General features: G+C 70.2%; 56 protein-coding genes, 1 tRNA gene and 1 riboswitch (1 of these 58 cut by a window edge). Of the genes, 48 read left to right on the top strand and 9 right to left on the bottom strand.

The features are described 5' to 3' along the window. A protein-coding gene (locus WA967_RS12105; RefSeq protein WP_424422876.1) for a Ku protein crosses the window boundary here: on the top strand, positions 1-576 show its 3' portion. The gene continues 240 nt to the left of window position 1, outside the view; the window shows 576 of its 816 coding nt (coding positions 241-816); its start codon lies beyond the left edge, outside the window; it ends in the stop codon at positions 574-576. A 3-nt stretch (positions 577-579) separates the two neighbouring features. On the opposite strand, the gene WA967_RS12100 is transcribed toward WA967_RS12105, so the two are convergent. Further along, complete coding sequence (locus tag WA967_RS12100) at positions 580-1335, bottom strand: DedA family protein (RefSeq protein WP_424422874.1); 756 nt, start codon at positions 1333-1335, stop codon at positions 580-582. A gap of 64 nt (positions 1336-1399) precedes the next feature. Beyond that, positions 1400-1481: transfer RNA gene (locus tag WA967_RS12095), tRNA-Leu, on the bottom strand. A 109-nt stretch (positions 1482-1590) separates the two neighbouring features. On the opposite strand from WA967_RS12095, the gene WA967_RS12090 reads away from it, so the two are divergent. Genes WA967_RS12090 through WA967_RS12060 form a run of 7 tightly spaced genes read left to right on the top strand, consistent with a single transcriptional unit; the run spans position 1591 to position 6092 of the window. Next, positions 1591-2733 (top strand): CpaF family protein, encoded by a 1143-nt coding sequence (locus WA967_RS12090; protein ID WP_424422871.1) that lies wholly within the window; start codon positions 1591-1593, stop codon positions 2731-2733. Beyond that, a complete protein-coding gene (locus tag WA967_RS12085; RefSeq protein WP_424422868.1) occupies positions 2730-3587 on the top strand; it encodes a type II secretion system F family protein in 858 nt (285 codons plus the stop codon). The genes WA967_RS12090 and WA967_RS12085 overlap by 4 nt, the downstream gene beginning before the upstream one ends. After that, positions 3584-4522: a type II secretion system F family protein gene (locus WA967_RS12080; protein WP_424422866.1), complete on the top strand. Its 939-nt coding sequence runs from the start codon at positions 3584-3586 to the stop codon at positions 4520-4522. The genes WA967_RS12085 and WA967_RS12080 overlap by 4 nt, the downstream gene beginning before the upstream one ends. A 47-nt stretch (positions 4523-4569) precedes the next feature. After that, positions 4570-4755: a hypothetical protein gene (locus WA967_RS12075; RefSeq protein ID WP_424422863.1), complete on the top strand. Its 186-nt coding sequence runs from the start codon at positions 4570-4572 to the stop codon at positions 4753-4755. 8 nt (positions 4756-4763) lie between these two features. After that, on the top strand, positions 4764-5165 hold the full coding sequence (locus WA967_RS12070; RefSeq protein WP_424422861.1) for a TadE/TadG family type IV pilus assembly protein: 402 nt from the start codon (positions 4764-4766) through the stop codon (positions 5163-5165). Further along, entirely contained in the window at positions 5158-5661 is a 504-nt protein-coding gene (locus WA967_RS12065) for a TadE family protein (RefSeq protein WP_424422858.1), read from the top strand. The genes WA967_RS12070 and WA967_RS12065 overlap by 8 nt, the downstream gene beginning before the upstream one ends. Next, complete coding sequence (locus WA967_RS12060; protein WP_424422856.1) at positions 5658-6092, top strand: pilus assembly protein TadG-related protein; 435 nt, start codon at positions 5658-5660, stop codon at positions 6090-6092. Before WA967_RS12065 ends, WA967_RS12060 begins: the two co-directional genes overlap by 4 nt. A 46-nt stretch (positions 6093-6138) precedes the next feature. On the opposite strand, the gene WA967_RS12055 is transcribed toward WA967_RS12060, so the two are convergent. Continuing rightward, on the bottom strand, positions 6139-7374 hold the full coding sequence (locus WA967_RS12055) for an MFS transporter (protein ID WP_424422900.1): 1236 nt from the start codon (positions 7372-7374) through the stop codon (positions 6139-6141). A gap of 102 nt (positions 7375-7476) precedes the next feature. Here WA967_RS12055 and prfB point away from each other — a divergent pair, with 102 nt between their 5' ends. Further along, entirely contained in the window at positions 7477-8586 is a 1110-nt protein-coding gene (prfB, locus tag WA967_RS12050; RefSeq protein WP_424422853.1) for a peptide chain release factor 2, read from the top strand. Between the two features lie 6 nt (positions 8587-8592). Here the strand turns inward: prfB and WA967_RS12045 are convergent, their stop codons facing one another. After that, positions 8593-9513, bottom strand: a complete 921-nt coding sequence (locus WA967_RS12045) for a septum formation family protein (protein ID WP_424422851.1) — start codon at positions 9511-9513, stop codon at positions 8593-8595. 82 nt (positions 9514-9595) lie between these two features. Between WA967_RS12045 and ftsE the strand changes: the two genes are divergently transcribed. The 3 genes from ftsE to smpB are packed head-to-tail and all read left to right on the top strand — an operon-like array spanning position 9596 to position 11999. Then, complete coding sequence (gene ftsE, locus WA967_RS12040) at positions 9596-10570, top strand: cell division ATP-binding protein FtsE (RefSeq protein ID WP_424422849.1); 975 nt, start codon at positions 9596-9598, stop codon at positions 10568-10570. Next, entirely contained in the window at positions 10567-11481 is a 915-nt protein-coding gene (gene ftsX / locus WA967_RS12035) for a permease-like cell division protein FtsX (protein ID WP_424422846.1), read from the top strand. The genes ftsE and ftsX overlap by 4 nt, the downstream gene beginning before the upstream one ends. Before the next feature lie 41 nt (positions 11482-11522). Continuing rightward, positions 11523-11999 carry an SsrA-binding protein SmpB gene (gene smpB, locus WA967_RS12030; RefSeq protein ID WP_424422843.1) on the top strand — a complete coding sequence of 159 codons (477 nt, stop codon included), beginning with the start codon at positions 11523-11525 and terminating at the stop codon, positions 11997-11999. A 12-nt stretch (positions 12000-12011) separates the two neighbouring features. Here the strand turns inward: smpB and WA967_RS12025 are convergent, their stop codons facing one another. Beyond that, on the bottom strand, positions 12012-13538 hold the full coding sequence (locus tag WA967_RS12025; protein WP_424422841.1) for a fatty acyl-CoA synthetase: 1527 nt from the start codon (positions 13536-13538) through the stop codon (positions 12012-12014). Positions 13539-13573: 35 nt separating this feature from the next. Further along, positions 13574-15442 carry a prolyl oligopeptidase family serine peptidase gene (locus WA967_RS12020; RefSeq protein WP_424422838.1) on the bottom strand — a complete coding sequence of 623 codons (1869 nt, stop codon included), beginning with the start codon at positions 15440-15442 and terminating at the stop codon, positions 13574-13576. 113 nt (positions 15443-15555) lie between these two features. Here WA967_RS12020 and WA967_RS12015 point away from each other — a divergent pair, with 113 nt between their 5' ends. Both WA967_RS12015 and metE read left to right on the top strand, forming a co-directional pair. Continuing rightward, on the top strand, positions 15556-16500 hold the full coding sequence (locus WA967_RS12015; protein WP_424422835.1) for a methylenetetrahydrofolate reductase: 945 nt from the start codon (positions 15556-15558) through the stop codon (positions 16498-16500). Between the two features lie 11 nt (positions 16501-16511). Next, on the top strand, positions 16512-18824 hold the full coding sequence (gene metE, locus WA967_RS12010; RefSeq protein ID WP_424422832.1) for a 5-methyltetrahydropteroyltriglutamate--homocysteine S-methyltransferase: 2313 nt from the start codon (positions 16512-16514) through the stop codon (positions 18822-18824). Between the two features lie 103 nt (positions 18825-18927). On the opposite strand, the gene lexA is transcribed toward metE, so the two are convergent. Next, on the bottom strand, positions 18928-19614 hold the full coding sequence (gene lexA / locus WA967_RS12005) for a transcriptional repressor LexA (protein WP_424422830.1): 687 nt from the start codon (positions 19612-19614) through the stop codon (positions 18928-18930). Positions 19615-19916: 302 nt separating this feature from the next. Here lexA and WA967_RS12000 point away from each other — a divergent pair, with 302 nt between their 5' ends. The 6 genes from WA967_RS12000 to WA967_RS11975 all read left to right on the top strand — a co-directional run bounded on the left by WA967_RS12000 (position 19917) and on the right by WA967_RS11975 (position 24344). Beyond that, positions 19917-20324: a LysM peptidoglycan-binding domain-containing protein gene (locus tag WA967_RS12000; RefSeq protein WP_424422828.1), complete on the top strand. Its 408-nt coding sequence runs from the start codon at positions 19917-19919 to the stop codon at positions 20322-20324. A 40-nt stretch (positions 20325-20364) separates the two neighbouring features. Then, positions 20365-21456, top strand: coding sequence for a histidinol-phosphate transaminase (locus WA967_RS11995; RefSeq protein ID WP_424422826.1), 1092 nt, complete (start codon positions 20365-20367; stop codon positions 21454-21456). Beyond that, complete coding sequence (gene hisB, locus WA967_RS11990) at positions 21453-22070, top strand: imidazoleglycerol-phosphate dehydratase HisB (protein WP_424422823.1); 618 nt, start codon at positions 21453-21455, stop codon at positions 22068-22070. Before WA967_RS11995 ends, hisB begins: the two co-directional genes overlap by 4 nt. Further along, positions 22067-22702: an imidazole glycerol phosphate synthase subunit HisH gene (gene hisH, locus WA967_RS11985; RefSeq protein ID WP_424422821.1), complete on the top strand. Its 636-nt coding sequence runs from the start codon at positions 22067-22069 to the stop codon at positions 22700-22702. The genes hisB and hisH overlap by 4 nt, the downstream gene beginning before the upstream one ends. A 96-nt stretch (positions 22703-22798) precedes the next feature. After that, positions 22799-23545 (top strand): bifunctional 1-(5-phosphoribosyl)-5-((5-phosphoribosylamino)methylideneamino)imidazole-4-carboxamide isomerase/phosphoribosylanthranilate isomerase PriA, encoded by a 747-nt coding sequence (priA, locus tag WA967_RS11980; protein ID WP_424422818.1) that lies wholly within the window; start codon positions 22799-22801, stop codon positions 23543-23545. Next, positions 23529-24344, top strand: a complete 816-nt coding sequence (locus WA967_RS11975; RefSeq protein WP_424422815.1) for an SseB family protein — start codon at positions 23529-23531, stop codon at positions 24342-24344. Before priA ends, WA967_RS11975 begins: the two co-directional genes overlap by 17 nt. Before the next feature lie 172 nt (positions 24345-24516). Here WA967_RS11975 and WA967_RS11970 read toward each other — a convergent pair whose 3' ends face one another. Further along, positions 24517-24897 carry a DUF1844 domain-containing protein gene (locus tag WA967_RS11970; protein WP_424422898.1) on the bottom strand — a complete coding sequence of 127 codons (381 nt, stop codon included), beginning with the start codon at positions 24895-24897 and terminating at the stop codon, positions 24517-24519. 216 nt (positions 24898-25113) lie between these two features. Here WA967_RS11970 and infC point away from each other — a divergent pair, with 216 nt between their 5' ends. The 11 genes from infC (at position 25114) to WA967_RS11915 (ending at position 33843) form a co-directional block, all read left to right on the top strand. Then, positions 25114-25761, top strand: a complete 648-nt coding sequence (infC, locus tag WA967_RS11965) for a translation initiation factor IF-3 (protein ID WP_424422813.1) — start codon at positions 25114-25116, stop codon at positions 25759-25761. A 73-nt stretch (positions 25762-25834) separates the two neighbouring features. Further along, positions 25835-26029 carry a 50S ribosomal protein L35 gene (gene rpmI / locus WA967_RS11960; protein ID WP_247625340.1) on the top strand — a complete coding sequence of 65 codons (195 nt, stop codon included), beginning with the start codon at positions 25835-25837 and terminating at the stop codon, positions 26027-26029. A 33-nt stretch (positions 26030-26062) separates the two neighbouring features. Further along, positions 26063-26449 (top strand): 50S ribosomal protein L20, encoded by a 387-nt coding sequence (rplT, locus tag WA967_RS11955; RefSeq protein ID WP_298862090.1) that lies wholly within the window; start codon positions 26063-26065, stop codon positions 26447-26449. 69 nt (positions 26450-26518) lie between these two features. After that, positions 26519-27331, top strand: a complete 813-nt coding sequence (locus tag WA967_RS11950; RefSeq protein WP_424422810.1) for a TrmH family RNA methyltransferase — start codon at positions 26519-26521, stop codon at positions 27329-27331. Between the two features lie 4 nt (positions 27332-27335). After that, positions 27336-28013: a response regulator transcription factor gene (locus WA967_RS11945; protein WP_424422807.1), complete on the top strand. Its 678-nt coding sequence runs from the start codon at positions 27336-27338 to the stop codon at positions 28011-28013. Between the two features lie 4 nt (positions 28014-28017). Further along, positions 28018-29394, top strand: a complete 1377-nt coding sequence (locus tag WA967_RS11940; RefSeq protein WP_424422805.1) for a sensor histidine kinase — start codon at positions 28018-28020, stop codon at positions 29392-29394. Continuing rightward, the gene (locus tag WA967_RS11935) at positions 29391-30356 is read left to right on the top strand and encodes a TAXI family TRAP transporter solute-binding subunit (RefSeq protein ID WP_424422803.1); all 966 of its coding nucleotides are present in this window, start codon (positions 29391-29393) and stop codon (positions 30354-30356) included. Before WA967_RS11940 ends, WA967_RS11935 begins: the two co-directional genes overlap by 4 nt. Positions 30357-30496: 140 nt before the next feature. Further along, positions 30497-31243: an amino acid ABC transporter ATP-binding protein gene (locus tag WA967_RS11930; protein ID WP_424422801.1), complete on the top strand. Its 747-nt coding sequence runs from the start codon at positions 30497-30499 to the stop codon at positions 31241-31243. A 50-nt stretch (positions 31244-31293) separates the two neighbouring features. Further along, on the top strand, positions 31294-32205 hold the full coding sequence (locus WA967_RS11925) for a glutamate ABC transporter substrate-binding protein (RefSeq protein ID WP_424422799.1): 912 nt from the start codon (positions 31294-31296) through the stop codon (positions 32203-32205). Between the two features lie 73 nt (positions 32206-32278). Continuing rightward, a complete protein-coding gene (locus WA967_RS11920) occupies positions 32279-32935 on the top strand; it encodes an amino acid ABC transporter permease (RefSeq protein ID WP_424422797.1) in 657 nt (218 codons plus the stop codon). After that, positions 32932-33843, top strand: a complete 912-nt coding sequence (locus tag WA967_RS11915) for an amino acid ABC transporter permease (protein ID WP_424422795.1) — start codon at positions 32932-32934, stop codon at positions 33841-33843. The genes WA967_RS11920 and WA967_RS11915 overlap by 4 nt, the downstream gene beginning before the upstream one ends. A 69-nt stretch (positions 33844-33912) precedes the next feature. Here WA967_RS11915 and WA967_RS11910 read toward each other — a convergent pair whose 3' ends face one another. After that, positions 33913-35418, bottom strand: coding sequence for a gluconokinase (locus tag WA967_RS11910; protein ID WP_424422792.1), 1506 nt, complete (start codon positions 35416-35418; stop codon positions 33913-33915). 110 nt (positions 35419-35528) lie between these two features. Here WA967_RS11910 and WA967_RS11905 point away from each other — a divergent pair, with 110 nt between their 5' ends. The 17 genes from WA967_RS11905 (at position 35529) to WA967_RS11825 (ending at position 55808) form a co-directional block, all read left to right on the top strand. Further along, positions 35529-36932: a GntP family permease gene (locus tag WA967_RS11905; protein WP_424422790.1), complete on the top strand. Its 1404-nt coding sequence runs from the start codon at positions 35529-35531 to the stop codon at positions 36930-36932. Positions 36933-36996: 64 nt separating this feature from the next. Further along, positions 36997-38046 (top strand): phenylalanine--tRNA ligase subunit alpha, encoded by a 1050-nt coding sequence (gene pheS, locus WA967_RS11900; protein WP_424422787.1) that lies wholly within the window; start codon positions 36997-36999, stop codon positions 38044-38046. Beyond that, positions 38046-40550, top strand: a complete 2505-nt coding sequence (pheT, locus tag WA967_RS11895; RefSeq protein ID WP_424422784.1) for a phenylalanine--tRNA ligase subunit beta — start codon at positions 38046-38048, stop codon at positions 40548-40550. Before pheS ends, pheT begins: the two co-directional genes overlap by 1 nt. A 118-nt stretch (positions 40551-40668) precedes the next feature. After that, positions 40669-41097 carry a cupin domain-containing protein gene (locus tag WA967_RS11890; protein WP_424422782.1) on the top strand — a complete coding sequence of 143 codons (429 nt, stop codon included), beginning with the start codon at positions 40669-40671 and terminating at the stop codon, positions 41095-41097. 85 nt (positions 41098-41182) lie between these two features. Next, positions 41183-42163, top strand: coding sequence for an NAD-dependent epimerase/dehydratase family protein (locus WA967_RS11885; protein ID WP_424422780.1), 981 nt, complete (start codon positions 41183-41185; stop codon positions 42161-42163). Between the two features lie 27 nt (positions 42164-42190). Continuing rightward, positions 42191-42284, top strand: a riboswitch (TPP riboswitch). Then, complete coding sequence (gene thiM, locus WA967_RS11880; RefSeq protein WP_424422777.1) at positions 42276-43121, top strand: hydroxyethylthiazole kinase; 846 nt, start codon at positions 42276-42278, stop codon at positions 43119-43121. (Overlaps the previous riboswitch by 9 nt.) Beyond that, entirely contained in the window at positions 43118-45238 is a 2121-nt protein-coding gene (locus WA967_RS11875) for a bifunctional hydroxymethylpyrimidine kinase/phosphomethylpyrimidine kinase (protein WP_424422775.1), read from the top strand. Before thiM ends, WA967_RS11875 begins: the two co-directional genes overlap by 4 nt. 263 nt (positions 45239-45501) lie before the next feature. Next, positions 45502-46554 carry an N-acetyl-gamma-glutamyl-phosphate reductase gene (gene argC / locus WA967_RS11870; RefSeq protein WP_424422772.1) on the top strand — a complete coding sequence of 351 codons (1053 nt, stop codon included), beginning with the start codon at positions 45502-45504 and terminating at the stop codon, positions 46552-46554. Next, a complete protein-coding gene (gene argJ / locus WA967_RS11865) occupies positions 46551-47708 on the top strand; it encodes a bifunctional glutamate N-acetyltransferase/amino-acid acetyltransferase ArgJ (protein WP_424422769.1) in 1158 nt (385 codons plus the stop codon). The genes argC and argJ overlap by 4 nt, the downstream gene beginning before the upstream one ends. Further along, positions 47705-48604, top strand: coding sequence for an acetylglutamate kinase (argB, locus tag WA967_RS11860; protein ID WP_424422766.1), 900 nt, complete (start codon positions 47705-47707; stop codon positions 48602-48604). Before argJ ends, argB begins: the two co-directional genes overlap by 4 nt. Next, positions 48601-49824, top strand: a complete 1224-nt coding sequence (locus tag WA967_RS11855; RefSeq protein ID WP_424422764.1) for an acetylornithine transaminase — start codon at positions 48601-48603, stop codon at positions 49822-49824. The genes argB and WA967_RS11855 overlap by 4 nt, the downstream gene beginning before the upstream one ends. Continuing rightward, entirely contained in the window at positions 49821-50756 is a 936-nt protein-coding gene (argF, locus tag WA967_RS11850) for an ornithine carbamoyltransferase (RefSeq protein WP_424422761.1), read from the top strand. The genes WA967_RS11855 and argF overlap by 4 nt, the downstream gene beginning before the upstream one ends. Continuing rightward, a complete protein-coding gene (gene argH, locus WA967_RS11845; RefSeq protein WP_424422758.1) occupies positions 50753-52177 on the top strand; it encodes an argininosuccinate lyase in 1425 nt (474 codons plus the stop codon). Before argF ends, argH begins: the two co-directional genes overlap by 4 nt. 73 nt (positions 52178-52250) lie before the next feature. Further along, positions 52251-52895 (top strand): SatD family protein, encoded by a 645-nt coding sequence (locus WA967_RS11840; protein WP_424422756.1) that lies wholly within the window; start codon positions 52251-52253, stop codon positions 52893-52895. Further along, on the top strand, positions 52892-53641 hold the full coding sequence (locus WA967_RS11835; RefSeq protein ID WP_424422754.1) for a hypothetical protein: 750 nt from the start codon (positions 52892-52894) through the stop codon (positions 53639-53641). The genes WA967_RS11840 and WA967_RS11835 overlap by 4 nt, the downstream gene beginning before the upstream one ends. Positions 53642-53669: 28 nt before the next feature. Beyond that, complete coding sequence (gene tyrS / locus WA967_RS11830; protein ID WP_424422751.1) at positions 53670-54971, top strand: tyrosine--tRNA ligase; 1302 nt, start codon at positions 53670-53672, stop codon at positions 54969-54971. A gap of 3 nt (positions 54972-54974) precedes the next feature. After that, a complete protein-coding gene (locus WA967_RS11825) occupies positions 54975-55808 on the top strand; it encodes a DUF4184 family protein (protein ID WP_424422748.1) in 834 nt (277 codons plus the stop codon). Positions 55809-56239 lie beyond the last annotated feature (431 nt).

Here is a 56239-nt window from a genome sequence, read left to right as displayed (position 1 = left end):
GCTCTCCCCGCGGAGAAGAGCCGCGAGATCGACGTGGTGGAGTTCGTGCCCAGCGACCAGATCGATCTGCTCACGCTGGATCGGGCGTACTACCTCGAACCGGACTCGAAATCCCCGAAGGCCTACGTGCTGCTGCGGCGGACCCTGGAGCAGACCGATCGCACGGCCATCGTGCGGTTCACGCTGCGGCAGAAGACGCGGCTGGCGGCTCTGCGCGTGCGCGGCGACGTGCTGGTGCTGCAGACGCTGCTGTGGGCCGACGAGGTGCGTGAGGCGGCCTTCCCCGCGCTGGACGAGGACGTGCGGATCAGCGCCAAGGAGCTGGAGCTGTCGGCATCCCTCGTGGAGAGCTACTCATCCGACTTCGACCCGGAATCGTTCGTGGATGAATACCAGAAGGAGCTGCGCATCCTGATCGAGGCGAAGATCGAGGCCGGCGAGACCTTCGACGCGTCGGAGGCCTTCGCCGAGGAGGGCGAGGGCGAGGGCGAGGGCGGCGAGGTCATCGACCTGATGCAGGCGCTGCGCGCCAGCGTGGAGCGCTCCAAGGCCGCGCGGGCGAAGGACGCCGGCTGAGCCTCAGTGGATGCCGTCGCCGTTGAGGTCGGGGGCGCGGTCGAACACCTCGGCGTCCAGGGTGAGCGCGGTGGTCTGCGGTGCGCTGGACGCCTCCTTGCGCACCTTGCGGCGCTCGCTGAGGTAGTGCCACAGGGTCAGCAGCGCGCTGCCGGCGACGGCGGCCAGCAGGATCAGGTCGATGTAGTTCTTCACGAACTCGGCGACCGGGGGGATGTAGCCGATCACGTAGCCGAACATGGTCAGGCCGAAGCCCCACAGCACGGCGCCGATGAGGTTGTACAGCGAGTACCGCTTCCACGGCATGTGGCCCACGCCCGCCGCCACCGGCGCGAATGTGCGCACGATCGGCACGAAGCGGGCCAGGATGACGGTCAGCCCGCCGAAGCGCTCGAAGAACGCGTTGGTGCGCTCGACGTTCTTGCGGCTGAACAGGCCGGATTCCTTGCGCTCGAAGATCGCCGGCCCGCCCTTGTGCCCGATGAGGTAGCCGAGCTCACCGCCCACGAAGGCCGCCAGTCCGATCAGCAGCGCCACCACCCACACGTTGACCCCGAACACGCCGTGCGGGAACGTGCCGGTGCTGTGCGAGAGCAGGCCCGAGATCACCAGCAGCGTGTCGCCGGGCAGCAGGAAACCGATCAGCAGACCCGTCTCGGCGAAGATGATGAAGCACACGACCAGCAGCGCCCACGCACCGGCCCAGCCGATGATGTACGCGGGGCTGAGCCATTCGGGCATGAAGCCCGCCGGAGCCATGAAGAGCGTGTGAAGCAAGAGTGTTCCCGTCGGTCGTGATGCGGCGGATGGTGAAGGGGGACAGTGCGGGAGATGGGACTTGAACCCACACGCCCAGGGGCACAGGAACCTAAATCCTGCGTGTCTACCGATTCCACCACTCCCGCGCGTCAGCAAGTCTACTGATCGGCGGCTACGGGAACCCGTACATCTGCCGAACATCCGGCCTGTGGATAACTCTGACGGCGGATCGAGGGATTCTGACATGATTCCCGCGTGAGCCATCCGTCCATCGTCGTCGCCGAGAGGGTGCGGCGCCGTCTGCGCCTCGAGCACACCGATCCCTCCTCGCATCCCGACGAAGCGCGGCACATCGCCCAGACCGAGGTGCGTCGGCACAACGATCAGGCGCTGGCGCGCGGTGAGGCCATCATCGACGACGAGGCCGCGCTGATCCGCGACGTGCTGGCCTCGGTGTCGGGCTTCGGGGCGCTGCAGCCCTTCCTCGACGATCCCGAGATCGAGGAGATCTGGCTGAACGGCCCGGATCGCATCTTCATCGCGCGCGGAGGCACCACCGAGAGGGTGGATCTTCGGCTGACGGATGCCATCGTGCGGGACCTCGTGGAGCGGATGCTGCAGTCCACCGGCCGCCGGGTGGACATCAGCCAGCCGTTCGTGGACGCCTCTCTGCCGGACGGCTCGCGGCTGCACGTGGCCATCGCCGATGTGGTCAGGGGCTCCTGGGCCGTGAACATCAGGAAGTTCCTGCCGCAGCACCGCACGCTGGAGTCGCTGGTGGCACAGGGCTCGGTGCCCGCGCACGTCGCGGATCTGCTGCGCGGATCCCTGCAATCAGGCGGCAGCGTGATCGTCTCCGGCGCCACGCACGCGGGCAAGACCACGCTGCTGGGTGCGCTGCTGGCATCCGTCGCCGGGAGCCAGCGGATCATCACCGTGGAGGAGACGTTCGAGCTGGCGGTGACGGGACCCGATGTGGTGGCGCTGCAGGGGCGCCAGGCGGGCATGGAGGGGACGGGCGAGATCACGCTGCGGCGGCTGGTCAAGGAGGCGCTGCGCATGCGGCCGGACCGGATCGTGGTGGGGGAGGTGCGTGACGCCGAGGCGCTGGATCTGGTGCTGGCGCTCAACACCGGAGTACCCGGCGCGGGCACGGTGCATGCCAACTCCGCCGCCGAGGCGCTGGAGAAGCTCGCCCTGCTGCCGCTGCTCGCGGGACGGAACATCGACCGCGCGTTCATCGCCCCGGCACTGGCGACCTCGATCTCCTACGTCGTGCACTGCCGTCGCGAGCCCGACGGCTCGCGTCGCATCGCCGAGGTGATCGCGCCCACGGGCGAGGTGGCGGCCGGCCGCATCCTCAGCTCGCCCGTCTACCGGATCGGCGGTGACGCATGACGCTGCTCATCGGGGCGCTGCTGGGGGCGGGTCTGCTGCTGTGCGCGTCGCCGTGGCTGTGGCCGCCGCGGGAGAAGCCCGTCCGCGCCCCGCATCGTGGCGGGCTGCGACGGCTGCTGGAGGAGGCCGGGCACGCGCGGGCGTCCACCCACGCGCTGGTCGTGACCATGATCGCGCTGGCCGTGGTCGCCGCATCCGTCGCCTGGCTGGTGACAGGACTGCCGGTGCTGGCCGTGCTCGCCGCGGCGGCGGCGGCATGGGCGCCAGTGCTGTATCTGCGCGGCCGCCGACTGCGACTGCGCAAGGCCCGTCGGCAGCTCTGGCCGGACGTGTGCGACCTGCTGGTGGCGGCCATCCGCGTGGGCCTGTCGCTGCCGGATGCCGTCGCGGGACTGGCCGAGTCGGCGCCCCATTCCGTGCGTCCGGCGTTCGCCGTCTTCGCCCGGGATCTGCACTCCACCGGGCGCTTCGAGACCAGCCTGGACCGGCTGAAGGCCGCTCTCGCCGATCCCATCGCCGATCGGATCATCGAGACGCTGCGGATGGCCAGGCAGGTCGGCGGCACCGAGCTGACCGGCGTGCTGCGGGCGCTCTCCTCCTCGGTGCGGGCGGATGCCGCGCTGCGCGGCGAGGTGGAGGCGAGGCAGTCCTGGATCCGCGGCGCCGCCGTGCTGGGCGCCGTCGCGCCGTGGGTGATCCTGGGCCTGCTGGTGATGCGGCCGGAGGGACGCGACGCGTACGCCAGCCCGGAGGGCGTGATCGTCATCATGGTCGGCGCGGTGGTCTCGCTGCTCGCGTACCGGGTCATGCTGCGCATCGGCCGCCTGCCCGAGCCGGAGAGGTGGTTCGGATGATCTCCGTCACCGACGCCGCCCTGGCGGTCCTGCTGGGCGGGACCTTCGCGCTGGGCGTGCTGGGCGTCCTGTCAGCGCTTCCGCGGTGGGGTGCGCTGCCGCTGGAGCGGCGCATCGCCCCGTTTCTGCGCGACGTCGTCCCCGACGAGGCCCTGCCCACCGGCATCCTCCCTCGCATCGGCGTGCTCCCCGTGCACGGGCGGTCGCTGTGGGAGCGCCTGCGCGGTGTGTTCGAGCGGATGCTGGGCGGCGGGGATGCGCTGGCCCTACGGCTGGCGCAGGCCGGATCGTCCCGCACGCCGGCCTCGTTCCGAGGCCGGCAGCTGGCGTGGGCGGTCGCGGGGCTGGTCGCAGGGGCGCTGCTGGTGGTCGGGGTGGCCATGGCCGGCCGGATGGCTGCGCCTGTCGTGCTGCTCCCGGTGCTGCTCGCGGCTGGTGCGGTGATCGCCTGCGACATGCTGCTGACGGCGCGCGCCAAGGCGCGGCGTGCACGGCTGGCCGATGAGCTGCCCACGACTCTGGAGTTCCTCGCGCTGTGCCTGTCGGCGGGTGAGTCCCTGCTGGACGCGCTGCGACGGGTGTCGGGCATCGGCACCGGCGAGCTCACCGAGGAGCTGCGCCAGGCCGTGCTGGCCGTGCACACCGGATCACCGCTGGCGGATGCGCTGGGGGAGACCGCCACGCGGCTGCAGTTGCCGGGGCTGTCGCGAGCGGTGGACCAGATCGTCGCGGCGCTCGAGCACGGCGCGCCGCTGGCGGGCGTGCTGCACTCGCAGGCCGCGGATGCCAGGGACGAGGCCAAGCGCGTGCTCATCGAGCAGGCCGGCCGGAAGGAGATCTACATGCTCCTCCCGCTGGTCTTCGCGATTCTGCCTCTTTCGGTGCTCTTCGCGGTGTACCCGGGACTCTTCATACTCAGGCTCGGCCTCGGCTGAGCAGCGACCAGGAACGACACAGGAAACCGACACGGATGGATATGCGCATGACGACGCTGAGAAGATGGTTCGCCGCGGGACGAGAGCTCGCCGAGGACGAGCGGGGAGACGTACCAGGCTGGGTGCTGGTCACACTCATGACGGCAGCCTTGGTCGTCGTGATCTGGGCTGTCGCCGGCCCCGCACTGGTGGGCCTCTTCGAGCAGGCCATCTCGCGCGTCTCCGGGATCTGACCTCTCGCATGCCCCGCCCCGCACTGTCGGCCGATGAACGCGGCTCCAGCCCCGTCGAGTTCGTACTCGTCGGTGCGCTGCTGACCGCGCTGGTGCTGGCCGTGCTGCAGCTGGCGCTGGCCATGTACGTGCGCAACGTCGTGCATGACGCCGCGGTCGAGGGCGCGCAGTACGCGGCGCTGGCAGACACCACGCTGAGTGAGGGCGCCGAGCGCACACGTGCGGTCATCGACCGCGCCGTCGGCGCCGCGTATTCGCAGGACGTGTCGGTGGGCAAGGACCGCAGCCTCGGGCACGAGAGCGTCGTGGTGCGCGTGCGCACCAGCCTGCCGGTGCTGGGCCTGGTCGGGGTGCCCTACGGGATGGAGGTGGAGGCGCGTGCGCCTGTGGAATCCCTCGACGATGACTGAGCGGCGGCGTCCGGAGGGCTGGCCTCCTGAGCGGCGTGGCGTCGACCGCCTGCGCGGCCTGTGGGACGACGAGGACGGCACGGCGGTGCTGGAGTTCGTCACCGTCGGGGTGCTGCTGCTCGTGCCGCTGGTGTACCTGGTGCTCACGCTCGGGGCTGTGCAGGAGCAGACGCTGGGCGCAGAGGCCGCAGCCCGGCATACCGCCCGGGTGATCGGCCAGGCTCCGGATGCCGGCACTGCCGCGGTACGGGGCGATGCCGTGCTGCAGAGCGTGATCCGTGAATACGGCATGGACCCGGATGCCGTGGAGGTCAGCATCACCTGCCGTCCCGTCGCCGCCACATGCCCGTCGGCGGGCAGCACCGTGATCGTCACGGTCGCCACGCGGGTGAGCCTGCCGTTCATGCCACCGCTGTTCGGGCTGGACCGGGTCGCCGCGATTCCCGTGCAGGCGGATGCCGCGCAGAAGGTCTCCCGGCTGTGGGGACGCGGATGATGAACTCCCGACGCCTGCGCGCGCTCGCCGCCGATGAGGACGGCAGCGTGCTGCCGCTGATCCTCGGCTATCTGCTGCTGGCCATCTCCGTGATCCTCGTGTGCGTGTGCGCGACCGACCTGTACATCGCACAGAAGCGCCTGGACTCCCTGGCCGATGCGGCGTCCTTGGCCGGCGCCGACGGTTTCAGCCTTCAGGTCCAGGACGGCGGGGTGCGCGCGGAGCTCACCGACGAGAAGGTGCACGAGCAGGCGGATGCCGTGGTCGCGGCCGTCGCCCACGACGCCCGCTTGGTCTCGGCCGTCACCCCCGACGGGGTCTCCGCCCGCGTGACCGTGGCCGCAGTGTGGCATCCGCCGCTGATCTCGCCGTTCGTGCCCGACGGCGTGCCGCTGGAATCCACTGCGACGACCCGCACGGCCCTGCACTGACTCGACCCTTCGACAAGCTCAGGGGCCCAGGAAGTGGACCCGGGGATCAGTCGGGCACCCTGGCGGCCATGCGGGGCAGGTACTTCGGCGTCCAGCGCATGAACCCGGCGGCTCCTGCCACGGCGACGATGCCCATCAGCCCGGTCGCCAGCGACAGCGAGACCAGGGCCGTGATGGCTGAGACCAGCACCGGGGCGATCGCGCCTCCGGCGTCCGTCAGCGTGCGCCAGGATCCCAGGAATGTCGCGGGATCCCGCTCGGGGGCCAGATCCGCACCGAAGGTCAGCAGGATGCCGCTGGAGAGGCCGTTCCCGACGCCGAGTACTGCGGCGAGCAGTCCGTACCAGAGCATCGCCGAATCGAGGTCGTGCGTGAACGACAGTGCGCCGAAGCCCAGGCCCATCAGCAGCAGCGCGGGCATGGCGGCCCAGATGCGTCCGAAGCGGTCCATCACCTGGCCGCTGGCGTAGAACAGTGCGAAGTCGATGGCGCCGGACACGCCCACGACGAGCGAGATGGTCGTCGCGTCCAGTCCCAGCGAGACGCCCCACAACGGCAGGATCACCTGGCGCGCCGAGCGCACCGCCGACAGGCATGCCGCCGCGACACCCAACCGCGACAGCACCGCGCGGTACTCCCACATGGTGCGGAACACACCGCGCTGATCCGCCACCGGGATGGAACCGGTCACCACCTCGCCGGAGTCCTCCGCGACGGCTGCGCCGGTGGGCTTCAGCAGCGCGGGAATGGTGCGCTCGGGATCGGGGCCGAACAGCACCAGCACCACCAGCACGGCCACGCAGCCCAGCAGGAACCAGATGCTGGAGTGCTCGGCGCGCGTCAGCTGGATCAGGCCCGCGGCGACGAACGGACCCACGAAGACGCCGAAGCGGAAGCATCCGCCCAGCAGCGACAGCAGGCGCGCGCGGAACCGGATCGGAACGCGAGTGGTCATGAACGCGTGCCGGGCCAGGCCGAACGACGCCGCGCAGAACCCGAGCAGGAACACCGCCGCCGTCAGCCACGCCAGCGACGGCGCCATCAGCATCCCGACGGCGGCGATCATCGCCGCCAGGCCTGCGTAGACCATGGTGAAGCGCTCGCCGATCTTCGTGACCAGCCACCCGGCGGGCAGGTTCCCGCACAACTGGCCGACCACGAGCATCGCGGTCACCAGTGCCGCCAGCGGCACGTCGGCGCCGAGGTGCGTGGCGAACACCGGGATCAGCGGGATGACCGCTCCCTCGCCGAGGGCGAACAGCACCGTGGGGATGTAGACCATCGGTCCGAACTGCCTGATGATCCTGCCCGCGCTGTCGCTCACATCCTCACGCTATCCCGCCCCGCGCGGAACCGCTCGCAGGGCGCGATAGGCTGGACTGCCATGTTCGAACTCGATCTCTCCGCCGACATCCAGGCGCTTCGACACACCTTCGGCGACATCCGCGAGGTCGTCGACGTCGACTCCCTGCACGCGGACATCGCGCGCCTCAGCCAGGAGGCCGGTGCTCCCGACCTCTGGGACGACCCCGAGAAGGCGCAGAAGGTCACCAGCGCGCTCAGCCACAAGCAGGCCGACCTCAAGCGCGTCACCGACGTCGAGCGCCGACTCGACGACCTCGAGGTGCTCGTCGAACTCGCCAACGAGATGCAGGACGACGACTCCGCCGAAGAGGCGCGTCGCGAGCTGGCCGGGCTGACGGACACGATCAACCAGCTCGAGGTGCAGACCCTGATGGACGGCGAGTACGACGAGCGCAACGCCATCATCACCATCCGCTCCGGCGCCGGCGGCGACGACGCCACCGACTTCGCCGAGATGCTCATGCGCATGTACCTGCGCTGGGCCGAGCAGCACGGCTACCCCGTGAAGGTCATGGACACCTCCTACGCCGAGGGCGCGGGCATCAAGTCGGCGACCTTCGAGGTCACCGCCCCCTACGCGTTCGGAACCCTGTCGGTCGAGGCCGGCACGCACCGCCTGGCACGCATCAGCCCGTTCGGCTCGGCCGACAAGCGGCAGACGTCCTTCGCGGCCGTCGAGGTCATCCCGCTGATGGAGGAGGCCACCGAGGTGGACATCCCCGAGGGCGACATCCGCGTCGACGTGTTCCGCTCCTCGGGCCCCGGCGGCCAGTCGGTCAATACCACCGACTCCGCCGTGCGCATCACGCACCTGCCGACCGGCATCGTCGTCTCGATGCAGAACGAGAAATCGCAGATCCAGAACCGCGCGGCAGCGATGCGCGTGCTGCAGACCCGCCTGCTGCTGCTGCAGAAGGAGGAGGAGGCTGCCAAGAAGAAGGAGCTCGCGGGCAACATCACCGCGAGCTGGGGCGACCAGATGCGCTCCTACTTCCTCTACGGCCAGCAGCTGGTCAAGGACCTGCGCACCGGCCACGAGTCCGGAAACCCCGACCGGGTGTTCGACGGCGATCTCGACGACTTCATCTCTGCCGGCATCCGCTGGCGCAAGCGCAAGGAAGAGGACTGAGCGCGCTCAGCGCGCCGCACCGGCCAGCGTGCCGGTGACCTCGGACCAGCCGTCGTAGACGGTGCACTGCACCATGCGATCCCCGGAGTCCCAGCTCTCCTGGCTGGGCCAGTAGCCCGAGAGGCTCAGCGCGGACTCCTCGTACGGGACGCCGACGAAGTCCGCGAACGCGCTGCGGCAGGCTGCTTCGGCCTCGGCCTCCGTGTCGCCGTCACCGGGGAACTCCTGCTGGATCATGTCGTACTCGTAATAGACCTCCTCGCCGTGCGGGGTGTCGCAGGGGACGAGCACCACTCGGCCGTTCTCGTCGTAGTACGGCTGGTCGCTCGCGAGGCAGTCGCCCACCTCGACCTCCCACCACTCCACGGTCTGAGCGTCGACGGGCGCGGAACTGGAAGAGTCCACCGGACCGGGCCAGTCGCGGGACATGCCCTCGCTGATCCCCGTCAGCGTCGCACCGACGAAGGAGACGACCAGCACGATGCCCGCGACCACCAGGCCCAGCACCGAGACGATCAGGCCGGTGATGCCCGGCCACTTCACGCCCGGCCGCACCAGGGCGACGATCGACAGCACGATCCCGGCGACCAGCACGAGGGCTCCGAACGCAGCGAGCAGCGGGACGAACGCCAGCACGGCGCCCACGACGGATGCCGCAAGCGCCACCCAGCCCAGCGGGGAGACGCCGGGGGCGGTGGCAGAGGCGGAGAGGGGATGGCCGGATGCCGCGGGCGGGCCGTACGCGCCGCTCATGGCCCATGGCGGTGGACCGGCAGGCGACGGCGGTGTGAAGCCGGACGGCGGGGTGAACGTCTGAGCGGGTGGGTTGAACGGCTGCGGGGGAGCGACGTGCTCGGTCCATCGGGTGCCGTCCCACCAGCGCTGATGCCCGGATCCGTCGTCGTACCAGCCTGCGGGGATGCTCATGGCTCATCATGGCACGGGCGGATGACCTCAGGCGAGTGTCGCTGAACGCGCCTCGGCGGCGCGCATCTAGGCTCGAATGGCCATGATCCGGTTCGAGAACGTCACCAAACGCTATCGCGGCACCAAGCGACCCGCCCTCTCCGACGTCGACTTCAATGTCGAGGCCGGTGAGTTCGTGTTCCTCGTCGGGGCATCGGGCTCCGGCAAGTCGAGCTGCCTGCGACTCATCCTCCGCGAGGACGTGCCCACGACCGGCCGCGTCGCCGTGCTCGGGCGCGATCTGCGCTCGCTGGCCAACCGCAAGGTGCCGTACTTCCGGCGCCACGTCGGCTCGGTCTTCCAGGACTTCCGGCTGCTGCCGTCGAAGACCGTGTACCAGAACGTCGCGTTCTCACTGCAGGTCATCGGCACCTCGCGCGGGTTCATCCAGCAGGCCGTGCCCGAGGCGCTGGCGCTGGTCGGACTCGACGGCAAGGCGAAGCGCATGCCGCACGAGCTCTCCGGCGGCGAGCAGCAGCGCGTGGCCATCGCCCGTGCGATCGTCAACCGGCCCAAGGTGCTGCTGGCCGACGAGCCCACCGGAAACCTCGACCCCGCGACCTCGGTGGACATCATGCAGCTGCTGACGCGGATCAACGCCGGAGGCACGACCGTGGTCATGGCCACGCACGAGGCGGCCTTCGTGAACCAGATGCAGCGCCGCGTCATCGAGCTCAAGGAGGGCGTGATGGTGCGCGACGAGGTCGGCGGCGGGTACGGCGACACCTCCGGCATCCCTCGTCTGCAGCCGGAGGCCGTCCCCGGCGCCGCCGCTGCGGCGGCCCTCACCGCCGTGCAGGAGGTGCAGCGCCAGACCACCGCGGTGCCCGTCGTGGGCCCGGATGTCGTCCAGCCCCCGCGTCCGCCCGCGGAGCCGCCGGCGGAGGAGACGGATGCCCGGGCCGCGGGTCCCAGGACGAACCCGATCGTCCTCCCCGACGTGAAGGTCGACGAGCTCGGAGTCGCCGATCGGCTCGGTCTCTCCGACGATGACGAGGAAGTGGGTCCGACCTCATGAATCTCGGACTCATCATCGGCGAGGCCCTGCTGGGCCTGCGCCGGAACCTCTCCATGGTCATCTCGGTGGTGCTGGTCACGTTCGTCTCGCTCACGTTCGTGGGCGCGGCCGTGCTCATGCAGTCGCAGATCAGCACCATGCGCGGCTACTGGGGCGAGAAGGCGGAGGTCACGGTCTACATGTGCTCGCCGCTGTCGACCAATCCCACCTGCGTCGGCGGCGAGGCCACCGAGGAGCAGATCGACAAGGTCGAGCAGACGCTGAAGGGCGATGCCCTGGCGCCGCTGATCAGTCAGATGCGCAAGCAGTCCAAGGAGGAGGCGTTCAAGGACATCGTCGCCCAGCTCGGCGCCGAGCAGGCCGATGTCATCGGCGTGGAGAACACCTCGGTGGACTTCCGCGTGACCATGAAGGACCCGCAGCAGTCCGAGGTGATCACCGAGGCGTTCTCCGGCCAGCCCGGCGTGGATGCCGTGAAGGATCAGCGCAAGCTGCTGGATCCGCTGTTCTCCGCGCTCACCGTCGCCACCTACATCGCCGTCGGCGTCGCGGCGCTCATGCTGATCGCCGCCGTGCTGCTGATCTCCACCACCATCCGGCTCTCCGCCTACGCCAGGCGCAAGGAGATCGGGATCATGCGCCTGGTGGGCGCCTCCAACGGCTCCATCCAGACGCCGTTCGTGTTGGAGGGCGTGTTCGCAGCCTTCCTCGGATCGGTGCTCGCCAGCGCTGCGGTGCTGGCCGGAGTGCACTTCGGCGTGGAGGGGTACCTGGCCGACCGGGTGCCGTTCATGCGCCCACTGGTGGACATGCAGGATGCGATGTTCGTCGTGCCCGTGCTGATCGGCATCGGCATCCTGCTCTCCGCGCTGTCGGCAGGATTCGCGATCCGTCGCTGGCTGCGCACCTGACCCGATAGACTGATGGGCTGTCCCATCGTCAGGAGAACAACATGCCCAGGGAACGCGGTGAGAAGGTCATCGCGACCAACCGTCGCGCGCGTCACGACTACAACCTTGAGAAGTCGTACGAAGCCGGCCTCGTGCTCACCGGCACCGAGGTCAAGTCGCTGCGCCAGGGGCGCGCCAACCTCAGCGACGGCTACGCGTACATCAAGGGCGGCGAGGCGTTCCTCGACGCCGTGCACATCCCGGAGTACTCGCAGGGGCACTGGACCAACCACACGGCCAAGCGCATCCGCAAGCTGCTGCTGCACCGCGACGAGATCCGCAAGCTCGAGCACGCCGTCTCGGCGGGGGGCTACACGCTGATCCCCACCCGGCTGTACTTCTCCGACGGACGCGCCAAAGTCGAGATCGCCCTGGCCAAGGGCAAGCGCGAGTACGACAAGCGCCAGACGCTGCGCGAGCGCCAGGACACCCGCGACGCCGAGCGCGCCATGCGCACCCGCAACCGCCTGGGGGAGTAGTCGTCCCGGCGGTCAGGCGTCGCGCAGCTCCCGCTTGAGGATCTTCCCGCTCTGGTTGCGCGGCAGCGCGTCGATGAAGCGCACCGCCTTGGGGACCTTGAACGATGCGACCCGCTCCTTCACATGAGCGATGATCTCAGCCTCCGTGACGGTGGTGTCGGGCTTCAGGACGACGCACGCCAGGATGGCCTCGATCCACCTCTCGTCCGGAACGCCGATCACGGCGACCTCCGCGACCGCCGGATGCGTGTAGACGGCATCCTCCACCTCTCGGGATGCCACCATGATGCCGCCCGTGTTGATCGCGTCCTTGATGCGGTCCACCACCGTCAGGTAGCCGGCCTCATCGCGGACGACGAGATCCCCGGAGTGGAACCATCCGTCGCGGAACGCCTCGGCGGTCTCGTCGGGCTTGTTCCAGTACCCCTGTGCGAGCTGGGGCGAGCGGTAGAGCACTTCGCCCGGTTCGCCGTCGGGCACGTCGTGGCCGTTCTCGTCGACCACACGAGTCTCCACGAACAGGATGGGGCGTCCCGCCGACGCAGGGCGCTCCTCGTGCTCCTCGGGGCGGAGCACGGTGGCCAGCGGGCCGATCTCGGACTGTCCGAAGCAGTTGTAGAAGCCGAGGGCCGGGTAGCGCTCGCGCAGCCGGTTCAGCACGGTCACCGGCATGATCGATGCTCCGTACTGGGCCTTGACGAGAGAGGAGAGGTCGGCGGCATCCAGGTCGGGGTGGTTCGCCAGCGGCACCCACACGGTCGGCGCCAGGAAGAGCGACCCGATGCGCTCCTCGGCGACGGTGCGCAGGATGCGGGGGATGTCGGGCGCGGGGAGCAGCCGGATGGTCGCTCCGATGGCGAGGTAGGGGAGCATGAACACGTGCATGGCCGCCGAGTGGTACAGCGGCATGCAGATCAGCGGCGCATCGGCGGGAGCGAAGTCGAGCGCGACGATCACCGCCGAGTACTCGGCCACGAGCGCGGAGTGGGTGAGCATCGCGCCCTTGGGCTGCGAGGTCGTCCCCGAGGTGTACAGCAGCTGCACGAGACTCTCGCCGTCGACATCCGTCGGCAGCACCATGGCATCGCCGCTGCGGGCGCGGGCGAGGAAGGATCCGTCGTCGTCTCGCAGCGGGGCCACGATCTCCACGTGCGTGTCAGCGCGCACCGCGTCGAAGTGCTCCCGCAGCAGCGGGTCGACCAGCGCCGCCCTGGCTCCCGACTGCTCGATGAGGTACGCGAGCTCGGCGCCGTGCAGCGCGTAGTTCACCGGCACGTGCACGAGGCCCGCCCGGGCGATGGCGAGGAACGCGATGACATAGGCGTCGGAGTTCGTGCCGTAGGTGACCACCCGCTCCCCGGCACTGAGACCCTGGCCGCGCAGATCGGCGGCGCCGCGGGTGACGGCGTCGTCGAGCTCGCGGTAGGTCCACTCGCGCTCCTCGAAGCGGAGCGCGATCGTGTGCGGCGCGCGTGCGGCGCTGCGCCGAAGGACGCCGTCGACCGTGTTCGTGCGCCAGGGCTGGGGAGTGGACATCATCGTCATGATCCTCACGGTAGTCCCGTTCGGGGCGTTCAGGCGGGCTCGAACCCGAAGGTGCGCCCGAGGAAGGCGAGCTCGGCCTCGAGGGACGCGATGATGGTCTCCGCACGGCGGAAGCCGTGGCCCTCTCGCTCGAACTCCAGGTACTCGTGCGGGATGCCGCGGGCGGCCAGCGCGTCGCGGATGACCTGCGACTGCGATGGCGGCACCACCTTGTCGTCCGAGCCCTGCTCCAACAGCACCGGCACGTCGATGCGGTCCGCGTGCGTGAGGGGCGAGCGCGCGATGTACACGTCCTCGGCCTCGGGCAGCGGGCCGACGAGCCCGTCCAGGTAGGACTTCTCGAAGTCGTGGGTGTCGGAGGCCAGCATCCGCAGGTCGGCGACACCGTACCGGCTGATGCCCGCGGCGAACGCCCCGCCGCGCACCAGCGCGCTCAGCACCGTCCAGCCGCCGGCGGAGCCGCCGCGGACGGCGATGCGCGCGGGGTCGGCGAGCCCCGCATCCGCCAGGCCCCGCGCGGCAGCGATCACATCGTCGACGTCGACCACGCCCCACTGGCCGTTCAGCCGCTCGCGATAGGCGCGGCCGTAGCCGGTGGAGCCGCCGTAGTTCACGTCCAGCACGCCGATGCCGCGGCTGGTCCAGTAGGCGTAGGCGGCGGAAGCGGCACCCGAGACGTGCGCGGTGGGACCGCCGTGCACCATCACGAGGTACGGCGGCTTTTCGCCCGCGGGTGCGACGTGGTCGGGATTCGTGGGCGGATAGTCGAAGGCGTGCACCTCGCCGTGAGGGCCCTCGAACGTCACCGGGCGGGCGATCGGGACCCAGCGCGCATCGATGCGTTCGCCGCCGCGGATGGCAGTGATCTCGCCGGAGTCCGCATCCACGCACCACAGCCCGCGCTCGACGTCCGCGCCGGATCCGGAGATCAGCACCCGCGTGCCCTGGACGTCGCAGATGCTCGCCTCGGCGGTGACCGGTACGTCCAGGGTCTGCGCGTCGCCGGAGCCCGGATCGATCAGCACGATCTCGTCGGAGCCGTTCGTGCGCACCGCCACGATCCGGCCGTCGGCCAGCACCCCGTACCAGCGCTGGCCGAGCACCCACAGGCCGCCGCCGGTGTCGGCGTCCGCCGGGGCGACCTGCTCGGGCCAGGCCTCCAGCGCCAGATCGTCGAGCGCGGCACGGTGCAGGTTCCAGCGCCCGTCGGGGTCGTCCAGATAGAGCAGCTCCCCGTCCGAGACCCACTCCGGCTGCAGCGCGGCGTGCGTGTTGACGCCGGTGATCGTGTCGTCACCGCCGGTGTGGATGAAGCGCAGATTCGCCTGCTCCCACGGCATCCGCCTGCCGGACCATTCCACGAACGCCAGCCGCGTGCCGTCGGGGGAGAGCGCCGGGTGCGCGAAGAACGCCGAGCCCTGGATGAACACGTGCACGGCCGCATCGTCGTCGGCGGCCGATCCATCCAGCGGGATCTCCACCAGTCCGCGCCGGTGCGGCTCGGACCGCAGATCCTCGCGCACCGCGAACAGCCGTCCCTGCTGAAGCGTCAGCCCGCCGTACTGCGCCCCGGGCGCCGTCAAGGGCTCGGGGACGCCGTCGCGCGGCATCCGGTGCACGCGCTGGGACGCGCCGTCGACGAAGTACAGGGTGCCGACGGCATCCGCCGTCCAGGCTCCGCCGCCGTATTCGTGCACGCGCGAGCGCGCGCTCCACGGGGAGGGAAGGACTTCCTCACCCGACGAGCTGCGCACGGTGACCCGGCCGCCCTCGGACGGCACCGACTCGCCCCACCAGATCTCGTCGCCCACGAAGCGAGCGCCATCGATGCGGGGAGCGGATGCCGACACGTCGGCGGCGGAGAACGGTGAGGGCCAGGAACCGTAGGGCGTGCTCATCCTCCGACCCTATCCGCGGCCGCGCATCGACACACGGCGTCACACAGTGTGCGCCGGGCGACGCCCGCGTTCTACCGTGCATTCACACCCCGATCTGCGAAGGAGACGCACCGTTGCCCTGTTGTACGCCGTTCTCCTTCGAGCTCTATCCGCCGCGCAGCGTCGCCAGCGCGCAGGCGCTGCACGACACCATCGACCGCCTCGCCGCGGCCGGGCCCGACTTCCTGTCGGTCACCTACGGCGCGGGCGGATCCACAGGCGGGCGTTCGCTGGAGGTGCTGCGCTACATCCGTGCGCACACCCGCGTCGAGCCTCTCGCGCACCTGACCTGCGTGGGGAACACCTACGCAGGAGCGGCACGGCTGATCCGGGAGTTCCTGGATGCCGGCATCCTCAGCTTCCTCGCGCTGCGCGGCGACCCTCCCGCCGGCCACGACGAGAGCGAGCCGTTCCTGGGTGATCTGGAGAGCTCCGCGCAGCTGGTGCAGCTCATCGACCGTGTGCAGGCCGAGCGGGCCCCCTACGAGGAGTCCCCGGTTCCCGGCAACCCCGGTGCCGTGCGCGTCGCTCCGCGCCGCCGGGTGAGCATCGCCGTCGCCGCGTTCCCCAACGGACACCCGCGTTCGGCGTACAGCAGCCAGCACGTCGACGCACTGCTGGCCAAGCAGGCGGCGGGCGCCACGCTCGCCATCACGCAGCTGTTCTTCCATTCCGATCACTATCTGGCCTTCGTCGAGCGCGCCCGTCGTGCGGGCGTGACGATCCCGATCCTGCCCGGCATCATGCCGATCACCTCGCCCGCCCGCCTGAACCGCGTGTTGCAGCTCACCGGCGAGGAGTTGCCGGGCGAGCTGTCCATCGCCCTCGAGGTCGAGCCCACAGTCGAGGGCCGCAGACAGATCGGCGTCGAATGGGCCGCCGAGCTCGCCCGCGCCGTCGTCGCAGGCGGCGCGCCCGGCGTGCACCTGTACGCCTTCAACCAGCATGAGACCGTGCTCGACGTCCTCGCTCAGGCCGGCATCCTGACCGAATCCTGTCTGTCCCCAGCCACGAAGTAAAGGAAACACCCATGACCGCTTTCCCCGCCGGGACGATCCTCGGCTACCCCCGCATCGGGCGCCGCCGCGAGCTGAAGAAGGCCGTCGAGGCGTTCTGGGCGGGCCGCATCGACGAGGCAGCTCTCGAGACCACGGCCGCGGGACTGCGCGCCGCCACCCGCGAGCGTCTGGCCGAGCTCGGCCTGGGGCGTGGGGACTCCGCCATCCCGGAGTCGTTCTCGTACTACGACCAGGTGCTGGATGCCGCCCTCACGGTCGGCGCCCTCCCGACCCGCTTCGATGACCTGCGCGACGCCGATGGGACGATCGGCCTGCCGGCGTACTTCACCGCAGCCCGCGGCGAGGGCGACCGCGCCCCGCTGGAGATGACCAAGTGGTTCGACTCCAACTACCACTACCTGGTGCCCGAGATCGGACCTGAGACGGTGTTCTCGCTCTCCAGCTCCCGCCTCGTGGACCAGGTCGCCGAGGCGGCTGCCGCAGGCTTCCGCACCCGTCCGGTGATCGTGGGCCCCGTCACGCTGCTCGCGCTGGCGAAGGCCTCGGACGACGCGCCCGAGGGCTTCGACCCGCTCTCACGACTGGATGACGTCGTGGCCGTGTACGTCGAGCTGCTGGCGAAGCTGAAGGCCGCCGGCGCCGACTGGGTGCAGCTGGATGAGCCCGCGCTGGTCAGCGAGTCGCTGCCCGCCACCACCGCGCAGCTGGCGGATTCCGCACAGCGTGCGCTGGCCGTGGTCGGCGGCGCCGCTGAACGCCCGCAGATCCTCGTCGCGGCCCCGTACGCCGCGCTCGGCGAGGTGCTGCCCGTGCTGGCATCCGCCCCGATCGAAGCCATCGCGATCGACCTGGTGCGCGGCGCGGTGCCGGAGTCGCTGCCCGACCTCGCCGGGAAGACGCTCGTCGGCGGCGTGATCGACGGCCACAACATCTGGCGCGGCGACCTGCGCGGCGCGTTCGACAAGCTCGCGGCGCTGCGCTCCCTCGGCGCTTCTGCCGTCTCGGCCTCCACCTCCACCTCGCTGCTGCACGTGCCGCACGACGTGGCCGACGAGACCAGACTCGACGCTCGCCTGGTGTCGTGGCTGGCCTTCGCCGACCAGAAGGTCGAGCAGGTCGTCGCTCTCGCACGCGGCCTGGTCCAGGGCCGCGCGGCTGTCGCCGCTGATCTGGATGCCGCGACCGCGGCCCTCGCCGATCGCCAGGCGGCCCCCGGCGTGCGTGACGGCGCGGTGCGCGCCCGCGCGCTGGGCGAGGCCGACTTCTCGCGAGTCTCCTATGAGGAGCGCGAGGCCGCGCAGCTCGCGCTGGACCTGCCCGCCCTGCCGCTGACCACCATCGGCTCCTTCCCGCAGACCGGCGACATCCGTCGTGCCCGCGCGCAGTTCACCCGCGGCGAGCTTCCCCGCGACGACTACGAGGCGTTCCTGCGCACCGAGATCGACCGCGTCGTCGCGCTGCAGGAGGACCTGGGCCTCGACGTGCTCGTGCACGGCGAGGCGGAGCGCAACGACATGGTGCAGTACTTCGCCGAGAACCTCGACGGCTTCGCCGTCACCGAGAACGGCTGGGTGCAGTCCTACGGCTCTCGTGCCACCCGCCCCTCGATCCTGTGGGGCGACGTGTCGCGACCAGCGCCCATCACGGTCTCGTGGTCGGCATACGCGCAGTCGCTGAGCACCAAGCACGTCAAGGGCATGCTCACCGGCCCGGTCACGATCCTCGCCTGGTCGTTCGTGCGCGACGACCAGCCACTGGGCGAGACCGCGAACCAGGTGGCGCTCGCGCTGCGCGACGAGATCACCGACCTCGAGGCCGCCGGCATCGCCATCATCCAGGTCGACGAGCCGGCGCTGCGCGAACTGCTGCCGCTGAAGAAGGCCGACCAGCCCGCGTACCTGGAGTGGTCCGTGAACTCGTTCCGCCTGGCCACCGGCGGCGCAGCGGCGCCCACGCAGATCCACACGCACCTGTGCTACTCGGAGTTCGGCGTCGTCATCGACGCCATCCGCGCGCTGGATGCCGACGTGACGTCGATCGAGGCCGCCCGCAGCCGCATGGAGGTCGTCGCGGACATCGCGAAGCACGGCTTCGACCACGGTGTCGGTCCCGGCGTCTACGACATCCATTCTCCCCGTGTGCCCAGCGTCGCCGAGGTCGAGTCGCTGCTGCGCCGCGCGACCTCCGAGTTGCCGCTGCGCCAGTTGTGGGTCAACCCGGACTGCGGACTGAAGACCCGCGGCTATGACGAGACCGTCGCCTCGCTGCGCAACATCGTCGAGGCCACGCACCGCGTGCGCGAGGACGTGAACGTCCCGGCCTGACCCGCGTCCGAACGCGGAGAACGCCCGTCCGGTCCCTTCTCGAGCTCGCCCCGGACTGGGGTCCTGAACTCGTCGGAGGGTCGGGCGGGCGTTCTTGTGTGCATCAGACCGCGCGGAGCACCGCCACGACCTTGCCGAGGACTGTGGCTTCGTCGCCGAGGATGGGCTCGAACGCGGAGTTGCGGGGGAGCAGCCAGGTGTGGCCATCGCGGCGGCGGAAGGTCTTGACCGTCGCCTCGCCGTCGATCATGGCCGCCACGATCTCGCCGTTCTCGGCGTTGTTCTGCGTGCGCACGACCACCCAGTCGCCGTCGCAGATGGCGGCGTCGATCATCGACTCGCCGCTGACCTTCAGCATGAACAGGTCGCCCTTGCCCACCAGCTGACGCGGCAGAGGGAAGATCTCCTCGACCTGCTGGTCGGCGGTGATCGGGATGCCGGCGGCGATGCGGCCGACCAGCGGCACCAGCGCCGCGTCGCCGAGTGCGGGACTGGTGTCGGCGGGGTTCTCGGTGCTGGTGCCCGGCAGGTCGATCAGCACCTCCATGGCGCGCGTCTTGCCCGGGTCGCGGCGCAGGTAGCCGCTGAGCTCGAGCTGACCGAGCTGATGGGTGACGCTGGAGAGCGACTTCAGGCCCACGGCGTCGCCGATCTCGCGCATGCTCGGCGGGTAGCCGTGCTGGGCGATGGAGTTCTGGATCACCTCGAGGATGGCCATCTGCTTCGCGCTCAGGCTCTTGCGCCGACGGGTGCGGGGAGCCTCGGCTGCGGGGGCGGACTTGTCGCTCATCGGTGCTCCTTCATGCGTGCGAACCAGTCATGCTCCGCGTCATCGCGGGCATCCGGTTCGAATGTCGGTGGCCAGTGGTGTGCTGTCCATATCGAAACCGTATCCGACTCAGGCCGGAAAACGGAAGATCTGTTCGAGCGTGTCGAGCAGATCTTCGGACGGATTTCGAAGAATTCTTGACAGATGTTCGATATCGAAGATACATTCGGAACGTAGCTTCGCATCCGGTGCCCCCGGTCGGGCGCCGGATGCGAAAGCTGCACCACTTCCGCCGCACGGCGGGACCACACGGAGGAGCCCACATGAGCACCATCAGCATCCAGAGCCCCGCGATCTCTCGCGTCGCCGCCGGGCGCGCGGTGTCAGAAGGCCCGGTGTCAGAACGTACGGTGCGGCGCACGAAGCTGCGCCTGACCATGCGGGGCAGGCGCGTGCTGGCAGGCCTGGCGGCTGCGCCCCTGGTCGCCGGCATCGCCTTCTCCGTGCTGGCCGGCGGATCGGCACTGGCATCCGGACAGGACGCGGCGGCGGTCTCGTTCCAGACCGTGCACGTGGCACCCGGCGACACCCTGTGGGGGATCGCCGCAGAGGTCGCTCCTGGCGTCGACCCCCGCGACGTCATCGACGACATCATGTCGCTGAACAACTTCAGCTCCGCCACCATCCAGGCGGGCGAGGAGATCGCGATCCCCACGAAGTACGCGCGCTGACCCGTCACGCGGGCTCACCCGCGCCCGCACGCGCTCTAGCATGGGAAGGGTGACATCCCTCGACGACCTGCCCCTCCGCGACGATCTTCGCGGTCTGACCCCGTACGGCGCTCCGCAGGCGCCGCTGCCGGTGGCGCTGAACGTCAACGAGAACACTCATCCGGTGCCCGAGGCCGTCGTCAGCGACATCCTCGATGACGTCGCACTCGCGCTCAGCGACGTGAACCGCTACCCGGATCGAGAGTTCACCGCGTTGCGCGAGGCGTTCGCACGCTACCTCGGTCACGAGCTCGCACCCGAGCAGATCTGGGCCGGCAACGGCTCCAACGAGGTGCTGCAGCACATCCTGCAGGCCTTCGCCGGTCCCGGTCGTACGGTGTTCGGCTTCGGGCCCACCTACTCGATGTACCCGCTGCTGACCCGCGGCACCGGCGCCACGTGGGTGGCCGGCACGCGCGAGGACGATTACACGATCACGGCCGGGGATGCCGCATCGCAGGTCGCCGCTGCCGACCCCGACGTCGTGCTGCTGTGCACGCCCAACAACCCCACCGGCACACCGCTGGGACTGGATGTGGTCGAGGCCGTGTACGAGGCTGCTCGAGGAATCGTCGTCGTCGACGAGGCGTATCAGGAGTTCGCACCGAAGGATGCGGCATCCGCTCTGACCCTGCTCGCGGGGCGCCCGCGGCTGGCGGTCTCCCGCACCATGAGCAAGGCGTTCGCCTTCGCGGGCGCTCGCGTGGGGTATCTGGCCGCCGACCCCGCCTTCATCGACGCTCTGCGGCTCGTGCGTCTGCCGTACCACCTCAGCGCGCTCACCCAGGCCGCGGCCACGGCCGCGCTGCGCAGCGCGGACGTCATGCTGGCCATGGTCGACGAGATCGTCGAGCAGCGCGACCGCATCTCGGCGACGCTCGAGGCGCTGGGCTACACGCCGCATCCGTCCTGGTCGAACTTCGTGCTGTTCGGCGGGGTGGAGAAGCCGCAGGAGCTGTGGCAGGCGCTGTACGACCGCGGCGTGCTGATCCGCGACGTCGGCATCCCGAACCATCTGCGCGTCTCGGCCGGCACCGAGGCGGAGACCACTGCCTTCCTGGACGCCCTCGCATCGATAGGATCTGCCTCATGAGCGACCCCCGCACCGCGCCCCGCATCGCGCAGCGCAGCCGCAGCACGTCCGAGTCGACGGTGGAGGTGGAGGTGAACCTCGACGGCACCGGAAGGGCCGACATCAGCAGCTCCGTGCCGTTCTTCGACCACCTGCTCACGGCGTTCGCCAAGCACTCGCTGACCGACCTCACCGTCCGCGCCACCGGCGACACCCACATCGACGCGCACCACACCGTCGAGGACATCGCCATCGTGCTCGGCCAGGCCATCCGGGCGGCGCTCGGCGACAAGTCGGGCATCTCGAGGTACGGCGACGCGCTGGTGCCGCTGGACGAGGCGCTCGCTCAGGCTGTGGTCGACATCTCGGGCCGCCCGTACCTGGTGCACGACGGCGAGCCCGCCGGCTTCGAGCTGCACCTCATCGGCGGACACTTCACCGGGTCGCTGGTCCGCCACGTCTTCGAGGCGATCGCGTTCAACGCGGCGCTCACCGTGCACGTTCGCGTGCTGAACGGGCGCGACCCGCACCACATCGCCGAGGCGGAGTTCAAGGCGTTCGCGCGGGCGTTCCGCCAGGCCAAGGCGCTGGATCCGCTGGTGCACGGCGTCCCGTCCACCAAGGGCGCACTGTGACGGCTCCGCGGATCGTCGTCTACGACTACGAGTCCGGCAACGTGCACTCCGCCGTCAAGGCGCTGGTCGCCGCCGGAGCGGATGTCGAGCTCACCGGCGATCGCGATGCGGCGCTGGAGGCCGACGGGCTGTTCGTCCCCGGAGTCGGCGCGTTCGCGGCCGTCGCCGGTGCGCTGCGCGCGCACGGCGGCGACGAGATCATCGACCGCAGGCTCGCAGGAGGGCGTCCCGTGCTGGGCGTGTGCGTGGGCATGCAGGTGATGTTCGAGCGCGGCGTGGAGCGCGGTCAGAACGTCGAGGGCCTGGGGGAGTGGCCGGGCACGGTCTCCGAGCTGGATGCCCCGGTGCTGCCGCACATGGGCTGGAACACCGTCGAGGCGGGCGAGGGCAGCGTGCTGTTCCGCGGCATCGAGCAGGAGCGCTTCTACTTCGTCCACTCCTTCGCCGCGAAGTCCTGGGGGCTCCAGGTCGAGGCGCCGTTCCCGCAGCCGACGCTGACCTGGGCCACGCACGGCGAGCGGTTCCTCGCCGCCGTGGAGAACGGGCCGCTCGCCGCCACGCAGTTCCATCCCGAGAAGTCGGGAGAGGCCGGCATCCGTCTGTTGCGCAACTGGGTGCAGTCCCTGCGCTGAGCCCTCGGCCGGACACATCATTTGAGACCGCCCTGCGGCCGGACTATCCTGATCTCTCGTGCCCGCACGCCGCGGGCTTCCCGACTCAAGGACGTCATGAACGACTTCGCACAGTCCCCCTCGCTGATCCTGCTCCCCGCAGTCGACGTGGCGGGAGGGAAGGCGGTGCGTCTCACCCAGGGTGAGGCAGGCACGGAGACCAGCTACGGCGACCCGATCGACGCCGCAGGCGAATGGGTCGACCAGGGAGCGCAGTGGATCCACCTGGTGGATCTGGATGCCGCCTTCGGTCGCGGCAGCAACGCCGGCATCCTGCGCAAGGTCATCAAGCAGTACCGCGGGGTGAGCATCGAGCTCTCCGGCGGCATCCGCGACGACGCCAGCCTGGAGGCGGCTCTGGAGTCCGGTGCCAACCGCATCAACCTCGGCACGGCGGCGCTGGAGAACCCGGAGTGGGCGGCCGATGTCATCGGACGGTACGGCGAGGCGGTCGCCGTCGGGCTCGACGTGCGCGGGACGACGCTGGCCGCACGCGGCTGGACCAAGGATGGCGGTGACATCTGGGAGGTGCTGGACCGCCTCGAGGAGGCCGGCTGCAGCCGCTACGTCGTCACCGACGTCACCAAGGACGGGACGCTGCGCGGCCCGAACCTCGACCTGCTGCGCGAGATCACCTCCCGCACGCCCAAGCCCGTGATCGCCTCCGGCGGCGTCTCCAGCCTCGACGACATCATCGCGCTGCGCGAATTGGTCTCGCTGGGCGTCGAAGGCGCCATCGTCGGCAAGGCGCTGTACGCCGGGCAGTTCACCCTCGCGGAGGCGCTGGATGTCGCAGGCGACTGAGAGCGCCTGCGATCACGGGGCACACGAGAACGCCTCGGATTCCGCCGGTGTGCCCTGGGCCGGGCGGCACTTCCAGGAGAACACCCGCGCTTCGGACGACGGCTCCGCCGACCCCGCGCTGCTGGACGCGCTGCTGCGCTTCCGTGCCGGAACCGGCAGTCAGGCGCAGGTCGTGGACGCGTTCCGCGACGCTCGCGTGCTGGTGCCGCTGGTCGCCGAGAAGGGCGCCCTTCGACAGGCTCAGGAACCCAATTCTGAGGACAACGGACTGAAGGTCGACAAGACCCAGGAGCTCTCCATCGTCACCGTCGCCGCTCCCGACGGGCGCCGCGTGCAGCCGGCGTTCTCGTCGGTGGACACCATGCGCCGGTGGGACCCGCAAGCCCGGCCGATCCCCGTCGAAGCCATCCGCGTGGCGCTCTCTGCGGCCGACGAGCAGACCGATCTGGTCGTGCTCGACCCCGCATCCGAAACCGAGTTCGTGATGCGTCGCCCCGCGGTGTGGGCGGTCGCCCAGAGCCAGCCCTGGGAGCCGAGCTTCCTCTCGCCCGAGGTCTTCACGGCCCTGCAGGAGAGCATCGCGCACGAACTGGCCGTCATCGACGTGTCGGTCGCGGCGGGGGATCCGGATGCCCGGATGCGCGGCCCCGAGCTGATCGTCACCCTGGAGCTCGTCGACGGCCTGGACCGCGAGACGCTGGATGCCGTGCTGGCCCGCCTCGCCCAGCGCTGGGCGGCCGACGACCGCATGGCCGTCCTCGTCGACTCCCTCACCGTGAAGCTCACCCGCTCCGCCTGACGACGGCATCCGCTCTACGTCCTGTGCCCCACGCCCTCAAACGAGGTCAGCCTGACCGAGACGTTGAGGAGTCGGGAGGGTTCCCCGGAGCGAGCATCGGGGAGGAGCGAAGCGGAGGGGTCCGCGCTATGCGACCGATGGGAGCCTTCCGCAGGCCGTCAGTCCAGAGAGCTCAGATGACCGAGCCGGTCCACTTCTCGCCGGGCCCCTTGCCGACGGCGTCCTTGATGGGGGAGGCTTCGCGGAAGGCCAGCTGCAGGGAGCGCAGCCCGTCGCGCAGCGGGCGCGCGTGCGCGTCGCTGATCTCGGGGGCGCCGGCGGTGATCAGGCCCGCAAGGGCGTTGATGAGCTTGCGGGCCTCGTCCAGGTCCAGCTGCGCGTCGGGCTCGTCAGCCAGGCCCAGTTTCACGGCGGCGGCGCTCATCAGGTGCACGGCGGTCGTGGTGATCACCTCGACGGCAGGGACATCGGCGATGTCGCGGGTGGCAGCGGCGGCAGCTTGCTCCTGCTGCGCCCAGCGCTCGTGGCGGTCATCGGCGTGCTCGGCAGGAATCGTCACTTCGGTTTGCTTTCTGGTAGACTTCTGCGGGCTTCGGAGCTTTTCGCTCCGATACGAAAGAGGATTCACTTCCCACCCGCGCTTGCCGTTCAAGGCTACCGGGTTCCGCACCCCGCCGGCTTCGGTGGAAAGGGTGCCGAAGCCGGTGCAGTCTGATGTGCCGGCGGGTGGGGAGACTCCGATTTCGCCCGGAATGCAGACAGCGTCCCGGTGGCCGAAACCACGTCTAAGGAGCTCCGCATCAGCGATCCCCGTACCAATGAGCGCATCCGCGTCCCCGAGGTCCGCCTCGTCGGTCCCGCGGGTGAGCAGATCGGCGTTGTCCGCATCGAGGCAGCGCTGCGTCTGGCCCAGGAAGCCGACCTCGATCTCGTCGAGGTGGCCCCGAATTCCAAGCCGCCCGTCGTCAAGATCATGGACTACGGCAAGTTCAAGTACGAGGCCGCGCAGAAGGCGAAGGAAGCCCGCCGCAACCAGGCGAACACCATCCTCAAGGAGGTGCGGTTCCGCCTGAAGATCGAGGCTCACGACTACACGACCAAGCTCAAGCGCGCCGAGGGCTTCCTCAAGTCCGGTGACAAGGTCAAGGCCATGATCCTGTTCCGCGGCCGCGAGCAGTCGCGTCCCGAGCAGGGCGTGCGGCTGCTGCGCAAGTTCGCCGAGGACGTCGCCGAGTTCGGCACCGTCGAGTCGAACCCCACGATCGACGGCCGCAACATGGTCATGGTCGTCGCTCCCCTGAAGAACAAGTCCGAGGCCAAGGCCGAGCAGAACGCCGTGCGCACGGCCCACAAGCAGGCCGCGCGCGAGGCGAAGAACGACGCTGCCTCAGCGCGCAAGGACGCCCCCGCGGCGTGAGCCGCCCCCAGAACTCCCGCGCGAGCGGGTAACCCACCGTCGCCCGAGCGGGCGCCACACGAAGGAAGAGAAGATGCCGAAGCAGAAGACCCACTCGGGTGCGAAGAAGCGCTTCAAGATCACCGGCAGCGGAAAGCTGAAGAAGCAGCAGGCCGGCATGCGCCACAACCTCGAGCACAAGTCGAGCCGCCGGACCCGCCGCCTGAACCAGGACCAGGTCCTCTCCAAGGCCGACGCCAAGGTCGCCAACAAGCTTCTCGGTCGCTGAGCGCGCCGCACACACGAATAGGAATCCAGGAAAATGGCAAGAGTCAAGCGCGCGGTCAACGCGCACAAGAAGCGTCGCGTCATCCTCGATCGCGCCTCGGGCTACCGCGGTCAGCGGTCGCGTCTCTACCGCAAGGCCAAGGAGCAGGTCACTCACTCCCTCGTCTACGCGTACCGTGACCGTCGCAAGCGCAAGGGCGACTTCCGCAAGCTGTGGATCCAGCGCATCAACGCCGCCGCTCGCCAGAACGGCATGACGTACAACCGCTTCATCCAGGGCCTGGGCCTCGCGGGAGTCCAGGTGGACCGCCGCATGCTGGCCGACCTCGCCGTGACCGACGCTGCGGCGTTCGCCACGCTGGTCGAGGTCGCCAAGAAGGCGCTGCCCTCCGACGTGAACGCTCCGAAGGCCGCTGCCTGAGCCGAGTCATCCGAACGGGCGCTCCCTGAGAAAAGGGGGGCGCCCGTTTTCGTCTTCTAGACTGGGGTCGTGCTCGAGAATCCCCGCTCTCCCCGAGTCCGTGCCGTGGCCAAGCTCACCAAGCGCAGTGCCCGAGCCGAGGCAGGGCTGTTCCTGCTCGAGGGACCGCAGGCCGTGCGGGAGGCCCTCAGCTGCCTCCCGGGCGCGATCGTCGACCTGTTCGCCACGCCCACGGCGTGGGAGAAGCACGGCGACGTCCGTGCCCTCGCGCTCGAGGAGAAGGTCGAGGTCGAGTACGTCACCGAGCACGTGCTCTCGGCCATGGCCGACACCGTCACCCCGCAGGGCATCATCGCCACCGCCCGTCAGACGCCCACCTCGGTGCGGGACATCTTCGCGGCATCCCCCACGCTCATCGCGATCTGCGAAGAGGTGCGAGATCCCGGCAATCTCGGCACCATCATCCGCGCCGCGGACGCGGCGGGGGCGGATGCCGTGGTGCTGACCGGCCGCACGGTCGACCCGTACAACCCGAAGGTCGTCCGCTCCACCACGGGGTCGCTGTTCCATGTGCCGTTCTCGGTGGGCGGAGATCTGGACGACGTGATCACGCGCGCGCATGCCGCGAGCATGCAGGTGCTGGCGGCCGATGTGAAGGGCGATGACCTGCTGGCGGCCCGCGCCGAGGGCATGCTGCGGAAGCCGACGGCCTGGCTCTTCGGCAACGAGGCCCGCGGCCTCGAGGACGACGTGCTCGAGCGGGTCGACCGTGCGCTGAAGCTGCCGATCTACGGGCAGGCCGAATCGCTGAACCTCGCCACTGCGGCCAGCGTGTGCCTGTACGAGAGCGCCTTCGCGCAGCGCGAGGTCGACACGGAGTGAGACCATGCGCATCCTGATCGTCGAGGACGACGATCGCGTCGCCGAGGCCCTGGCGGCCTTCCTCAGCCGCTCCGGGTATGCGACGGCCCGCGCCGTGAACGGCGCCCAGGCTCTGGAGCTCGTGGGATCTGACACCGAGCTGGTGCTGCTGGACCTGGGCCTGCCGGACATGGACGGCGTGGACGTGTGCCGCCGCATCCGATCCCGCAGCGGCGTGCCGGTGATCATCGCCACGGCTCGCAGCGACGTGCAGGAGCGCATCCGCGGGCTGCGCGCCGGCGCCGACGACTTCGTCGTCAAGCCGTACGACGTGCGCGAGCTGCTGGCCCGCATCGAGGCCGTCACGCGTCGGCTGCATCCGCTGGACGCGCTGACGCCGGATGCCGGTGATCGGGCGCTCATCGAGGTGGACGGCGTGAGCATCGACCTGGTCGCCCGCCGGGTGCTGGTCGACGGTGCGCCAGTCGAGCTCACGCGCAAGGAATTCGACATCATCGCCGTGCTGGCCCGCTATCCCGGCGTGGCCGTGCCCCGCGAGCGGCTGATCCGCGAGGTGTGGAACACCGACTGGCAGAGCTTCGCCCGCTCGCTGGAGGTGCACGTCGCCAGCATCCGCCGCAAGATCGGCAGGACCTCGCTGATCGAGACCGTCCGCGGCGTCGGATACCGCCTGGAGGGCTGACTCCGTGCGCCGCAGGCTGATCATCGTCTTCCTCGTGCCGTTGGTGCTGGTGCTGACCGTGCTGGGCGGCGCCTACGCGTGGTCGACCGCGCGCAGCGTGCAGCAGGAGTTCTACGCCGAGCAGCTGGGCGATCTGAGCTACTTCACCACGACCGCGAGGCAGGCGCTGCTGTCGGGCAGCACGGAGGTGTTCGACGGCGAGGCGCAGCGCTACAGAGAGCTCTACGGCACCCGCGTCGCGATCGTCGATCGCGCGGGTCACCAGTGGACGCCGGATATCACGGCCCCGCAGCTGTCACGCCCCGAGGTGGACGCGCAGATCAAGCTGGCGCTCTCCGGTCGCCGCGGCGAGCTGCCGCAGAACGTGCTGCCCTGGCAGTTCAACGACCTGTCGCTGGTGGAGCCGGTCTTCGACGGCGGCGACGTGATCGGCGCTGTGGTGATGTCGGCCAGTGTGGAGGTGCCGCGGGCGGAGATCGGCCGACAGTGGCTGCTGATCCTCGCCGTCGCGGCCGTGGTGATCGCGGCGGGCCTGTTCGTCGTGTTCCGGCTGGCCGGCTGGGTGCTGCGCCCCGTGCGGCGCCTGGATCACGCCATGGAGGCCATGGAACGCGGCGACATGGACGCGCGCATCGCCGATGACACCGGCCCCGCCGAGCTGCACCGGATGATCCTGATGTTCAACAGGATGGCCGACGAGATCGAGCGCGTCGTCGCCCGGCAGCAGGAGTTCGCGCTGAACGCCTCGCACGAACTGCGCAACCCGCTGAACGCCCTGCTGCTGCGCGTGGAGGTGCTCGCGGCCGATCTCGGCGAGGCCGGCGCCGCCGACGTGGAGAAGATCCGCGAAGAGGGGCAGCGGATGGCGCGCATCCTCGACACGCTGCTCGGCTTCGCCCGCGGCGCCGTGCACGAGTCCGACTTCGAGGACGTCGACCTGCGGCCGCTCATCGAGCGCCGTGCGCAGGCCTGGCGCGAGGTCGCGGCCCGTCGCGGCATCATGCTGCGCACGACCGGCACGTCGCACGCCCTGGCCCGCGGGGACGAGGCGGTGGTGGAGAGCGCACTGGACGCCGTGATCGACAACGCCGTGAAGTTCTCGCCCGATGGTGCGGAGATCGAGCTGTCCGCGCAGCGGACCGACGACGGATGCCGCATCGCCGTGCGCGATCACGGACCGGGACTGGAACCCGAGGAGCTGGAGCAGGCCGCCGACAGGTTCTGGCGCAGCGCCCGCAACCAGAACATCCCCGGATCAGGACTGGGCCTGGCGATCGCCATGGACCTGCTGCGCTCGGTGGGCGGGCGCCTCGAGGTGGACTCGCCGGATGGCGGCGGACTGCGCGTGAGCTTCGACCTGCCCGCTGCGAGGGAGCGATGAGCCCGCGGTGGGCCGGGCGGATGCTGGCCGCGCTCGCCGCCGTCGCCCTGCTGGCAGGCCTCGCCGGTTGCGCGCCCGAGAAGCCGGCCTGGGCGCAGCATCCGCTGCGGATCGCCGGGGGAGGGGTGACCGGCGTCTACTACGACTACGGCGTGCACCTGGCCTCCGCGCTCCGGCGAGACCTGCATGTGGACGCAGAGGTCGTGCAGACCAATGGCTCCGTCGACAACCTGCGGCTGATCGGCGAGGGGAAGGCGCAGCTGGGCTTCGCGCAGAGCGATGCCGTCGCGGATGCCGTGGTCGGCTCCGGCGACTTCGAGAAGCCCCTCCCGATCCGCGCCGCAGCGCGGCTGTACGACGAGTACGTGCACGTCGTGGTGCGAGCCGACTCCGGCATCCGCAGCATCTCCGAGCTCAGCGGGCACACGGTGTCGCTGGGCGGACCGGGGTCGGGCGTGAGCGTGGTCGCGCGGCGGGTGCTGGCGGCGTCGAGTGTCGCGGAGGGCGATGTGCACGATGCGGCGCTGGGACTGGATGCCGCCATCGCCGCCCTCACCGACCATCGCATCGACGCGTTCTTCTGGGTCGGCGGCCTGCCGACGCCCGGCATCCAGAGGCTGGCATCGAGTCTGCCGATCCGGCTGCTGTCCATCGGCGCCGATGTGGTGGAGCGGGCGGATGCCGCGCATGCCGGAATCTACCGCTCGGCGGAGTTCCCCGTCGGCGCCTATGGCAGCGTCGAGCCGACCGTGGCGATGACCGTGCCCAATTACCTGGTGACCTCGGCGGACGTTCCCGACTCCCTGGTGCGCGACGTGCTGACAGAGCTGTTCGACACCCGTGCGGACGTCGCCAGGAGCCTCCCGGCGGCCGCGCTGCTGGACCGGCGGCTGGCGATCTTCACCGACCCGATCCCGCTGCATCCCGGGGCTGCGGAGTACTATCGCGACTCGCGGCAGTGACGTCCTGGCACTCTCAAGAAACACTCAAGGAACTGGTTCGCCGGAGCCGGCGCGCATAGTGTGAACGGGTCAGCGGATTCGATGGGGAGCCCTGAACCCGCGTGCGCTCCCCTCGACCGGAAGGTCCCACAGGAGGCACCATGAGCACAGCCGAATCGCTGGTCGTCGTCGAGAACGTCCAGAAGCACTACGGCGAGTTCCACGCCCTGAAGGACATCAACCTCACCGTGGATCGGGGCGAGGTCGTCGTCGTCATCGGACCGTCCGGCTCCGGCAAGTCCACGCTGTGCCGCACCATCAACCGCCTCGAGACCATCACCTCCGGCTCCATCCGCATCGACGGCAAGCCGCTGCCCGCCGAAGGCAAGGGGCTGGCGAACCTGCGGGCCGAGGTGGGCATGGTGTTCCAGTCGTTCAACCTGTTCGCGCACCTGACGATCCTGGAGAACGTCACGCTCGGTCCCATCAGGGTCCGCGGCGTGAAGAAGGCGGATGCCGACAAGGAGGCCATGGCGCTCCTGGAGCGCGTGGGGGTCGCGCAGCAGGCGTCCAAGCTCCCCGCCCAGCTCTCCGGCGGCCAGCAGCAGCGCGTGGCCATCGCCCGCGCACTCGCGATGCACCCCAAGGTGATGCTGTTCGACGAGCCCACCAGCGCCCTGGACCCCGAGATGATCAACGAGGTCCTCGACGTGATGGTCGGGCTGGCGAAGGACGGCATGACCATGGTCGTCGTCACCCATGAGATGGGCTTCGCCCGCAAGGCCGCGAACCGCGTGGTCTTCATGGCCGACGGGCAGATCGTCGAGGAGGCGACGCCCGAGGAGTTCTTCACGAACCCGAAGAGCTCGCGCGCCAAGGACTTCCTGTCCAAGCTCCTGACCCACTGACCTTCCCGCGCGGAGATCCCGCGCACCCACAGCACACGAAGGAGAAGACCATGCGACGCACCAAGGCACTCGCAGGAATCGGCATCGTGGCCGCAGCGCTGATGGCGCTCACCGGCTGCAACAGCGGCAGCCCGTCCGCACCAGGCGGCGGTGGCGACGACGGCGGCAGCTCCGCCAGCGACACCATCTGGACGGTCGCCAAGGACGTCAAGCTCGACGGCAGCCCCACGTTCGACAAGATGACCAAGGCCGATGGCGTCACCGTCGGCGTCAAGGAGGACCAGCCGGGCCTGGGCTACCTCGACCCGACCACGGGCGAGCGCAGCGGCTTCGACGTCGACATCGCGCGCTGGATCGCGGCATCCCTCGGCTTCGACGAGAAGCAGATCACCTACAAGCCGATCGCCTCGGCCAACCGTGAGCAGGCCATCAAGAACGGCGACGTGGACTACTACGTCGGCACGTACTCGATCACCGACAAGCGCAAGGCCGACGTCGACTTCGCCGGCCCGTACTTCATCACCGGGCAGGGCCTGCTGGTGCGCAAGGACAGCGGCATCGACGACGTGAAGGACCTCTCGGCCTTCAACGGCAAGACGGTCTGCTCGGCAACGGGTTCCACGCCGATCCAGAACATCAAGGCCAACTACCCCGAGATCAAGACCAAGGAGTACGACATCTACTCCGGTTGCGTCGAGGACCTGCTCAACGGCTCGGTCGACGCGGTGACCACCGACCAGGCCATCCTGATCGGCTACGCCGCGCAGCACCCCGACAAGCTCAAGATCGTCGGCGGGCTGTTCACCGAGGAGCGCTACGGCGTGGGCCTGACCAAGGGCGACACCGTCCTGAAGGACCACATCAACAAGCTGTTCACCGACGGACACGACATCTGGCAGAAGATCTTCGACAAGAACCTCGGCAAGTCGGGCATCACCGTCGAGCAGCCCAAGGTCGACTGACAGGCAGCTCGTCCATCACTGATGGGCGGCCCCGCAGCCTCGGGGCCGCCCATCGACACGAAGGGAGGATGACGTGGACGTCATCTTCGGCAACCTCGACCTGTGGGGGCAGGCCATCGGCAACACGCTGCTGGTGTTCGCCGTGGGCGGCGTGATCGCCCTGGTCCTCGGGACGATCGTCGGCGCGATGCGCGTATCGCCGGTGCCCATCGCCCGCGGGGTCGGCACGGTGTACGTGAACCTCGTGCGCAACACCCCGTTGACGCTGATCTTCTTCTTCTTCGTGTTCGGCTACCCGCAGCTCGGGCTCCCGCAGATGTCGAACACGGTGCTGGGCATCATCGCCATCGGCATCTACACCGCGACCTACGTGGCCGAGGTGCTTCGCGCCGGTATCAACACGGTGCCCGTCGGGCAGGCCGAGGCCGCCCGCGCCATCGGACTTCCGTTCGGGCAGGTCATGACGCTGGTGGTGCTGCCGCAGGCGTTCCGCTCGGTGGTGCCGCCGATGATGAGCGTGTTCATCGCGCTGCTGAAGAACACCACCGTCGCCGCCGGCTTCTCGGTCGCCGAGTTGGCGGCCCTGCGCTCGACCATCTACGACTCGCACGACCGCCCCGGCAGCTCCATGGAGGTGCTGCTGTGGGTCGCCGTGGTGTTCGTCGCCCTCGTCATGCTGCTGAGCTGGGCGCAGCAGCACATGGAGAAGAAGTGGAGGATCGCGCGATGACTTCCGTGCTCTACGACGTGCCCGGGCCCCGGGCGATCGTCCGCAACCGCATCGTGGCGGTCATCACCGTGGTCGCGGTGCTGGCCGTGATCGGCTTCGTCGTCTTCCGGTTCGCCGTGACCGGACAGTTCGACGCCGACCGCTGGTACGTCTTCACCTTCACCAACGTGTGGATCGGGATCACCGGCGCACTGGGGAAGACCGTCGGCGCGTTCGCGCTGGCCGCCGTGCTGAGCCTGGTCCTCGGCTTCGTGCTGGCGATCGGCAGGCTCTCCGACCACGCCTGGGTGCGCAAGCCCGTCGCCGTCATCACCGAGCTGTTCCGCGCCGTGCCGGTGCTGGTCATGATGATGCTGCTGTACTACGGCCTGCCCGACCTCGGCGTGAAGATGGAGCCGTACTGGGCCGTGGTCATCGGCCTGATGGTCTACAACGGCTCGGTCCTGGCCGAGGCGCTGCGCGCCGGCATCGAGGCGCTGCCGAAGGGGCAGAAGGAGGCCGGCTACGCGATCGGCCTGCGCAAGAGCGGCGTCATGGTGCTCATCCTGCTGCCGCAAGCCGTGCGCGCCATGCTGCCGGTCATCGTCGCGCAGCTGGTGGTCACGCTCAAGGACACCGCGCTGGGCTTCATCATCACCTACCCCGAGCTGCTGTACTACGCCAAGCAGCTCACCGCCCACCCGAGCCGTCCCATCCTGCAGTCCGCCATGGTCATCGGCGCGATCTACATCGCGATGTGCCTGATCCTCTCGGGCATCGCGAAGTGGCTGGAAGTGCGCACCCGGCACTCGCCGAAGCTGCAGGGGATCGCGCATGGGGGCAACCACGCGGCCGACGACGAGTCCACGCTGACCGAGGTCATCGCGCTGCAGAAGGGTGCCGGTAAGTACGATTCGACGACGTTCTGACCGGAACCTCCGGAGGGGGAGCGAGGGCGGGCATCCATCGGATGCCCGCCCTCTGCCGTCCGCGTGAGATCAGTGCGCGATGACCGCGTCGTACAGGTCGTCGAACCGGCGGCGCAGATCGTCGTAGTACGGCCGCTGCGCGGGATCGGGCTGGGTCAGGCCGGTCTGCGGGAGGGTGGCCAGCGGATGCTCGGGGCGCAGCACCTGCAGCGCCAGGGCCGCGGCGCCCCGCATCGTGACGCGCTTGACGTTCACGACCTGCACGGGGAATCCCAGCGCCTGCGCGATGACATCCATGAACGCGGGGTAGGCGCTGGTCACCCCGCCCGAGGCGATCACGCGCTGGATGTCCGGGTTCACCTGCAGCAGCTGCTCGAAGACCCTCGCGTACGAGACCGCGATGCCCTCCACGGCTCCGCGCCACAGCTCGCGCGGCCCCGACGACGAGGAGACCCCGGAGGCGACGGCTCGGGCGTCTCCCGCCCAGCCCGTGGCGCGCTCGCCGGTGAGGAACGGCAGCATCAGCGGCGTGCCCTCGACAGGCGCCGCGCGCAGCAGCTCGTCGATCTGCTCGTAGCTCAGCGGCGCCAGGGTGCTCTGCAGCCACAGCGTCACCCGGCCCACGTCGTTCAGTGCGCCGCCGACGATGGACTGCGTGCGCGAGACGCGGTAGGCCCAGAGGCCCGAGGGCAGCACCTCGGGGGTGTCGTCCACGATGACGCGGATGGCGCCGGAGGTGGCCGCCGACATGGCCGACGTCGTCGGGGTGTCCGCGCCGACGCCGAGGTTGGAGGCGTACCCGTCGGGCACGGCGGGGAACCAGGCCGCGCCCTCCAGCGCCGGCCAGCGCCGGGCGACGTCGGGGGAGACGTCGGTGATGGGCTCGGATGGATCGATGATCGGCGCGAAGCGGCTGCGGTCCACACCCACCGCGGCCAGCAGCTCGTCGTCGAGCTCGCAGGTGTGCCGGTTGAGGATGCCGGCCCACGCCATGGTCGAGGTCGCGGCGCCCGAGATGCCGGCGAGCTTGGCATACGCGTACTCGCCCAGCGACAGGAACAGCGACGTCTTCTCGAAGACCTCGGGGAACTCGTCCTGCAGCCACAACATGCGCGGCGGGTGGTAGCTGGTGTGCAGCCGGGCGCCGATGCGCTGGTGCACGGCATCCTCGTCCAGCAGCGATCGGAGCTTCGCCAGCTGCTGCCACGAGCGCGAGTCCGCGTAGGTGAAACACGGCGTGAGCGCGGCGCCGGCATCGTCCACGCACACCAGCGACGATGCGAACGTGTCCATCACGACGGCCTTGACCAGCCCCGGCTCGACGCCCTTCAGCGCCCCGTCGATGACCTCGCCGACCTCGCGCACGATCTGATCGGCATCCACCTCGGCGGTGCCGTCCGCAGCCTCCGTGAAGGCGTGGTCGGCCTTGACGAGGTGCTTCTTGATGGGCCGCGCGTACGCGTCGTACAGGCAGCCGCGCGTGGATCCCGAGCCGATGTCGATCGCCAGGACGTAGGGGGCGGGAGCGGATGCCAGCGGGATGCTCTCGGTGGTCGGGATCTGCTGGTCTGTCATGCGCGCACCTCGTCCTGTGAGTCGTTCTCGTCGCCGATCCTACCTGGGAGTAACGTGTGCGCTACGCGTCCGGACGCCTCTCGTCCGAGCCGCACGGAAGGAGTCCGAGAATGCATCTGCTCTCACACGCGGCACCGCTCCTGAACGGGGTGCTCGCCGCGGATCCGGTCAGACCGGCGGCGGGCACGGCCCAGCTGATCATCGCCGCCGTCATCTCCATCGCCCTCATCATCGTGCTGATCGTCTGGGTGAAGATGCACCCGTTCTTCGCCCTGATGCTCGGCGCGGCGGTCATGGCGGTCGCCGCCAACATGGGCTTCGCCCAGGCCTTCACCTCGTTCTCCGCAGGCCTGGGTTCCACCGTCGGCGGTGTGGGCGTCCTGATCGTGCTGGGCGCCGTGATCGGCAGATTCCTCACCGAGTCCGGCGGAGCCGATGAGATCGTCGACACGATCCTGTCCAAGACCCCGGCGGCCAAGCTCGCGTGGGCGATGGCGCTCGCGGCGTTCATCGTCGGCATCCCGCTGTTCTTCGAGGTCGGCGTCGTGCTGCTGATCCCGATCGTCATGCTGGTGGCCAAGCGCGCCAAGCTCCCCGTCATCCTCATCGGCATCCCGGCGCTGGCAGGCCTGTCCGCCCTGCACGGTCTGGTGCCGCCGCACCCCGGGCCTTTGATCGCCATCGGCGCGCTGAAGGCCGACATCGGCATCACCCTCGGCCTGGGCCTGCTGGTCGCCATCCCGACGGTCATCATCGCCGGTCCTGTGCTGGCGCGGCCCATGGCGCGCTGGGTGCCGGTGATGGCGCCCGACACGCTGATCGTCTCCAGCGGCGAGAACAAGGGCAAGCGGCCGGCGTTCGGCGTCGCGCTGTCGGTCGTACTGCTGCCGGTCGTGCTCATGCTGCTGATGACGGTCGTCGACTCGCTGAAGATCGGAGACACGGTGATCGGCCAGATCCTGGTCTTCATCGGAACCCCGCTGCAGGCCCTGCTGATCACCTCGCTGTACGCGATGGTCGTGCTGGGCACCGCCCTCGGGCGCAGCATGCGCGAGGTCTCCACCATCACCGGCGACGCGTTCGGCCCGATCGCCTCGATCCTGCTGATCGTGGGCGCCGGCGGCGGCTTCAAGCAGACGCTGGTCGACTCCGGCGTCGGCGCGGTGATCGGAAACGGCATCGCCGGATCCGGGATGCCGCTGCTGCTGGCCGGCTGGCTCGTGGCGGTCGTCATCCGCCTGGCCACGGGCTCCGCCACGGTGGCCACCATCACGGCGGCCGGCATCATGGCCCCGCTGGTCGGCGACCTGTCGAGCACCCACGTCGCGCTGATGGTGCTCGCCATCGGCGCCGGGTCCGTGTTCCTCTCGCATGTCAACGACGCCGGCTTCTGGCTGGTGAAGGAGTACTTCGGCCTGACCGTCGGGCAGACCTTCAAGACCTGGAGCCTCATGGAGTGCGCGGTCTCGGTCGTCGGCCTCGCCGGGGTCCTGCTGCTGGGCCTGGTCGTCTGACGCACGTCGTCGCGGAGTTCACCGGCGCGGGGGCCCAGCTCCCGCGCCGGTAGACTCTGTACTCGTGTCCGACACTCCCGAAACCCCCCAGATCACGCCAGAGGCGGTGGAATCCGCCGTCGCCGCCGCACTGGATGCGATCGGCGCGGCATCCGACACCGCCGAGCTGAAGGCCGCGCGCGCCGCGCACGTCGCCGAGGGCTCGCCCCTCGCGGTGCTGAACGCATCGATGCGACAGGTCGCCCCCGAGCACAAGGCCGCCTTCGGCAAGCTCATCGGACAGGGACGAGGCCGCGTCACCCAGGCGCTCGCCGCCAAGGAGGCCGAGCTGGCCGCGGCCGAGACCGCAGCCCGGCTCGAGGCCGAGCGCGTGGACATCACGGCGATCGCGCGGCGCTCGCGGGTGGGCGCACGGCATCCGCTCACCGTGATGCAGGAGCAGATCAGCGACATCTTCGTCGGAATGGGCTGGGAGATCGCGGAGGGCCCCGAGCTCGAGCACGAGTGGTTCAACTTCGACGCGCTGAACTTCGACGAGGATCACCCCGCTCGCCAGGAGCAGGACACCTTCTACGTCGACCCCTCGTCGCGCCACCTCGTCATGCGCACGCACACCAGCCCCGTGCAGGTGCGCTCCATGCTCGAGCGCGAGGTGCCGATCTACGTGCTGTGCCCGGGCCGCGTGTACCGCACCGACGAGTTCGACGCCACGCACCTGCCCGTATTCACCCAGTTCGAGGGACTGGTCGTCGACAAGGGCATCACCATGGCGCACCTGAAGGGCACGCTCGACCACGTCGCCCGGCAGATGTTCGGACCCGAGGCGAAGACCCGGTTCCGCACCAACTACTTCCCTTTCACCGAGCCCTCGGCGGAGCTCGACCTGTGGCATCCGACCTTCAAGGGCGGCGCGCGCTGGATCGAGTGGGGCGGATGCGGCATGGTCAACCCCAACGTGCTGCGTGCGGCGGGGATCGACCCCGAGGTGTACAGCGGCTTCGCGTTCGGCATGGGCGTCGAGCGCGCCCTGATGTTCCGCAGCGACGTCAAGGACATGCGCGACATGGCCGAGGGCGATATCCGATTCAGCGAGCAGTTCGGGATGGTGGTGTGATGCGCGTTCCGATCTCCTGGCTTCGCGAGTACGTCGAGGTCGCAGAGGACGTCACGCCGGAGGATGTGCTGGCGTCGTTCGTGTCGGTGGGCTTCGAGGAGGAGGACGTCCACCGCTTCGAGATCTCGGGGCCGGTGGTCGTCGGGCAGGTGCTCGAGTTCGTCTCCGAGCCGCAGAAGAACGGCAAGACCATCAACTGGTGCCAGGTGGACGTCGGCGAGGCGAACGGCGGCATCCGCGGCATCGTCTGCGGCGCGCACAATTTCGCGGCCGGAGACAAGGTCGTCGTGACCCTGCCCGGCGCCGTGCTGCCCGGGCCGTTCCCCATCGCCGCCCGCAAGACCTACGGCCACGTCTCCGACGGCATGATCGCCTCGGCCCGCGAGCTGGGCCTGGGCGACGAGCACGACGGCATCATCGTGCTGTCGACGCTGGGGCTCGACCCCGAGGTGGGATCGGATGCCATCGCGCTGCTGCACCTGAATGATTTCGCCGTCGACATCAACGTCACGCCCGACCGCGGGTACGCGTTCTCCCTGCGCGGCGCGGCCCGGGAGTACTCGCACGCGACCGGCGGCGTCTTCCGCGACCCGGCCGAGCGCGACTTCGCCGAGCTGCAGCCCGGCACTGGGTTCTCGGTCACGGTCGACGACCGCAGTCCGATCCGCGGCAACGCGGGCGCCCGCGAGTTCGTCGCGCGCGTGGTGCGGAACGTGGACCCGTCGCGTCCCACCCCGCCGTGGATGATCGCGCGGCTGGTGCTGGCCGGGATGCGCTCGCTGGGCGTGCTCATCGACATCACCAACTACGTGATGCTGGAGCTCGGCAACCCGATCCACGGCTACGACCTCGACAAGCTGCAGGGCGGCATCACCGTGCGCCGTGCGACCGAGGGCGAGCGGATGACCACGCTGGACGGCCAGGATCGTGCACTGCACACCGAGGATCTGCTGATCACCGACGACTCCGGCCCCATCGGGCTTGCGGGCGTGATGGGCGGCGGCACCACTGAGATGTCGTCCACCACCCGCAACGTGCTGATCGAGGCAGCGACCTTCGACCCGGTGACCATCGCGCGCTCGGCCCGTCGGCACAAGCTGCCCAGCGAGGCGTCCAAGCGCTTCGAGCGTGGCGTCGACCCGCTGATCCCGTTCGTGGCGGCCCGCCGCGTGGCCGACCTGATGGTCGAGCTGGCCGGCGGCGAGCTGACCGACGAGGGCGGTGCGCTGTTCTCCGAGGTTCAGATCGCCGGCATCGACCTGCCCCGCGGCTTCACGCAGGGCGTGATCGGCGTCGACTACACCGACGATGAGGTCTCGGGCGCGCTGGAGATGATCGGCGCCGAGGTGACGGCGACGGATGCCGGATGGTTCGTCATCCCGCCGAGCTGGCGCCCCGACCTCACGGACAAGTGGACGCTCGTGGAGGAGGTCGCCCGCATCCACGGGCTGGACCGCATCCCGTCCGTGCTGCCCACCCCGCCGTCCGGTCGCGGCTACACTCTGCTGCAGCAGGGCCGCAAGCGCGTCGCAGATGCCCTGGCCGCAGCAGGACTCGTGGAGACCATCGCCTTCCCGTTCACGAGCGAGGAGCAGAACGACCTGCATGGCTCCGCCTCGGGGGAGCACGTGCCCAGCATCCGGCTGGCCAACGCGCTCGACGGCCAGGCGCCGTACCTGCGGCGCTCGCTGCTGCCGGGTCTGCTGCAGACCGCGCACCGCAACATCTCGCGCGGGCTGGTCGATCTGTCGATCTTCGAGACCGGCGTCGTGTTCCTGCCCGACGAGGGCGTGGTCTACGGCACCGACTTCGTGCCGCCGCTGGCGCAGCGTCCGAGCGATGAGGTGCTCGCGCAGCTGAACGCGTCCATCCCGCCGCAGGCGCGCCACATCGCAGCCCTGCTGACCGGGCACATCACCCCGCGCCAGCCCGGCCACGCGGCCGTGAACGCGGGCCTGGGCGACGCGCTCGACGCCGTGCGCGTGATCGCCGTCGCCGCGGGCGTGGACATCGAGGTGACGCAGACGCAGCGCGCGGCGCTGCATCCGGGCCGTGCCGGCTCGCTGACCGTGGCCGGCGAGGAGATCGGGTACGTCGGCGAGCTGCATCCGCAGGTGTCGGCGGATGCCGATCTGCCCGGCCGTGCTGTGGTGCTGGAGCTGGATCTGGACCGCCTGCTGACGCTGGCGGGAGAGCGGGTGACGGTGGCCGCGCTCTCGACCTTCCCCGCTGCCACGCAGGACGTCTCACTGGTCGTGGGCGTCGAGGTGCCGGCAGCCGACGTGCGCGCCGCGCTCGTCGACGGCTCGGGCGACCTGCTGGAGTCCGCGACGCTGGTCGACGACTACCGCGGCGACGGCCTGGATGCGGGGCTCAAGAGCCTCAGCTTCGCGCTTCGGTTCCGGGCATCCGACCGCACGCTCACCGCCGCCGAGGCCACCGAGGCGAAGCTCGCCGGCGTCGCCGTGGCCGCCGAGCACTTCGGCGCTCACATCCGCGACTGACCTCTGGCGCCGGGACCCCTCCCTGCCGTCGGGACCCCTCAGGGGTGACGCGGGTGCGGAGGGGCTGCGGCACTGCGGAGGGGTTTCGGCGTGCGCCCACCCGCGTACGCTCGGCACCATGAGCGAATACCAGGTGACGCAGGTCGGGGCACTGGACCAGTGGCGGGAGTTCTACGGCGGGTTCGCCCCGGCGACCTCCCGCGACGGTCGGCGGGTGGTCGATCACGAGTTGAGCATGCAATACATCGGCATGACGGCGAATGCCCTGAAGCCCGGTGAGGAGGCCGGTTACTGGCACACCCACTCCCGCATGGAGGAGCTGTACGTGTTTCTCCAGGGGCGCGGGCAGATGGGGCTCGACGACGAGGTCGTCGACGTGCAGGCCGGCACCGTCGTGCGGGTCGGACAGGGCGTCTGGCGCACCTGGCGCGCGCACCCCGACGGCGACGGCGAGCTGCGCTGGCTGTGCATTCGCGCCGGCGGCGAGCAGCTGCCGCACAACCCCGACGACGGCACCCGCGACACCGAGCGGCCGATGCCGTGGTGAGCGCGACGGCCTGATCCGCGACGGCCTGGTCCGCTGAGAGCGGAAGCGCTACCGATCCGCGCTGCGACCTGTTGTCATGGTCGACATGACTGACGTGCTGGTGCTGGGCGGAACAGGATGGCTCTCGGAGCGGATCGCCAGGCGCTGGCGGGATGCCGGTGCGCGCGTCACATGCCTGGCCAGGGGCGGCAGGCCGTCGCCGGACGGCACCGTGCTGCTGCGCGGGGACCGCGATGATCCCGACGTCTACGAGCAGCTGCGCGCGCAGCACTGGGACGAGGTGATCGACGTCTCGCGTCACGCGAAGCAGGTGCGCGCGGCCGTGGCCGCGCTCGGCGGCAGCACAGACCACTTCACGTACGTCTCGTCGGTGTCGGTCTACGCCGACGAGACGACTCTCGCGCAGGACGAGTCCGCGCCTCTGCACGAGCCCGCGCAGGACGGCGACGAGTACGAGTACGCCGCGCAGAAGGTCGCCGCCGAGCAGGCCGTGCGGATGCTGGGGGAGCGGGCGTTCATCGTGCGCCCCGGACTCATCGTCGGCGACGGCGACCCCAGCGACAGGTTCGGGTACTGGGCTGCGGCGTTCGCGCGAGCGGGCTCCGAACCGGTGCTCACCCCGACCGCCGAGGGGCGTTTCGTGCAGATCATCGACGTCGACGACCTCGCGGCGTACGTCACCGCGGAGTTGCGGGACGGCACGGTCAACGCCACCGGCGACGTGCGGGCGTTCGCCGATGTGATGGCGTCCGTCCGCGAGGCCGCCGGCCACACCGGCGAGATCGTCGAGGTCGATGACGAGTGGCTCGTGCAGCAGGGCGTGCAGTACTGGACGGGGGAGCGGTCGCTTCCGCTGTGGGTGCCCGACGCCATGCGGGGCTTCATGCGCCGCGAGAACGACGCGTACCGGGCATCCGGCGGCACGTTCACTCCGTTGGACGCCACCGTCCGCGCGGTGCTCGACGACGAGCGCGCTCGCGGCCTGGACCGGGAGCGCGGCGCCGGCCTCGATCGCGCGGACGAGCTCGAGCTGCTCGGCCGGCTGTCGCGGTCACGCGCGGACTGACACCTCGGGAGTCTCGGTAGACTCGCCGACAGTGACACGGGGTGCCGCATCCGCGGCTGAGAACACACCCGTCGAACCTGATCTAGTTCGTACTAGCGAAGGGATGTCGCGCATGAGCGATACTCTGCCCACCCAGTCCACCGGCGTCGCCACCGCAGCGGCTGAGCTTCTGAGGGGTCTGCGCGCGGCGCCGCCCCTCACTCACAGCATCACCAACACGGTCGTCACCGGCTTCACCGCCAACGTGCTGCTCGCCCTCGGCGCGGCACCCGCCATGGTCGACATCACCGGCGAGGCGGGGATGTTCGCCGCAGTGGCATCCGGGGTGCTGATCAACCTCGGCACGCCGACGCCCGAACAGCGCCAGGCGGCCCGCGAGGCCGCGGCCGGCGCGACGGATGCCGGCACGCCCTGGGTGCTCGACCCGGTCGCGATCGGCGTGCTGCCGGTGCGGACTCGGCTCGCGCACGAGCTCGCAGCGCTGCGCCCCACCGCGATCCGTGGGAACGCCTCCGAGATCCTCGCGCTGGCGGGCCTGAGCACCGGCGGTCGCGGAGTGGACGCCACCGACGAGCCCGAGGCGGCACGGGACGCTGCGCGCGCCCTGGCGGCCCGGCACGGCAGCGTGGTCGCGGTCTCCGGTGCCGTCGACCTCATCACCGACGGCACGAGGATCATCCGCATCGCCAACGGCAGCGCGCTGCTCACCCGCGTCACCGGCGGCGGCTGCGCCCTCGGGTCCGTGATGGCGGCCTTCCTCGGCACTGCCCGGGGCACTGGCATCCCGGCGCTGGATGCCGTCGCCGCGGCGACCCTGGTCTACACGCTGGCGGCCGAGCACGCCGCGCGCGCCGCCGACGGTCCGGGCAGCTTCGCCGTCGCCCTGCTGGATGCGCTCGCGGCCATCGAGCCCGAGGACATCGCACCCGAGGCGCACGTCGAGGAGCGCGCACTGTGAGCGCCGACCTGTCGGTGCACCTCGTCACCGACCCGCACCTGTGCGGGGAGCGCGGGGTCGTCGAGACCGTGCGCCAGGCTGTCTCAGGCGGCGCCACCGTCGTGCAGCTGCGCGACAAGCATGCCGCCGACGCGGCCGTGGTCGACCAGCTCATCGCACTGTCCGAGGTCATCGCCGGGCGCGCGCTGCTGGTGGCCGACGACCGCGTGGGTGCCGTGCTCGAGGCGCGCCGTCGCGGCGCGCGGGTCGACGGCGTGCACGTCGGGCAGTCCGACCTCCCGGTCACCGAGGCCCGGCGCCTGCTGGGTCCGGGTGCGCTGATCGGGCTCACCGCCAACACGCCGGAGCACCTGGAGACCCTCCGCACGCTGCCCGAGGGCACCGTGGACTACATCGGCGTCGGCGTGATCCACCCGACCTCCACCAAGCCGGACCATCCGCCGGCACTGGGGGTGGACGGCTTCCGTGCGCTCGCAGCCGCCAGCCCTGTGCCGGCCGTGGCCATCGGCGGGATCGGGCTGGCGGACGTCGAGGCACTGCGGGATGCCGGTGCCGCAGGTGTCGCCGTGGTCTCCGCGATCTGCGCGGCAGACGACGCCCGTGCCGCCGCCGCGGAGTTCCGCCGCCGCTGGACCGGACGCATCGCCCCGCGCGTGCTGAGCATCGCCGGCAGTGATCCGTCCGGCGGCGCCGGCATCCAGGCCGACCTCAAGTCCATCGCCGCGAACGGCGGCTACGGCATGGCCGCCATCACCGCGCTCACCGCGCAGAACACGCGGGGCGTGCGCGACGTGCACGTGCCGCCGGCGTCGTTCCTGCGCGTCCAGCTCGAGGCGCTCTCCGACGACGTCGTCATCGACGCGGTGAAGATCGGGATGCTGGCGAACGCCGAGGTCATCCGCACCGTCGCCGACTGGCTGCGCGCGCATCGACCGGCGACGGTCGTGCTGGACCCGGTCATGGTCGCCACCAGCGGCGACAGGCTGCTGGATGCGGATGCCGAGCAGGCCCTGCGCGAGCTGCTGCCGCTCGCCGACGCGATCACTCCGAACCTGCCCGAGCTGGCCGTGCTCGCCGGCGAGGACCTCGCCGCCGACTGGCCTGCCGCACTCGCTCAGGCGCAGCGGCTGGCATCCTCCATCGGCGCGCTGGTGCTCGCCAAGGGCGGCCACCTCGATGCCCACGACGCACCCGACGCGCTGGTCGGCGCCGAGGGCGTGATCGTCGAGCTCACAGGCTCCCGCATCGACACCGGGAACACGCACGGCACCGGATGCTCGTTGTCGTCGGGGCTCGCGACCCGCCGCGCCGCCGGTGCGGACTGGCCGCAGGCCGTCGGAGAGGCCCGCGCCTGGCTGCGGGAGTCCCTGCGGGCCTCCGGTGCACTCGACGTGGGGCGCGGACACGGTCCGGTCAGCCATTTCGCCGGCCTCTGGGCCCGTGGCGGGATCGCCACCGCTCCCACCCCCGACGAGGTCGCCGCGGACTGGTGGGGGCGCATCGCCGGCATCCGATCGGCCATCGACGGGCTGCCGTTCATCCGCGCGCTGGCGGACGGCACGCTCGGCCGGGACGCCTTCGTGTTCTACCTCGCCCAGGACGCGCTGTACCTGCGCGAGTACGCGCGCGTGCTGGGCGCGGCATCCGCTCTGGCGCCCTCCTCCGAGGAGCAGGCGTTCTGGGCGCAGGGCGCGCAGGGAGCCATCGCCGGCGAGTTGGAGCTGCACGCCTCCTGGCTCGGCGCTGACGGCGTGTTCGATGCCTCCCCGGGACCTGTCACCACCGCATATCTCGATCACCTGCGTGCGGTGGCGTTCGGTGGCGACTACGCCGAGCTCATCGCCGCCGTGCTGCCCTGCTACTGGCTGTACGCCGACCTCGGACGGCGGTTGCACGCGGGGGAGTTCGGCGCCCTGGCGCTGGACCCCCGGCATCCGTACGCCGCGTGGCTGGCCACCTACGCCGACCCGGCGTTCGCCGAGGCGAACCGCCGCGCCATCGACGTCGTCACTCGTGCGGCATCCGCCGCCGATGATCAGGTCCGAGCCCGCATGAGAGCGGCGTTCATCCGCTCGGCGCAGCTGGAGCGAGAGTTCTTCGACGCGCCGAGCCGGTGAGCGCGGGCATGTGACGGCGTCGATTTGCGGATGCCGGGGGCATGGCGCTACTGTCGCGTCATGTCCTCGGCCCTCCTCGTTCCCGCCTCGCGGTTCCTGAACGTGCGCCGACGCCGCGACGGCCGCCGACTCTAGGCGACCCCGCACAGCCCGTTCCGCCATGGTTCGAGGCCGGAGTGGGAGTCGCCGCCCCGGTCCCTCTCAGGCCCGGCCACCCGTGACTCACAGCGGGCCGAGCACACCCCGACCGTTAAGGTAGAACCATGACGTACTCCGTCGCCGTCTCCGGCGCATCAGGCTATGCGGGAGGCGAGATCCTGCGGCTCCTCGCGGCCCATCCCGACATCGAGATCCGCACCGTCACCGCGCACTCCAACGCGGGTCAGCCCTTGGTGGATCATCAGCCGCACCTGCGCTCGCTCGCGCATCTGACGCTGCAGGACACCACTCCCGAGATCCTGGCCGGGCATGACATCGTCTTCCTCGCTCTGCCGCACGGGCAGTCCGGGCAGTACACCGACGCGCTGGGCGATGTGCCGCTGGTCATCGACGCCGGTGCCGACCATCGCCTGACATCCCAGGACTCCTGGGATGCCTTCTACGGCGGCGACTTCCACGAGCCGTGGGCCTACGGCGTGCCCGAGCTGCTCGTGGGCGGCGTCAAGCAGCGCGAGAACCTGCGCGGCGCCACCCGCATCGCGGCCCCCGGTTGCAACGCCTCCACCGTGAGCCTCAGCCTGGCCCCCGGCGTCGCGGCGGGCGTCGTCGACCCGTCCGACATCGTCAGCGTCCTGGCCGTCGGCCCCTCGGGCGCGGGCAAGAGTCTGAAGCCGCACCTGCTGGGCAGCGAGCTGCTGGGCACCGCCAATCCTTACGCGGTCGGCGGCACGCACCGGCACATCCCCGAGATCCGGCAGGCGCTCGCGGCCGCCACGGGCACCGGCATCGACGGCATCCGCGTGTCCTTCACCCCGGTCATCGTGCCGATGTCCCGCGGCATCCTGGCCACCTCCTCCGCGCCCATCGCCGCAGGTGTCACCGATGCGCAGATCCGTGACGCGTGGGAGTCCGCCTACGCCGCGGAGACCTTCGTGCAGCTGCTGCCCGCGGGCCGCTTCCCCCGCACCGCCGACGTCCTGGGGGCCAACACGGCACTCATGGGCCTGGCCATCGACCGCGCGGCGAACCGCGTGATCGTGGTGACCGCCGTCGACAATCTCGTCAAGGGGACCGCCGGCGCCGCCGTGCAGTCCATGAACCTCGCGCTGGGCCTCCCCGAGGACCGCGCCCTCACAGTGAACGGAGTCGCGCCGTGACCGTCACCGCGCCCCAGGGATTCGAAGCAGCAGGAGTCGCCGTCGGCCTGAAGACCACGGGGAAGCCCGACGTGGCCGTCGTCGTCAACCGCGGTCCCCGCAAGGTCGGCGCGGCGGTGTTCACCAGCAACCGGGCCAAGGCCAACCCCATCATGTGGTCGCAGCAGGTCATCGCCGACCACACGGTCGAGGCGATCGTGCTCAACTCCGGCGGGGCCAACTGCTTCACCGGCTCGTTCGGGTTCCAGACCACGCACCAGACCGCCGAGAAGGCCGCCGAGCTGCTGGGCGTGAGCGCCGCCGACATCCTGGTGTGCTCCACCGGCCTCATCGGCAGCGGCGACGAGGTCTTCCGAGGCAAGGTGCTGGACGGCGTCGAGAAGGGCATCGCGAGCCTCAGCACCGACGGCGGCCAGTTCGCGGCCGAGGCCATCATGACCACCGACACGGTCTCGAAGACCGCTGTGGCAGGCCAGGACGGCTGGACCATCGGCGCCATGGCCAAGGGCGCGGGCATGCTCGCGCCGGGCCTGGCCACCATGCTGGTCGTCATCACCACGGATGCCGATCTCGAGGCGGCGGAGGCGGATGCCGCGCTGCGCGCCGCCACGAACGTGAGCTTCGACCGGCTCGACTCCGACGGCTGCATGTCCACCAATGACCAGGTCTCGCTCCTGGTCAGCGGCGCCAGCGGCATCCGCCCCGACCTGGACGCCTTCACGGCCGCTCTCAAGGGCCTGTGCGGAGAACTGGCGAAGAAGCTGCAGGGGGATGCCGAGGGCGCCAGCCACGACATCACCATCGAGGTCGCCCACGCCGCCACCGAGGCGGAGGCCGTGGAGGTGGGGCGCTCGGTGGCCCGCAACAACCTGTTCAAGGCTGCCATCTTCGGCAACGACCCCAACTGGGGCCGCGTCCTGGCGGCCATCGGCACCACCAGCGCGCAGTTCGACCCCTACGACGTGGACGTGTTCATGAACGACGTGCGGGTCTGCTCGCAGGGCGGTCCTGACCGCCCGCGCGAGGAGGTCGACCTCACCCCGCGGGCCACGCACCTGCTCATCGACCTGAAGGTCGGCGACGCCACCGCGACCATCCTCACCAACGACCTCACCCACGACTACGTGCACGAGAACAGCGCGTACGCCTCATGACGGATCTGCAGGAGACCGCACCTGAGGAGGCCGCCTACAAGGCCGCCACCCTCATCGAGTCGCTGCCGTGGCTGAAGAGGTTCCGCGACCAGATCGTCGTGGTGAAGTTCGGCGGCAACGCCATGGTCAGCGATGAGCTGCAGGATGCGTTCGCGCAGGACATCGCCTACCTGCGGTACGTGGGCGTGCAGCCCGTGGTCGTGCACGGCGGCGGCCCGCAGATCTCCACCATGCTCGACAGGCTCGACATCCCCAGCGAGTTCAAGGGCGGCTACCGCGTCACCAACACCGAGGCCATCAGCGTCGTGCGGATGGTGCTCACCGGTCAGGTCAACCCGCAGCTGGTCGGGCGGATCAACTCGCACGGCCCCATCGCGACCGGTCTCAGCGGCGAGGACGCCGGCCTGTTCGGCGGACGCCGCCGCGGTGTGGTCATCGACGGCGAGGAGGTGGACCTGGGGCGCGTCGGCGATGTCGTGCAGGTGGATCCCACCCCCGTGCTGGATCACCTGGCGGCGGGGCGCATCCCCGTGGTCTCCTCCATCGCGCCCGATCTGGATCACCCCGGTCAGTCGCTGAACGTCAACGCGGACGCCGCGGCATCAGCCCTGGCCGTCGCGCTGAATGCGCGCAAGCTGGTCATCCTCACCGACGTCCCCGGCCTGTACGCCGACTGGCCCAACCGCGACTCCCTGGTCTCGCACCTCACGGCCCACGCGCTCACGCAGATGCTGCCGTCGCTGGAGTCGGGGATGATCCCGAAGATGCGCGCCTGCCTGGATGCCGTCCAGGGCGGCGTGGACGCCGCCGCCATCATCGACGGACGGGTGCCGCACTCGGTGCTCGTCGAACTGTTCACCAGCAAGGGAATCGGCACGGAAGTGGTCGCACAATGACGGACTGGAACGACGACGCAGCACGCGATCTGATGAGCCTGGGCGGGCGCCTCGCGCTGCTCACGCACGGCGAGGGGTCGTGGGTGTGGGATGCCGATGAGAAGCGCTACCTGGACTTCCTCGGCGGCATCGCCGTGAACTGCCTCGGGCACGCGCATCCGGTGTTCGTGGATGCCGTCGCGACGCAGGCCGCCACGCTCTCGCACGTGTCGAACTACTTCGCCACACCCGGGCAGCTCGAGCTCGCCGCACGGCTGAAGCGCCTGGCCGGCACCGGGGAGGCGGGCCGCGTGTTCCTGGCGAACTCCGGCACCGAGGCCAATGAGATGGCCATCAAGCTCGCCCGCCTGCACGGTGCTCGGTTCACCGAGACGGAAGGCGCCGGGCGCACGAAGATCCTCGTCGTCGAGGGAGCCTTCCACGGCCGAACCATGGGCACGCTGTCGTTGACGCCCAAGGCCAAGTACCGCGACCCGTTCCTGCCCGCCGTGCCCGACGTGGTAACCGTGCCTCGGACCCTCGAGGGCCTGGAGGCGGCATTCGCCGCCGGGGGAGTGGCGGCCATGATCGTCGAGCCCATCCAAGGCGAGGCCGGCGTCGTGGAGCTGCCCGAGCGGTTCCTCGCCCGTGCCAGGGAGTTGGCCACGCAGCACGACGCGCTGCTGATCCTCGACGAGGTGCAGACGGGCTCCGGACGCACCGGCACGTGGTTCGCGTTCCAGCGGTTCGGGATCACGCCGGATGCCGTGACGCTCGCCAAGAGCATCGGCGCGGGCTTCCCGCTCGGCGCGCTCGTCACGTTCGGAGCCGCCAGCGACCTGTTCTACCCCGGCACTCACAATTCGACGTTCGGCGGCAACCCGCTCGCTGCCGCGGCGGCCAACGCCACCCTCGGCTACATCGAGGAGAACGATCTGCTGGCCAATGTCAACGCCCGTGGCGCTCAGCTGCGCGAGGGCGTGGAAGGCCTGCCGCTGGTGGCGGACACCCGCGGGGCGGGGCTGCTGATCGGCATCCGCCTGTCCGAGCCCGTCGCCGCGGAGGTGAGGGCGGCCGCCCACGAGCGCGGCCTGATCATCAACGCGCCCACCGAGGACGTCATCCGCATCGCCCCCGCCTACACGATCGGCGACGCCGAGGTGGCGGAGTTCCTCACCCTGTTCGCCGCGGCGCTGGACGCCGTGGCATCCGCTCACAAGACTCTGGAGACCCCCGCATGACGCGCCACCTGCTTCGCGATGACGACCTGACCCCTGCCGAGCAGAGCGAGGTGCTCGACCTCGCGGTCGAGCTGAAGAAGGACCGCTGGGCGGACAAGACCCTCGCCGGCCCGCAGTCCGTCGCCGTCATCTTCGACAAGTCCTCCACCCGCACCCGCGTGTCCTTCCATGTCGGGATCTCCGACCTGGGCGGATCGCCGCTGATCATCTCGACCGCCAACAGCCAGCTCGGCGGCAAGGAGACCCCCTCCGACACCGCCCGCGTGCTGGAGCGCCAGGTCGCCGCCATCGTGTGGCGCACCTACGCGCAGGCGGGGCTCGAGGAGATGGCCCGCGGCACGCGCGTGCCGGTCATCAACGCGCTCTCCGACGACTTCCATCCGTGCCAGCTGCTGGCCGACCTGCTCACGATCCGCGAGCACAAGGGGACGCTGGCGGGACTGACCCTGACGTTCTTCGGCGACGGGCGCAGCAACATGGCGCACTCCTACCTGCTGGCCGGCGTCACCGCGGGCATGCACGTGCGGGTGGCGGCACCTGACGAGTACGCCCCGCGTCCCGACGTCGTCGTCGACGCGGAGAAGCGCGCCGCGGAGACCGGCGGCTCGGTCACCCTGCTCACCGACCCCCGGGAGGCGGCGCTGGGCGCCGACGTCATCGTCACCGACACCTGGGTCTCGATGGGCAAGGAGGAGGAGAAGATCGAGCGGCTGCGCCACCTGGGCGGGTACAAGGTCACCACCGAGATCATGGCGCTCGCCGATCCCGAGGCCATCTTCATCCACTGCCTGCCCGCCGACCGCGGCTACGAGGTGGACTCCGAGGTCATCGACGGCCCGCAGAGCGTGGTCTGGGACGAGGCCGAGAACCGGCTGCACGCGCAGAAGGCGCTGCTGGTCTGGCTGCTGGGCAAGCAGGAGAAGGCTGCGTGACCGAGAAGCACGGGACGAACGAAGGCGCGCTCTGGGGCGCGCGCTTCGCAGCCGGACCCGCGCCGGAGCTGGCGGAGCTGAGCCGCTCCACGCAGTTCGACTGGATCCTCGCGCCCTACGACCTGGCGGGCTCGCACGCGCATGCGAAGGCGCTCGAGGCGGCCGGATACCTGGATGCCGAGCAGGCCCGCATCATGCACGCGGGCCTGGACGCACTGGCATCTCGCATCGCCGACGGCACTCTGCTGCCCGACCCGGGCGACGAGGATGTGCACGGCGCGCTGGAGAAGGCGCTCATCGCGGAGGTCGGCGCGGATGTCGGCGGACGTCTGCGTGCCGGCCGCAGCCGCAATGACCAGATCGCGACGCTGGTGCGGATGTACCTGATCGACCACGCCAGGGTCATCGCCCGCGAGCTGGTGCGCGTCATCGACGCGCTGGTCGCGCAGGCCGAGGCGCATCAGGAGGCCATCCTGCCGGGCCGCACGCACATGCAGCATGCCCAGCCCGTGCTGCTCGCCCACCACCTGCAGGCGCACGCCTGGCCGCTGGTGCGCGAGCTGGAGCGGCTGGTCGACTGGCGCCGCCGCGCAGGCGTCTCGCCCTACGGCGGGGGAGCACTGGCGGGCTCCACGCTCGGACTCGACCCGGCGCTGGTGGCCCGCGAACTGGGGCTGGACCGCCCCTCGGAGAACTCTCTCGACGGCACGGCGGCCCGCGACGTGGTGGCGGAGTTCGCCTTCATCGCTGCGATGACCGGCATCGACCTGTCGCGCCTTTGCGAGGAGATCATCCTCTGGAACACCCGCGAGTTCGGCTACGTCACCCTCGACGACGCGTACTCGACGGGCTCCAGCATCATGCCGCAGAAGAAGAACCCCGACATCGCCGAGCTCACGCGCGGCAAGTCCGGTCGCCTGATCGGCAACCTCACCGGACTGCTGGCCACGCTCAAAGGCCTGCCGCTGGCGTACAACCGCGACCTGCAGGAGGACAAGGAGCCGGTGTTCGACTCGGTCCAGACCCTCGAGGTCGTGCTGCCGGCGTTCGCGGGCATGATCGCCACGCTGCGCTTCGACACCGCCCGGATGGCGGAGCTGGCCCCGCAGGGCTTCTCTCTGGCCACGGATGTCGCCGAGTGGCTGGTGAAGCAGCGGGTGCCGTTCCGCGATGCGCACGAGATCTCGGGTTCGCTGGTGCGCGCCTGCGAGGAGCGCGGGATCGGGCTGGAGGATGCCGATGACGAGCTGCTGAGCTCGGTCTCAGAGCACCTGACGCCGGCGGTGCGCGAGGTGCTCTCCATCGAGGGCTCCGTCGCGTCGCGCACGGGTGTCGGTGGAACAGCGCCGGTGCGCGTGCGGGAGCAGCGCGCGGAGCTGGTCGAGCGCACGCAGGCGGCCGCTCGGGAGCTGGGGCTCTGACGACGCAGAGGCATATTCTCGCCTTATAACCGTCAAAGTTATATATAAAGATAATTCGTGATACGGTTATCACATGGTGGTGGCAGTGATCGCGGACATCGTCGGCTCGCGTCGGCTTCCTGACCGGTCCGAAGCCCAGCGGCTGTTCGACGAGACGATCGCGCGGGTCGACGGCGAGCATCCGCTGGCCGAGCGCGGTCTGCGCCCCACCGTCGGCGATGAGCAGCAGGGCGTCTACCGTGCGCTCGACGACGCGCTGGCCTCACTGCTGCTGCTGCAGCTGGCGCTGCCCGACGGCGCCGAGTTCCGGTTCGGCGTGGGAATCGGGCAGATCCATCCCGTCGAGTCCGAGCATCGCAGCCTCTCCGACGGCCCCGGCTGGTGGGCGGCGCGCCAGGCGATCGAGATCGCGCACGAACGCCAGCAGCGCGCCGTGCCGAGCTCCCGCACCTGGATCGTCGGTGCCCCCGGTCAGACTGAGGTGATGGACACCGAGATCGCCGTATCCAACATGTACCTGCTGGCCCGGGATGCGATCGTCACGCGCATGAGCGGGCGCGAGCGGCGGCTCGCCTACGGCCGGTTCAACGGGCTGTCCCAGCGGGCGCTCGCCGAGCAGGAGGGCATCACGCAGCCCGCGGTCTCGAAGGCGCTGCACGCCTCCGGCGCGACCGCGCTGCTGGACGGCCTGACGATGCTGATGGGCGGAGCGCGATGATCCTCGCGGGGCTCGCGCTGACCGGCATCGGGGCATCCGATCTGGTCCGACGCTTCGTGCCGCGCAGGGCGGTGCGGATCCTCGTGATCGTCCTGATTCTCGCGGTGCTGGTCGTGACGGGCGGCTTCTCCGATGCGCTCATCCCCGCGCTCGTCGCAGTGGTCCTCGGCTGCGGTTGGCTCTGGTCGATGCCGCTGGACGCCAGGGCGCGGACCTCGTTCTGGCCCGCCTTGCTGCTGGCCGGCATCGTCTTCGCGACCACCGCGCTGATGCCGGCACGAGCGCATCCCGGGATCATCGGCGAGATGTGGCATCTGCCCTCGCCCGTCGGCCGCATCGGGTTCGACGTCGCCGTCCTCGCGCTGGGCGTCGTACTGTTCGTCACGGAATCCGCCAACGCCGTCGTGCGCGCCGCCCTCGACCGCGAGGGCACCTGGCGTCCCGCCGACCTCGGCGGATCGCTGCGCGGCGGACGGCTCCGTCAGCCGCAGCCTCCCGCGACCGGCTTCCAGGGTGGGCGGCTCATCGGCCCGCTGGAGCGTCTTCTCGTGGTCGCGCTGACACTGGCATCCGCCTACTCGCTGCTGGCGGCGATGCTGGCGGCGAAGGGCATCGTCCGATTCCCGGAGATCTCCAAGGACGGCGAGACCGGGGCGCGCGCGGAGTACTTCCTGGTCGGCAGCCTGGTGAGTTGGGTGATCGCACTGGCCGGAGCGTTCCTGGTGTGGTGGGCGGCGCGCAGCTGAGCCGATTCCCGCTGATACTCTGGAGCGCGTGTCGAATACCGCTCTGACGACCGCCCCCGTGGCGCTCGATCCCACGTTCGAGAACGTGTGGGACGAGCTGCAGTGGCGCGGACTCGTCCACGTGTCCACCGATCAGGAAGCGCTGCGCGCCCTTCTCGCCGGGGACCCGATCACCTACTACTGCGGCTTCGACCCGACGGCGCCCAGCCTGCACCTGGGCAACCTCGTCCAGCTCCTGCTGCTGCGCCGCATCCAGCTGGCCGGCCACAAGCCCCTCGGCCTGGTCGGCGGTTCCACCGGGCTGATCGGCGACCCTCGGCCCACGGCCGAGCGCACACTGAACACCCGGGAGACCGTCGAGGAGTGGGTGGGCAAGCTACGCGCGCAGGTGGAGCGCTTCCTCAGCTTCGAGGGCGAGAACGCCGCGCGCATGGTCAACAACCTGGACTGGACCGCGCCGCTCTCCGCCATCGACTTCCTGCGCGAGATCGGCAAGCACTACCGTGTGGGCACCATGCTGAAGAAGGATGCCGTCAGCGCGCGGCTGAATTCGGATGCCGGGATCAGCTACACCGAGTTCAGCTACCAGATCCTGCAGGGCATGGACTTCCTCGAGCTGTACCGACAGTACGGCTGCGTGCTGCAGACCGGCGGCTCCGACCAGTGGGGCAACCTCACCAGCGGCACCGACCTCATCCACCGGGTGGAGGGCGTCTCCGCGCACGCCATCGGCACCCCGCTGATCACCAACAGCGACGGCACCAAGTTCGGCAAGAGCGAGGGCAACGCGATCTGGCTGGATGCCGACATGTGCAGCCCGTACCGGATGTACCAGTTCTGGCTCGGAACGGCGGATGCCGACGTCATCGAGCGCCTGAAGATCTTCACGTTCCTCACCAGAGCCGAGATCGAGGAGTACGCGGCGCTGGTGGAGTCGGAGCCGTTCCGTCGTGCCGCCCAGAAGCGCCTGGCCCTCGAGGTCTGCACGACCGTGCACGGTGCCGAAGCCACGGCGGCCGTCATCGCGGCATCCGAGGCGCTGTTCGGCCAGGGCGACCTGACCGCGCTCGACGCGGCCACGCTGCGCACCGCGCTGGAGGAGCTGCCCCACGCGACCATCGCCGCCGGAACGCCGGTGACCGAGGCGCTGGTGCAGACCGGACTGGTCTCGAGCGTCTCCGAGGCGCGCCGCGCGATCGCGCAGGGCGGGGTCACGCTGGACGGAGAGCGGGTGTCGGACGACACCGCCACCGTGCAGGGCTCGCTGCCCGGCGGGGTCTCGGTGCTGCGCCGCGGGAAGAAGACCCTCGCCGGCGTTCTCATCGGCTGAGTCGTGCCGTTCACGCCCAGCCACGCGGTCGTCGCTCTGCCGTTCGTCCGCACGCCGCTGGTGCCGGCGGCCGTCGCCGTCGGCGCGATGACGCCGGATCTGCCGCTGTTCCTGCGCGGCATGGGCCCGTCGTACGCGTTCACGCACTCGACGGCCAATGTCGTGTGGACGGCGCTGATCGCCCTGGTGCTGCTGGCGCTGTGGCGGATGGTCCTGCGACCCGCGTTGGTGCAGCTGGCGCCGGATGCCGTCGCCGCGAGGCTGCCGGATGCCTGGCGGCGCAGCGGTGGCGAGGCGGCTCGCGAGCTGTTCGCACCTCGCGAGCGGCCGCGTCCCGGCTCGTTCCCGGTGCTGCTGCTGGTCGTGTCGCTGCTGCTCGGCGTGCTCACGCACATCGCGTGGGACCTGTTCACTCATGAGGGTCGCTGGGGCGTCGAGGCGATCCCGGCACTGCGAGAGCAGTGGGGGCCGCTGCTCGGCTACAAGTGGCAGCAGCACGGCTCGAGCGCGATCGGCCTGGTGATCCTCGCCGTGTACGCGGTGCTGTGGCTGCGTCGCCGCGGTGTCGTGCGCCGGCCGCGGATGCTGCCCGCGTGGGTGCGCTGGGTCTGGTATCTGACGCTCCCGGCGTTCCTGATCGCGGGCTGGTTCATCGGGCTCGCGGACCTCGGTCCGCTGGGGGAGTCGCTCAGCGTGCAGCAGTTGGCGTACCGCACCCTGCCGCGGGCATCCGGACTGTGGGGGGTGTTCACCGTGCTGCTCTGCGCGGCCATCGTGCTGCTTTCGCAGCGGACAGGCTCCGCTGAATCCGAAGACTCCCGCTCCGCCGGGCAGTGAGCCGATGCGCTGGAGCGGCGGGGTCACGAGGGGCTGCGTCTGCAGCGCGGGAAATCCGATCTGACCAGCACTGAAGGACCTCATGCGGTTGTGCGACACGCCCGGGATGCGAGCCTGATTTGCCCGATCTTCGGGACCCACGTAAATTATTACCTGTTCGCCCCACAGGGTAGAGCGGAAGGCCGAAAGGTCTGGCTCCCCTCAAGCGGCGGACTGCCCTCTTTCTCTTCCACCGGCGGCGACGTTGGTGTAGGATCGAGGTTCCGGCTCCGGCCTGGCTGGTCAACAGCTCCCGGTCGTCGGGTAAGATTGTGAAGTTGCCCTTCGCGTCCTGCTTTTTTGGTGGGTGTGGGGGTGCGTCCGATCCTTGAGAACTCAACAGCGTGCACTTGTCAAATGCCAAATTATCCTCGTCCAGTCTCTTGTGGGGC

It is taken from the genome of Microbacterium sp., assembly GCF_049650565.1.
Taxonomy (GTDB): Bacteria; Actinomycetota; Actinomycetes; order Actinomycetales; family Microbacteriaceae; genus Microbacterium.
This window is presented reverse-complemented; position numbering and strand designations above follow the sequence as displayed.

What these genes read in the sequence shown, in the direction of transcription:
- lexA (WP_424422830.1), bottom strand. Translation starts at nt 19,614, where the DNA reads ATGAGCGACAAGTCCGCCCCCGCAGCCGAGGCTCCCCGCACCCGTCGG.
- WA967_RS12080 (WP_424422866.1), top strand. Translation starts at nt 3,584, where the DNA reads ATGATCTCCGTCACCGACGCCGCCCTGGCGGTCCTGCTGGGCGGGACC.
- WA967_RS11905 (WP_424422790.1), top strand. Translation starts at nt 35,529, where the DNA reads ATGCATCTGCTCTCACACGCGGCACCGCTCCTGAACGGGGTGCTCGCC.
- WA967_RS11925 (WP_424422799.1), top strand. Translation starts at nt 31,294, where the DNA reads ATGCGACGCACCAAGGCACTCGCAGGAATCGGCATCGTGGCCGCAGCG.
- WA967_RS12045 (WP_424422851.1), bottom strand. Translation starts at nt 9,513, where the DNA reads ATGAGCATCCCCGCAGGCTGGTACGACGACGGATCCGGGCATCAGCGC.
- WA967_RS11885 (WP_424422780.1), top strand. Translation starts at nt 41,183, where the DNA reads ATGACTGACGTGCTGGTGCTGGGCGGAACAGGATGGCTCTCGGAGCGG.
- WA967_RS11915 (WP_424422795.1), top strand. Translation starts at nt 32,932, where the DNA reads ATGACTTCCGTGCTCTACGACGTGCCCGGGCCCCGGGCGATCGTCCGC.
- WA967_RS11945 (WP_424422807.1), top strand. Translation starts at nt 27,336, where the DNA reads ATGCGCATCCTGATCGTCGAGGACGACGATCGCGTCGCCGAGGCCCTG.
- WA967_RS12020 (WP_424422838.1), bottom strand. Translation starts at nt 15,442, where the DNA reads ATGAGCACGCCCTACGGTTCCTGGCCCTCACCGTTCTCCGCCGCCGAC.
- smpB (WP_424422843.1), top strand. Translation starts at nt 11,523, where the DNA reads ATGCCCAGGGAACGCGGTGAGAAGGTCATCGCGACCAACCGTCGCGCG.
- prfB (WP_424422853.1), top strand. Translation starts at nt 7,477, where the DNA reads ATGTTCGAACTCGATCTCTCCGCCGACATCCAGGCGCTTCGACACACC.
- pheT (WP_424422784.1), top strand. Translation starts at nt 38,046, where the DNA reads ATGCGCGTTCCGATCTCCTGGCTTCGCGAGTACGTCGAGGTCGCAGAG.
- ftsE (WP_424422849.1), top strand. Translation starts at nt 9,596, where the DNA reads ATGATCCGGTTCGAGAACGTCACCAAACGCTATCGCGGCACCAAGCGA.
- WA967_RS11855 (WP_424422764.1), top strand. Translation starts at nt 48,601, where the DNA reads ATGACGGACTGGAACGACGACGCAGCACGCGATCTGATGAGCCTGGGC.
- WA967_RS11975 (WP_424422815.1), top strand. Translation starts at nt 23,529, where the DNA reads ATGTCGCAGGCGACTGAGAGCGCCTGCGATCACGGGGCACACGAGAAC.
- priA (WP_424422818.1), top strand. Translation starts at nt 22,799, where the DNA reads ATGAACGACTTCGCACAGTCCCCCTCGCTGATCCTGCTCCCCGCAGTC.
- argC (WP_424422772.1), top strand. Translation starts at nt 45,502, where the DNA reads ATGACGTACTCCGTCGCCGTCTCCGGCGCATCAGGCTATGCGGGAGGC.
- WA967_RS12025 (WP_424422841.1), bottom strand. Translation starts at nt 13,538, where the DNA reads ATGATGTCCACTCCCCAGCCCTGGCGCACGAACACGGTCGACGGCGTC.
- rpmI (WP_247625340.1), top strand. Translation starts at nt 25,835, where the DNA reads ATGCCGAAGCAGAAGACCCACTCGGGTGCGAAGAAGCGCTTCAAGATC.
- WA967_RS11840 (WP_424422756.1), top strand. Translation starts at nt 52,251, where the DNA reads ATGGTGGTGGCAGTGATCGCGGACATCGTCGGCTCGCGTCGGCTTCCT.
- WA967_RS12060 (WP_424422856.1), top strand. Translation starts at nt 5,658, where the DNA reads ATGATGAACTCCCGACGCCTGCGCGCGCTCGCCGCCGATGAGGACGGC.
- WA967_RS11995 (WP_424422826.1), top strand. Translation starts at nt 20,365, where the DNA reads ATGGGAAGGGTGACATCCCTCGACGACCTGCCCCTCCGCGACGATCTT.
- WA967_RS11930 (WP_424422801.1), top strand. Translation starts at nt 30,497, where the DNA reads ATGAGCACAGCCGAATCGCTGGTCGTCGTCGAGAACGTCCAGAAGCAC.
- ftsX (WP_424422846.1), top strand. Translation starts at nt 10,567, where the DNA reads ATGAATCTCGGACTCATCATCGGCGAGGCCCTGCTGGGCCTGCGCCGG.
- WA967_RS12000 (WP_424422828.1), top strand. Translation starts at nt 19,917, where the DNA reads ATGAGCACCATCAGCATCCAGAGCCCCGCGATCTCTCGCGTCGCCGCC.
- WA967_RS12055 (WP_424422900.1), bottom strand. Translation starts at nt 7,374, where the DNA reads ATGGTCTACATCCCCACGGTGCTGTTCGCCCTCGGCGAGGGAGCGGTC.
- metE (WP_424422832.1), top strand. Translation starts at nt 16,512, where the DNA reads ATGACCGCTTTCCCCGCCGGGACGATCCTCGGCTACCCCCGCATCGGG.
- WA967_RS11910 (WP_424422792.1), bottom strand. Translation starts at nt 35,418, where the DNA reads ATGACAGACCAGCAGATCCCGACCACCGAGAGCATCCCGCTGGCATCC.
- WA967_RS11835 (WP_424422754.1), top strand. Translation starts at nt 52,892, where the DNA reads ATGATCCTCGCGGGGCTCGCGCTGACCGGCATCGGGGCATCCGATCTG.
- WA967_RS12075 (WP_424422863.1), top strand. Translation starts at nt 4,570, where the DNA reads ATGACGACGCTGAGAAGATGGTTCGCCGCGGGACGAGAGCTCGCCGAG.
- thiM (WP_424422777.1), top strand. Translation starts at nt 42,276, where the DNA reads ATGAGCGATACTCTGCCCACCCAGTCCACCGGCGTCGCCACCGCAGCG.
- WA967_RS12100 (WP_424422874.1), bottom strand. Translation starts at nt 1,335, where the DNA reads ATGGCTCCGGCGGGCTTCATGCCCGAATGGCTCAGCCCCGCGTACATC.
- WA967_RS11890 (WP_424422782.1), top strand. Translation starts at nt 40,669, where the DNA reads ATGAGCGAATACCAGGTGACGCAGGTCGGGGCACTGGACCAGTGGCGG.
- argB (WP_424422766.1), top strand. Translation starts at nt 47,705, where the DNA reads ATGACGGATCTGCAGGAGACCGCACCTGAGGAGGCCGCCTACAAGGCC.
- rplT (WP_298862090.1), top strand. Translation starts at nt 26,063, where the DNA reads ATGGCAAGAGTCAAGCGCGCGGTCAACGCGCACAAGAAGCGTCGCGTC.
- hisB (WP_424422823.1), top strand. Translation starts at nt 21,453, where the DNA reads ATGAGCGACCCCCGCACCGCGCCCCGCATCGCGCAGCGCAGCCGCAGC.
- WA967_RS11935 (WP_424422803.1), top strand. Translation starts at nt 29,391, where the DNA reads ATGAGCCCGCGGTGGGCCGGGCGGATGCTGGCCGCGCTCGCCGCCGTC.
- WA967_RS12065 (WP_424422858.1), top strand. Translation starts at nt 5,158, where the DNA reads ATGACTGAGCGGCGGCGTCCGGAGGGCTGGCCTCCTGAGCGGCGTGGC.
- argF (WP_424422761.1), top strand. Translation starts at nt 49,821, where the DNA reads ATGACGCGCCACCTGCTTCGCGATGACGACCTGACCCCTGCCGAGCAG.
- WA967_RS12070 (WP_424422861.1), top strand. Translation starts at nt 4,764, where the DNA reads ATGCCCCGCCCCGCACTGTCGGCCGATGAACGCGGCTCCAGCCCCGTC.
- WA967_RS12085 (WP_424422868.1), top strand. Translation starts at nt 2,730, where the DNA reads ATGACGCTGCTCATCGGGGCGCTGCTGGGGGCGGGTCTGCTGCTGTGC.